At 66.7% G+C, this 55,382-nt stretch carries 60 protein-coding genes, 1 tRNA gene and 11 pseudogenes (2 of these 72 only partly in view); 57 read left to right on the top strand and 15 right to left on the bottom strand.

The window, feature by feature from the left end; all coding sequences use genetic code 11:
• From ACHMWU_RS24905 to ACHMWU_RS24865, 9 genes and pseudogenes are all read left to right on the top strand, one after another.
• On the top strand, positions 1-578 hold the 3' portion of the coding sequence (locus ACHMWU_RS24905; RefSeq protein WP_396048066.1) for an ABC transporter ATP-binding protein. Its footprint begins 505 nt before the window's first position; only the last 578 of its 1,083 coding nucleotides appear in the window; the start codon falls outside the window, past its left edge; the stop codon is at positions 576-578.
• A 165-nt stretch (positions 579-743) separates the two neighbouring features.
• Positions 744-1,235, top strand: coding sequence for an extracellular solute-binding protein (locus ACHMWU_RS24900; RefSeq protein WP_396048064.1), 492 nt, complete (start codon positions 744-746; stop codon positions 1,233-1,235).
• A complete protein-coding gene (locus ACHMWU_RS24895; RefSeq protein WP_396048062.1) occupies positions 1,136-1,657 on the top strand; it encodes an extracellular solute-binding protein in 522 nt (173 codons plus the stop codon). The genes ACHMWU_RS24900 and ACHMWU_RS24895 overlap by 100 nt, the downstream gene beginning before the upstream one ends.
• Positions 1,658-1,982: 325 nt before the next feature.
• The gene (locus ACHMWU_RS24890) at positions 1,983-2,717 is read left to right on the top strand and encodes an ABC transporter permease (RefSeq protein ID WP_396048060.1); all 735 of its coding nucleotides are present in this window, start codon (positions 1,983-1,985) and stop codon (positions 2,715-2,717) included.
• Positions 2,718-2,727: 10 nt separating this feature from the next.
• Positions 2,728-2,925: a hypothetical protein gene (locus tag ACHMWU_RS24885; protein ID WP_396048058.1), complete on the top strand. Its 198-nt coding sequence runs from the start codon at positions 2,728-2,730 to the stop codon at positions 2,923-2,925.
• Positions 2,919-3,134: a hypothetical protein gene (locus tag ACHMWU_RS24880; protein ID WP_396048056.1), complete on the top strand. Its 216-nt coding sequence runs from the start codon at positions 2,919-2,921 to the stop codon at positions 3,132-3,134. Before ACHMWU_RS24885 ends, ACHMWU_RS24880 begins: the two co-directional genes overlap by 7 nt.
• 8 nt (positions 3,135-3,142) lie before the next feature.
• Positions 3,143-3,529, top strand: a complete 387-nt coding sequence (locus ACHMWU_RS24875) for an ABC transporter permease (protein ID WP_396048054.1) — start codon at positions 3,143-3,145, stop codon at positions 3,527-3,529.
• 43 nt (positions 3,530-3,572) lie between these two features.
• Positions 3,573-4,571 (top strand): annotated as a pseudogene (locus ACHMWU_RS24870) (aldehyde dehydrogenase family protein); the annotation flags it as partial.
• Positions 4,572-4,645: 74 nt separating this feature from the next.
• A pseudogene (locus ACHMWU_RS24865) lies at positions 4,646-4,825 on the top strand (aldehyde dehydrogenase family protein); the annotation flags it as partial.
• 164 nt (positions 4,826-4,989) lie between these two features.
• Here ACHMWU_RS24865 and ACHMWU_RS24860 read toward each other — a convergent pair.
• The 3 genes and pseudogenes from ACHMWU_RS24860 to gabT form a co-directional block, all read right to left on the bottom strand.
• Entirely contained in the window at positions 4,990-5,850 is an 861-nt protein-coding gene (locus ACHMWU_RS24860) for an aldehyde dehydrogenase family protein (protein ID WP_396048052.1), read from the bottom strand.
• Positions 5,780-6,411 (bottom strand): annotated as a pseudogene (locus tag ACHMWU_RS24855) (aldehyde dehydrogenase family protein). The gene ACHMWU_RS24860 and the pseudogene ACHMWU_RS24855 overlap by 71 nt, the downstream one beginning before the upstream one ends.
• Positions 6,412-6,446: 35 nt before the next feature.
• Positions 6,447-7,781 (bottom strand): 4-aminobutyrate--2-oxoglutarate transaminase, encoded by a 1,335-nt coding sequence (gene gabT / locus ACHMWU_RS24850; protein WP_396048050.1) that lies wholly within the window; start codon positions 7,779-7,781, stop codon positions 6,447-6,449.
• 70 nt (positions 7,782-7,851) lie between these two features.
• On the opposite strand from gabT, the gene ACHMWU_RS24845 reads away from it, so the two are divergent.
• The gene (locus ACHMWU_RS24845) at positions 7,852-8,739 is read left to right on the top strand and encodes a LysR family transcriptional regulator (RefSeq protein WP_396048048.1); all 888 of its coding nucleotides are present in this window, start codon (positions 7,852-7,854) and stop codon (positions 8,737-8,739) included.
• Between the two features lie 182 nt (positions 8,740-8,921).
• On the opposite strand, the pseudogene ACHMWU_RS24840 reads toward ACHMWU_RS24845, so the two are convergent.
• Positions 8,922-9,011: pseudogene (locus ACHMWU_RS24840) on the bottom strand (hypothetical protein); the annotation flags it as partial.
• Between the two features lie 136 nt (positions 9,012-9,147).
• On the opposite strand from ACHMWU_RS24840, the gene ACHMWU_RS24835 reads away from it, so the two are divergent.
• A complete protein-coding gene (locus ACHMWU_RS24835; protein ID WP_396048046.1) occupies positions 9,148-9,792 on the top strand; it encodes an amino acid-binding protein in 645 nt (214 codons plus the stop codon).
• Positions 9,793-9,811: 19 nt separating this feature from the next.
• Here ACHMWU_RS24835 and ACHMWU_RS24830 read toward each other — a convergent pair whose 3' ends face one another.
• Both ACHMWU_RS24830 and ACHMWU_RS24825 read right to left on the bottom strand, forming a co-directional pair.
• Positions 9,812-10,546, bottom strand: a complete 735-nt coding sequence (locus tag ACHMWU_RS24830) for an SDR family NAD(P)-dependent oxidoreductase (protein ID WP_396048044.1) — start codon at positions 10,544-10,546, stop codon at positions 9,812-9,814.
• Complete coding sequence (locus tag ACHMWU_RS24825) at positions 10,512-10,715, bottom strand: SDR family NAD(P)-dependent oxidoreductase (RefSeq protein WP_396048042.1); 204 nt, start codon at positions 10,713-10,715, stop codon at positions 10,512-10,514. Before ACHMWU_RS24825 ends, ACHMWU_RS24830 begins: the two co-directional genes overlap by 35 nt.
• Positions 10,716-10,801: 86 nt before the next feature.
• On the opposite strand from ACHMWU_RS24825, the gene ACHMWU_RS24820 reads away from it, so the two are divergent.
• The 14 genes and pseudogenes from ACHMWU_RS24820 (at position 10,802) to ACHMWU_RS24755 (ending at position 22,517) form a co-directional block, all read left to right on the top strand.
• A complete protein-coding gene (locus tag ACHMWU_RS24820; RefSeq protein ID WP_396048040.1) occupies positions 10,802-11,707 on the top strand; it encodes a 1,4-dihydroxy-2-naphthoyl-CoA synthase in 906 nt (301 codons plus the stop codon).
• A 318-nt stretch (positions 11,708-12,025) separates the two neighbouring features.
• On the top strand, positions 12,026-12,286 hold the full coding sequence (locus ACHMWU_RS24815) for a hypothetical protein (protein WP_396048038.1): 261 nt from the start codon (positions 12,026-12,028) through the stop codon (positions 12,284-12,286).
• A 524-nt stretch (positions 12,287-12,810) separates the two neighbouring features.
• Positions 12,811-14,082, top strand: a complete 1,272-nt coding sequence (locus tag ACHMWU_RS24810; protein ID WP_396048036.1) for a hypothetical protein — start codon at positions 12,811-12,813, stop codon at positions 14,080-14,082.
• 28 nt (positions 14,083-14,110) lie between these two features.
• The gene (locus tag ACHMWU_RS24805; protein ID WP_396048034.1) at positions 14,111-14,665 is read left to right on the top strand and encodes a hypothetical protein; all 555 of its coding nucleotides are present in this window, start codon (positions 14,111-14,113) and stop codon (positions 14,663-14,665) included.
• Positions 14,666-14,728: 63 nt separating this feature from the next.
• Positions 14,729-15,097, top strand: a pseudogene (locus tag ACHMWU_RS24800) (type I restriction-modification system subunit M N-terminal domain-containing protein); the annotation flags it as partial.
• A 117-nt stretch (positions 15,098-15,214) separates the two neighbouring features.
• The gene (locus ACHMWU_RS24795) at positions 15,215-15,709 is read left to right on the top strand and encodes an N-6 DNA methylase (protein WP_396048032.1); all 495 of its coding nucleotides are present in this window, start codon (positions 15,215-15,217) and stop codon (positions 15,707-15,709) included.
• 13 nt (positions 15,710-15,722) lie between these two features.
• Positions 15,723-15,971 carry an N-6 DNA methylase gene (locus ACHMWU_RS24790; protein ID WP_396048030.1) on the top strand — a complete coding sequence of 83 codons (249 nt, stop codon included), beginning with the start codon at positions 15,723-15,725 and terminating at the stop codon, positions 15,969-15,971.
• A complete protein-coding gene (locus ACHMWU_RS24785) occupies positions 15,922-16,284 on the top strand; it encodes an N-6 DNA methylase (RefSeq protein ID WP_396048028.1) in 363 nt (120 codons plus the stop codon). The genes ACHMWU_RS24790 and ACHMWU_RS24785 overlap by 50 nt, the downstream gene beginning before the upstream one ends.
• A complete protein-coding gene (locus ACHMWU_RS24780; protein WP_396048026.1) occupies positions 16,277-17,452 on the top strand; it encodes a restriction endonuclease subunit S in 1,176 nt (391 codons plus the stop codon). Before ACHMWU_RS24785 ends, ACHMWU_RS24780 begins: the two co-directional genes overlap by 8 nt.
• A 33-nt stretch (positions 17,453-17,485) precedes the next feature.
• A complete protein-coding gene (locus ACHMWU_RS24775; RefSeq protein ID WP_396048024.1) occupies positions 17,486-19,345 on the top strand; it encodes a type I restriction endonuclease subunit R in 1,860 nt (619 codons plus the stop codon).
• Positions 19,342-19,827, top strand: coding sequence for a UvrB domain 3-containing protein (locus ACHMWU_RS24770; protein WP_396048021.1), 486 nt, complete (start codon positions 19,342-19,344; stop codon positions 19,825-19,827). Before ACHMWU_RS24775 ends, ACHMWU_RS24770 begins: the two co-directional genes overlap by 4 nt.
• Positions 19,739-20,677, top strand: a complete 939-nt coding sequence (locus ACHMWU_RS24765; RefSeq protein WP_396049209.1) for a DUF3387 domain-containing protein — start codon at positions 19,739-19,741, stop codon at positions 20,675-20,677. Before ACHMWU_RS24770 ends, ACHMWU_RS24765 begins: the two co-directional genes overlap by 89 nt.
• A gap of 135 nt (positions 20,678-20,812) precedes the next feature.
• Positions 20,813-21,526: a hypothetical protein gene (locus tag ACHMWU_RS24760; protein ID WP_396048019.1), complete on the top strand. Its 714-nt coding sequence runs from the start codon at positions 20,813-20,815 to the stop codon at positions 21,524-21,526.
• Positions 21,489-22,517, top strand: a complete 1,029-nt coding sequence (locus tag ACHMWU_RS24755) for a hypothetical protein (protein ID WP_396048017.1) — start codon at positions 21,489-21,491, stop codon at positions 22,515-22,517. The genes ACHMWU_RS24760 and ACHMWU_RS24755 overlap by 38 nt, the downstream gene beginning before the upstream one ends.
• A 263-nt stretch (positions 22,518-22,780) precedes the next feature.
• Here ACHMWU_RS24755 and ACHMWU_RS24750 read toward each other — a convergent pair whose 3' ends face one another.
• Positions 22,781-23,137, bottom strand: a complete 357-nt coding sequence (locus tag ACHMWU_RS24750) for a hypothetical protein (RefSeq protein WP_396048015.1) — start codon at positions 23,135-23,137, stop codon at positions 22,781-22,783.
• A 339-nt stretch (positions 23,138-23,476) separates the two neighbouring features.
• On the opposite strand from ACHMWU_RS24750, the gene ACHMWU_RS24745 reads away from it, so the two are divergent.
• From ACHMWU_RS24745 to pntB, 9 genes and pseudogenes are all read left to right on the top strand, one after another.
• A complete protein-coding gene (locus ACHMWU_RS24745) occupies positions 23,477-23,974 on the top strand; it encodes an SDR family NAD(P)-dependent oxidoreductase (RefSeq protein WP_396048013.1) in 498 nt (165 codons plus the stop codon).
• Entirely contained in the window at positions 23,932-24,288 is a 357-nt protein-coding gene (locus ACHMWU_RS24740; protein ID WP_396048011.1) for an SDR family NAD(P)-dependent oxidoreductase, read from the top strand. The genes ACHMWU_RS24745 and ACHMWU_RS24740 overlap by 43 nt, the downstream gene beginning before the upstream one ends.
• Positions 24,289-24,397: 109 nt before the next feature.
• Positions 24,398-25,525: pseudogene (locus tag ACHMWU_RS24735) on the top strand (amidohydrolase); the annotation flags it as partial.
• A 124-nt stretch (positions 25,526-25,649) separates the two neighbouring features.
• A complete protein-coding gene (locus ACHMWU_RS24730; RefSeq protein WP_396048009.1) occupies positions 25,650-25,988 on the top strand; it encodes an amidohydrolase family protein in 339 nt (112 codons plus the stop codon).
• Between the two features lie 113 nt (positions 25,989-26,101).
• Positions 26,102-26,488, top strand: a pseudogene (locus ACHMWU_RS24725) (FG-GAP repeat domain-containing protein); the annotation flags it as partial.
• Positions 26,445-26,615 (top strand): annotated as a pseudogene (locus tag ACHMWU_RS24720) (hypothetical protein); the annotation flags it as partial. The pseudogenes ACHMWU_RS24725 and ACHMWU_RS24720, both read left to right, overlap by 44 nt.
• 193 nt (positions 26,616-26,808) lie before the next feature.
• Complete coding sequence (locus ACHMWU_RS24715) at positions 26,809-28,095, top strand: FG-GAP-like repeat-containing protein (RefSeq protein ID WP_396048007.1); 1,287 nt, start codon at positions 26,809-26,811, stop codon at positions 28,093-28,095.
• A gap of 55 nt (positions 28,096-28,150) precedes the next feature.
• On the top strand, positions 28,151-29,692 hold the full coding sequence (locus ACHMWU_RS24710; protein ID WP_396048005.1) for a Re/Si-specific NAD(P)(+) transhydrogenase subunit alpha: 1,542 nt from the start codon (positions 28,151-28,153) through the stop codon (positions 29,690-29,692).
• 9 nt (positions 29,693-29,701) lie between these two features.
• On the top strand, positions 29,702-31,090 hold the full coding sequence (pntB, locus tag ACHMWU_RS24705; protein WP_396048003.1) for a Re/Si-specific NAD(P)(+) transhydrogenase subunit beta: 1,389 nt from the start codon (positions 29,702-29,704) through the stop codon (positions 31,088-31,090).
• A 225-nt stretch (positions 31,091-31,315) separates the two neighbouring features.
• Here pntB and upp read toward each other — a convergent pair.
• A pseudogene (gene upp, locus ACHMWU_RS24700) lies at positions 31,316-32,001 on the bottom strand (uracil phosphoribosyltransferase).
• A gap of 59 nt (positions 32,002-32,060) precedes the next feature.
• Between upp and ACHMWU_RS24695 the strand changes: the two are divergent.
• Positions 32,061-32,494, top strand: a pseudogene (locus tag ACHMWU_RS24695) (nucleoside deaminase).
• Positions 32,495-32,551: 57 nt separating this feature from the next.
• On the opposite strand, the gene ACHMWU_RS24690 reads toward ACHMWU_RS24695, so the two are convergent.
• Positions 32,552-32,887 carry a hypothetical protein gene (locus ACHMWU_RS24690; RefSeq protein WP_396049310.1) on the bottom strand — a complete coding sequence of 112 codons (336 nt, stop codon included), beginning with the start codon at positions 32,885-32,887 and terminating at the stop codon, positions 32,552-32,554.
• Between ACHMWU_RS24690 and ACHMWU_RS24685 the strand changes: the two genes are divergently transcribed.
• The 11 genes from ACHMWU_RS24685 (at position 32,792) to ACHMWU_RS24635 (ending at position 43,328) form a co-directional block, all read left to right on the top strand.
• Positions 32,792-33,325: an LLM class flavin-dependent oxidoreductase gene (locus ACHMWU_RS24685; protein ID WP_396049208.1), complete on the top strand. Its 534-nt coding sequence runs from the start codon at positions 32,792-32,794 to the stop codon at positions 33,323-33,325. The two genes, ACHMWU_RS24690 and ACHMWU_RS24685, sit on opposite strands and share 96 nt — an antisense overlap.
• A 25-nt stretch (positions 33,326-33,350) precedes the next feature.
• Complete coding sequence (locus ACHMWU_RS24680) at positions 33,351-34,682, top strand: GNAT family N-acetyltransferase (RefSeq protein WP_396049207.1); 1,332 nt, start codon at positions 33,351-33,353, stop codon at positions 34,680-34,682.
• A gap of 51 nt (positions 34,683-34,733) precedes the next feature.
• Complete coding sequence (locus tag ACHMWU_RS24675) at positions 34,734-35,210, top strand: helix-turn-helix domain-containing protein (protein WP_396048001.1); 477 nt, start codon at positions 34,734-34,736, stop codon at positions 35,208-35,210.
• On the top strand, positions 35,099-35,482 hold the full coding sequence (locus tag ACHMWU_RS24670; protein WP_396049206.1) for an AAA family ATPase: 384 nt from the start codon (positions 35,099-35,101) through the stop codon (positions 35,480-35,482). Before ACHMWU_RS24675 ends, ACHMWU_RS24670 begins: the two co-directional genes overlap by 112 nt.
• Positions 35,483-35,838: 356 nt before the next feature.
• Positions 35,839-37,263, top strand: coding sequence for a tetratricopeptide repeat protein (locus tag ACHMWU_RS24665; protein ID WP_396047999.1), 1,425 nt, complete (start codon positions 35,839-35,841; stop codon positions 37,261-37,263).
• On the top strand, positions 37,175-37,609 hold the full coding sequence (locus tag ACHMWU_RS24660) for a hypothetical protein (RefSeq protein WP_396049309.1): 435 nt from the start codon (positions 37,175-37,177) through the stop codon (positions 37,607-37,609). Before ACHMWU_RS24665 ends, ACHMWU_RS24660 begins: the two co-directional genes overlap by 89 nt.
• Positions 37,610-37,739: 130 nt before the next feature.
• Complete coding sequence (locus tag ACHMWU_RS24655; protein ID WP_396047997.1) at positions 37,740-39,356, top strand: hypothetical protein; 1,617 nt, start codon at positions 37,740-37,742, stop codon at positions 39,354-39,356.
• Positions 39,357-39,955: 599 nt separating this feature from the next.
• Positions 39,956-41,407 (top strand): hypothetical protein, encoded by a 1,452-nt coding sequence (locus ACHMWU_RS24650; RefSeq protein WP_396047995.1) that lies wholly within the window; start codon positions 39,956-39,958, stop codon positions 41,405-41,407.
• Between the two features lie 66 nt (positions 41,408-41,473).
• Positions 41,474-42,445, top strand: coding sequence for a CE1758 family FMN-dependent luciferase-like monooxygenase (locus ACHMWU_RS24645; RefSeq protein WP_396047993.1), 972 nt, complete (start codon positions 41,474-41,476; stop codon positions 42,443-42,445).
• The gene (locus tag ACHMWU_RS24640) at positions 42,429-42,584 is read left to right on the top strand and encodes a hypothetical protein (RefSeq protein WP_396047991.1); all 156 of its coding nucleotides are present in this window, start codon (positions 42,429-42,431) and stop codon (positions 42,582-42,584) included. Before ACHMWU_RS24645 ends, ACHMWU_RS24640 begins: the two co-directional genes overlap by 17 nt.
• A 51-nt stretch (positions 42,585-42,635) precedes the next feature.
• Positions 42,636-43,328, top strand: a complete 693-nt coding sequence (locus ACHMWU_RS24635) for a CE1759 family FMN reductase (RefSeq protein WP_396047989.1) — start codon at positions 42,636-42,638, stop codon at positions 43,326-43,328.
• Here the strand turns inward: ACHMWU_RS24635 and ACHMWU_RS24630 are convergent.
• The 4 genes from ACHMWU_RS24630 to ACHMWU_RS24615 form a co-directional block, all read right to left on the bottom strand.
• On the bottom strand, positions 43,223-44,584 hold the full coding sequence (locus tag ACHMWU_RS24630) for a DUF222 domain-containing protein (protein WP_396047987.1): 1,362 nt from the start codon (positions 44,582-44,584) through the stop codon (positions 43,223-43,225). The genes ACHMWU_RS24635 and ACHMWU_RS24630 overlap by 106 nt on opposite strands.
• A 172-nt stretch (positions 44,585-44,756) precedes the next feature.
• Positions 44,757-46,424: an amidase gene (locus ACHMWU_RS24625; protein WP_396047985.1), complete on the bottom strand. Its 1,668-nt coding sequence runs from the start codon at positions 46,422-46,424 to the stop codon at positions 44,757-44,759.
• A complete protein-coding gene (locus ACHMWU_RS24620) occupies positions 46,393-46,662 on the bottom strand; it encodes a hypothetical protein (RefSeq protein WP_396047983.1) in 270 nt (89 codons plus the stop codon). The genes ACHMWU_RS24625 and ACHMWU_RS24620 overlap by 32 nt, the downstream gene beginning before the upstream one ends.
• Positions 46,663-46,835: 173 nt before the next feature.
• Entirely contained in the window at positions 46,836-47,462 is a 627-nt protein-coding gene (locus ACHMWU_RS24615; RefSeq protein WP_396047981.1) for a nucleoside/nucleotide kinase family protein, read from the bottom strand.
• A gap of 74 nt (positions 47,463-47,536) precedes the next feature.
• Here ACHMWU_RS24615 and ACHMWU_RS24610 point away from each other — a divergent pair, with 74 nt between their 5' ends.
• The 3 genes from ACHMWU_RS24610 (at position 47,537) to ACHMWU_RS24600 (ending at position 48,952) form a co-directional block, all read left to right on the top strand.
• A complete protein-coding gene (locus ACHMWU_RS24610; protein ID WP_396047979.1) occupies positions 47,537-47,878 on the top strand; it encodes a PadR family transcriptional regulator in 342 nt (113 codons plus the stop codon).
• Complete coding sequence (locus ACHMWU_RS24605) at positions 47,875-48,855, top strand: permease prefix domain 1-containing protein (protein WP_396047977.1); 981 nt, start codon at positions 47,875-47,877, stop codon at positions 48,853-48,855. The genes ACHMWU_RS24610 and ACHMWU_RS24605 overlap by 4 nt, the downstream gene beginning before the upstream one ends.
• Positions 48,856-48,865: 10 nt before the next feature.
• Positions 48,866-48,952: transfer RNA gene (locus ACHMWU_RS24600), tRNA-Ser, on the top strand.
• Positions 48,953-49,026: 74 nt separating this feature from the next.
• Here ACHMWU_RS24600 and ACHMWU_RS24595 read toward each other — a convergent pair.
• Both ACHMWU_RS24595 and ACHMWU_RS24590 read right to left on the bottom strand, forming a co-directional pair.
• Positions 49,027-49,674: a 3-oxoacid CoA-transferase subunit B gene (locus tag ACHMWU_RS24595; protein WP_396047975.1), complete on the bottom strand. Its 648-nt coding sequence runs from the start codon at positions 49,672-49,674 to the stop codon at positions 49,027-49,029.
• Positions 49,671-50,382: pseudogene (locus ACHMWU_RS24590) on the bottom strand (CoA transferase subunit A). Before ACHMWU_RS24590 ends, ACHMWU_RS24595 begins: the two are co-directional and overlap by 4 nt.
• 342 nt (positions 50,383-50,724) lie before the next feature.
• Between ACHMWU_RS24590 and ACHMWU_RS24585 the strand changes: the two are divergent.
• The 8 genes from ACHMWU_RS24585 to ACHMWU_RS24550 all read left to right on the top strand — a co-directional run.
• Positions 50,725-51,606 carry a flavin-containing monooxygenase gene (locus ACHMWU_RS24585; protein WP_396047973.1) on the top strand — a complete coding sequence of 294 codons (882 nt, stop codon included), beginning with the start codon at positions 50,725-50,727 and terminating at the stop codon, positions 51,604-51,606.
• Between the two features lie 29 nt (positions 51,607-51,635).
• On the top strand, positions 51,636-52,238 hold the full coding sequence (locus ACHMWU_RS24580; RefSeq protein ID WP_396047971.1) for a hypothetical protein: 603 nt from the start codon (positions 51,636-51,638) through the stop codon (positions 52,236-52,238).
• A complete protein-coding gene (locus ACHMWU_RS24575) occupies positions 52,235-52,537 on the top strand; it encodes a hypothetical protein (protein ID WP_396047969.1) in 303 nt (100 codons plus the stop codon). The genes ACHMWU_RS24580 and ACHMWU_RS24575 overlap by 4 nt, the downstream gene beginning before the upstream one ends.
• Positions 52,531-53,169, top strand: a complete 639-nt coding sequence (locus ACHMWU_RS24570; RefSeq protein ID WP_396047967.1) for a fumarylacetoacetate hydrolase family protein — start codon at positions 52,531-52,533, stop codon at positions 53,167-53,169. Before ACHMWU_RS24575 ends, ACHMWU_RS24570 begins: the two co-directional genes overlap by 7 nt.
• Complete coding sequence (locus ACHMWU_RS24565) at positions 53,166-54,176, top strand: MBL fold metallo-hydrolase (RefSeq protein ID WP_396047965.1); 1,011 nt, start codon at positions 53,166-53,168, stop codon at positions 54,174-54,176. Before ACHMWU_RS24570 ends, ACHMWU_RS24565 begins: the two co-directional genes overlap by 4 nt.
• Positions 54,173-54,553: an SDR family NAD(P)-dependent oxidoreductase gene (locus ACHMWU_RS24560; protein WP_396047963.1), complete on the top strand. Its 381-nt coding sequence runs from the start codon at positions 54,173-54,175 to the stop codon at positions 54,551-54,553. The genes ACHMWU_RS24565 and ACHMWU_RS24560 overlap by 4 nt, the downstream gene beginning before the upstream one ends.
• Positions 54,553-54,930: an SDR family NAD(P)-dependent oxidoreductase gene (locus ACHMWU_RS24555; protein WP_396047961.1), complete on the top strand. Its 378-nt coding sequence runs from the start codon at positions 54,553-54,555 to the stop codon at positions 54,928-54,930. The genes ACHMWU_RS24560 and ACHMWU_RS24555 overlap by 1 nt, the downstream gene beginning before the upstream one ends.
• Positions 54,931-55,024: 94 nt before the next feature.
• Positions 55,025-55,382, top strand: partial view of an SDR family NAD(P)-dependent oxidoreductase gene (locus ACHMWU_RS24550; RefSeq protein WP_396047959.1) — the 5' portion only. Its footprint extends 287 nt past the window's final position; 358 of the gene's 645 nt are visible here — the first part of the coding sequence; the start codon lies at positions 55,025-55,027; its stop codon lies beyond the right edge, outside the window.

Below are 55,382 nucleotides of genomic sequence, written 5' to 3'. Positions count from 1 at the left end.
TCCTGCTGCTCGACGAGCCGCTCGGCGCCCTCGACCTCAAGCTGCGCGAGCAGATGCAGGTCGAGCTCAAGCAGCTGCAGCGCGACCTCGGCATCACCTTCGTCTTCGTGACCCACGACCAGGAGGAGGCACTGACCCTCAGCGACCGCGTCGCCGTGTTCAGCGAGGGCAAGATCGTGCACCTCGGCTCCCCGCAGGAGATCTACGAGCAGCCGACGTCGGAGTACGTCGCCTCGTTCGTCGGGACGTCCAACATCTTCGACAGCGCGACCTCGCAGCGGCTCCTGGGACGTCCGGGAACACACGCCCTGCGACCCGAGAAGATCGCGATCGGTCCGGAGGCCTCTACCGGCTCGACGGATGCTTCGACGGGCGTCATCTCAGCACCCGGCGTCATCACCGAGTCGATCTACCTCGGCTCCGGCCACCGCCTCCACGTCCTGCTCGACGACGGCACCCGCCTCGTCGTGCTGGAGCAGAGCACCGGCGCGCAGGCCCAGAAGGAGCAGCGCGGCGAGAAGGTCGTCGCCAGCTGGTCGCTCGACGACCTCGTGCCACTACCTGAGCCCACCCCCTGACACACCACTCCCACCCCGAAGAAGAGATGGAGACACCGATGAGAAGGACGACACACCGGAGGAGGGCCGTCGGCGCCCTGCTCGCCAGCAGCGCGCTCGTCGTGCTCGCAGCCTGCGGGGAAGCGACTCCGACACAGCCGCAGAAGTTCCGACCAGCTCGGTGCCATGGAAGGCAAGGTCTCGATCCTGGCCTGGCCCGGATACGTCGAGGACGGCAGCAACGATCCCGCCGTCGACTGGGTCAGCGACTTCGAGAAGGAGACCAAGTGCGAGGTCACGTCCAAGACGTACGGCACCTCCGACGAGGCCTTCAACCTCGCCAAGACCGGCGACTACGACGTCGTCGTAGCCTCAGGTGACCTCACGGCGCGCATGGTCGCCTCCAAGGAGGCCGTCGAGGTCAACACCGACCTGATCCCCAACTACGCCAAGGTCTTCGACTTCCTCAAGGACCAGGAGTGGAACACCTTCGACGGCAAGCACTACGGCGTGCCGCACGGCTACGGCGCCGACCTGCTGATGTACAACGCCGACGAGGTCTCGCCTGCCCCGACGTCGTGGTCCGCGGTGTTCGAGCCCGACGGCTGGCCAAGTACAAGGGCAAGGTCACGGCCTACGACTCGCCGATCTACATCGCCGACGCTGCGCTGTACCTGATGAAGCACCAGCCCGATCTCGGCATCAAGAACCCGTACGCGCTCGACGACAAGCAGTTCACCGCCGCGGTCGACCTGCTCAAGGGCCAGCGCGCCAACGTCGGCGAGTACTGGTCGGACTACCTCAAGGAGATCTCGGCGTTCGAGACCGGCGACTCGGTCATCGGCACGACGTGGCAGGTCATCGTCAACTCGGTCGACGCCAAGAAGACCAACGTCAAGGCGATCCTGCCCGAGGAAGGCGCGACCGGCTGGTCTGACACGTGGATGATCTCGTCGAAGGCCAAGAGCCCCAACTGCGCGTACGCGTGGCTGAACTACATCGACTCGCCCAAGGCCAATGCTGCGGCGACTGAGTACTTCGGCGAGGCGCCCAACAGCCAGGAAGCCTGCGAGTTTCGCGAGCGATCCCGGATTCTGTGACACGTACAAGGCCGGCGACGAGGAGTTCGCGTCCGAGCTTCTGGTACTGGCGCACACCGGTCGCCGAGTGCCTCGATGGTCGTACCGACGTCGAGTGCAAGGACTACTCGGAGTGGACCAAGGCTGGACAGAGATCAAGGGCTGATCAACCACATGTCGATCGACACCAGTCGTGCGGCCGTCCCTTCGCGGACGGCCGCACGGCGGGCCTCCTCCCTGCTCACCTCCCGGCCGCGGCTGCGGCTGGCCATGCTGCTGACGGCGCCCCTGACCTGGCTCGTGCTCGTGTACATCGTCGCGCTCTGCGGCGCTGCTCGTCACGGCGTTGTGGTCGGTCGACAGCTTCACCGGCGAGCTCAACCGCTCCCTGACGTTCGACAACCTCAAGGAGATCGCGACCGAGCTCGCTGTACCGAACCGTCGCGCTCCGCACGTTGGGCGTCGCGGTCGCCGTACGATCATCGACGTCCTCATCGCTCTGCCGATCGCGTTCTACATGGCCAAGATGGCGTCGAAGCGGATGCAGCGCATCCTCGTCATCGCCGTGCTGACCCCGCTGTGGGCCAGCCACCTGGTCAAGGCCTTTGCCTGGCGCTCGGTGCTGTCGGGACGACGGCATCTTCGAGCTGGGCCACGAGCAAGATCGGCCTGGGCTCGCCCGGGTACGGCATCACCGCCGTCATCATCACGCAGGCCGACATCTGGCTCCCGTACGTCATCCTGCCGATCTTCGCAGGACTCGAACGGGTGCCGGCTCGCCGCCGACGCATCCGGTGACCTGGGCGCCTCGACATGGCAGACGCTGCGGACGATCGTGTTCCCGCTGCTCACGCCGGCGATCATCGCCGGGTCGATCTTCAGCTTCTCGCTGACCCTCGGTGACTACATCACGGTCAACATCGTCGGCGGGGCCAACCAGATGCTCGGCAACCTCGTCTACACCAACGTCGGCGCCGCCAACAACCTGCCGCTCGCGGCAGCCATCGCGCTGATCCCCATCGTCATCATGATCGGCTACCTGACGGCTGTGCGCCGTACGGGTGCCCTCGAGAACCTGTGAGGTCGCCACGATGATCCTCGGCTCCGGCGTTCGCCGTCTCCTCGCGGTGCTCACCGCCGTCATCCTGTTCCTGATGTACCTCCCGCTGATGCTGGTCGTGCTCAACTCCTCGACACCAGCGCATCCTTTGCCTGGCCGCCGACGGGCTTCACGCTCGACTGGTGGCAGCGGGCCTGGAACTCCGACGGCGCGCGTGAAGCGGTGCTGACCAGCGTGCAGGTCGCGCTGGCATCGACCGCGATCGCGCTGGTGCTCGGCACCCTGATGTCATTGGCCTTGCAGCGGTACAGCTTCTTCGGCAAGAACTCGGTCAACCTGCTCGTGATCCTGCCGATCGCACTGCCCGGCATCGTCACCGGTATCGCGCTGAACAACGCCTTCCGCGGCATCATGGGCATCCAGGCCTGTCGATCCTGACCGTCATCGTGGCGCACGCGACGTTCTGCATCGTCACGGTCTTCAACAACGTCCAAGCCCGGCTGCGGCGGATGGGCGGCAGCTTCGAGGAGGCGTCCGCCGATCTCGGCGCCGGGGTCTGGACGACGTTCCGGCTCGTGACGTTCCCGCAGCTGCGCTCGGCCCTGCTGGCCGGTGGGCTGCTGGCCTTCGCGTTGGCTTCGACGCAGATCATCGTGACGACGTTCACGGCCGGCGCGGGAACGACGACGTTGCCGATCTGGATCCTCAACAACCTGTTCCGACCCAATCAGGCGCCGATCGTCAATGTCGTCGCCGTCGTGCTGATCCTGCTGTCGATCATCCCCATCTGGGTGGCGCAGAAGCTCAGCGGCGACACCGAGGCGTTGAAGTGATGACGCACACTGGCAAGACCCCCATGAAAGGCAGGAGCACGACATGACCAGTCCCAGCTATCAGGTGACCGACCCGTCGACGGGGGAGGTGCTCGAGTCGTTCGACACCGCGACCGATGCCGAGATCGAGTCGGCACTCGCGTCGGCGACGGCGGCGTACGCGGCATGGAAGGACGTGCCGATCGCTGAGCGCGCCGTCGCGGTCAAGCGGGTGGCGGCACTGTTCGCCGAGCGGGCCGACGAGCTCGCAGCCATCGCGACCAGCGAGATGGGCAAGCCCGTGGGCGAGGGTGTCGAGGAGGCTGAGTTCTGTCAGGCGATCTTCGACTACTTCGCCGACGAGGGGCCCGAGCTGGCCGCCGACCAGCCGATCAAGTCGTTCTCCGGTGGCAAGGCCGTCGTGCAGAAGCTGCCGGTCGGACCGCTGCTGGGCATCATGCCGTGGAACTTCCCGTTCTACCAGATCGCCCGTTTTGCGGCACCGAACCTGATGCTCGGCAACACGATCATCCTCAAGCACGCCGAGTCGGTGCCGAAGTCGGCGCTGGCCGTCGAGCAGATCATGAAGGACGCAGGTCTGCCCGAAGGGGCGTACGTCAACGTGTTCGCCTCGCACGACCAGATCGAGACGATCATCTCCGATCCGCGGATCCACGGCGTCTCGCTGACCGGCTCGGAGCGGGCCGGTGCGATCGTCGCGGCGCTGGCGGGCAAGAACTTGAAGAAGTGCGTCCTCGAGCTCGGTGGTTCAGATCCGATGGTCGTGCTCGACACCGACGACCTCGACACCGTCGCCGACAACGCGTGGGACTTCCGGATGTACAACACCGGCCAGGCGTGCAACTCCAACAAGCGGATGATCGTGATGGACGACCTGTTCGACGACTTCGTCGGCAAGCTGACCGAGAAGGCGCTGGCGCTCGAGTCGTTCGCGCCGCTGTCATCGCGCAAGGCCGCCGAGACGTTGGCCGAGCAGGTGCAGGACGCGGTCGACAAGGGTGCGACGCTGCACGCTGGCGGCGTGCTCGGCGAAGGGCCGGCGGCGTACTACTCGCCGGCGGTGCTGACCGGCATCACCCAGGACATGCGCGCCTACTCCGAGGCCTGTTCGGCCCGGTGGCAGTGGTCTACAAGGTCGGCTCCGACGACGAGGCTCTGGCGCTGGCCAATGACACGGCGTACGGACTCGGCGGTTCGGTGTTCAGCGCCGACCCGGCTCGCGCCGAGTCGCTGGCCCAGCGGCTCGAGGTCGGCATGGCCAACGTCAACTCGACCGCTGGCGAGGGTGCGGAGATCCCGTTCGGCGGGGTCAAGCGCTCAGGTTTCGGCCGTGGCTCGGCCCGCTGGGCATGGACGAGTTCGTCAACAAGCGGATGTTCTACATCGCCGACTGAGCCCCGTCTTGCTCCTTGGCTTGTCGAAAGGACGTCCTTTCGACAAGCTGCAAGGAGCGGGTGGGCTCAGGCGTCGGGCCAGGCGACGCTCAGGTACTGCGTCTCCTGGAACTCCTCCATGCCGACCCGGGCGCCCTCGCGACCGATTCCGCTTTGCTTCATGCCGCCGAACGGTGCGGCCGGGTCTGAGACGAGACCGCGGTTGACGCCGACCATGCCGGCCTCGATCGACTCGCTCAGCTTGATCGCGCGCTGCAGCTCGCCAGCGAACACATAGGCTGCCAGGCCCATCTCGGTGCCGTTGGCCAGCGCGATGACCTCCTCATCGGTCGTCCAGGTCACGATCGGTGCGATGGGACCGAAGATCTCCTCCTGCACGACGTCGGCGTCGGCGGGCACGTCGACCAGGACGGTGGGCGGGAAGAAGAAGCCCTTGCTGTCGGCCGGGACGGACGCCTGGTGGGCGATCTTGGCTCCTGCCGCGACGGCGCTGTCGAGCAGTGCCGTGGTCTCGTCGACGGCCTTGGCGTTGATCAGCGGGCCGATGTCGGAGCCCTCGCTGGCCGGACCGACGGTCAACGCCTCGACCTTCGCGCCGAGCTTGGCGGTGAACTCGGCCGCCACGTCGGCGTGGACGTACAGCCGGTTGGCTGCGGTGCAGGCCTGACCTCCGCCGCGGAACTTCGCGATCATCGCGCCGTCGACGGCCGCGTCGATGTCGGCGTCCTCGGTGACGACGAACGGGGCGTTGCCACCCAGCTCCATCGACGAGTTGATGACCCGCTCGGCGGCCTGCTTCAGCAGCATCTGGCCGATCCCGGTCGAGCCCGTGAACGAGATCTTGCGGACCCGCTCGTCAGCCATCCAGGTGCCGACGATCTTCGACGCCGACTTGGACGGCACGATGTTGACGACTCCGGCGGGCACGCCGGCCCTCGACCATGAGCTTCGCGATCGCGAACGCCGTCAGCGGGGTCTCCGAGGCCGGCTTGAGCACGACGGTGCAACCCGCCGCGAGCGCCGGAGCGATCTTGCGTGCTGCCATAGCCGCCGGGAAGTTCCACGGGTCACCAGAGCAGCCACGCCGACGGGGTGGTGCGTCACGAGTGTGCGGGTGCCGCCGGCGGGAGCGGTGCCGTAGTCGCCGCCCATGCGGACAGCCTCCTCGGCGAACCAGCGGAAGAACTCCGCCGAGTACGTCACCTCGCCGACGGCGTCGGACAACGACTTCCCGTTCTCGGCGGCGATCAGAGCGCCAGCTTCGTCACGGTCGCGGATCATGGGCTCGAACGTGCGACGCAGGATCTCGGCACGCTCGCGCGGCGCGACCTTGCGCCAAGCCGGAAGTGCGCCCGCGGCGGCATCGACGGCGGCCGTCGCATCGGCCTCGGTGCCGTTGGAGGACTGGGTGATGGTCTCGCCGGTGGCGGGGTCGACGACGTCGAACTCGCCGCCCTCGCTGGACAGCCACTCGTTGTTGATGAACACGTCTGCGGTTGTTGAGCTCGCTGAGTTCGGTGTGGTCACTGTGCGGTCTCCTTGAAGAGGTTGGTCAAGATGTCGAGTGCCTCGGTCAGCAGGTCGTCGCTGATCGCCAGAGGCGGCAGGAATCGCAGGACGTTGCCGTACGTCCCGCACGTCAGCACGATCACGCCTTGCTGGTGGGCGTTGCTCGCGATGGTCTTGGCGAGATCGGCGTCCGGTTCATCAGTACCCGACTTCACGAGTTCCACCGCGATCATCGCGCCACGTCCGCGGACGTCGCCCAGACGGTCGTCGTCGGCCTGCAGGCGGTGCAGGGTGTCGAGCATCAGGTGCTCGATCTCGAGCGCCCGGTCGACCAGGTTGTCAGCCTCGATCGTCTCGATCGTGGCGAGCGCGGCGGCGCAGGCCAGCGGGTTGCCGCCATACGTCCCGCCGAGGCCGCTGACGTGCGAGGCGTTCATGATGTCGGCGCGACCCGTCACCGCCGACAGCGGCAGGCCGCCGGCGATGCCCTTGGCTGTCACGATCAGGTCAGGGACGATGCCCTCGCGGTCACAGGCGAACATCGCACCGGTGCGGGCGAATCCGGTCTGCACCTCGTCGGCCACGAACACGACGCCGTTGGCGGTGCACCAGTCGACGATCGCGGGCAGGAAGCCGTCGGCCGGGACGATGAAGCCGCCCTCGCCCTGGATCGGCTCGATCACGACGGCGGCGAGGTTGTCGGCGCCGACCTGCTTCTCGATGACGCTGATGGCGCGCTGTGCGGCGGCCTGGCCGTCGACGTCCTTGGAGTCGCGGAACGGGTACGACAGCGGGGCCCGGTAGACCTCGGGCGCGAACGGACCGAAGCCGCTCTTGTACGGCATCGACTTGGCGGTCATGGCCATCGTCAGGTTGGTACGACCGTGATAGGCGTGGTCGAACACGACGACGGCCTGCTTCTTGGTGTGCGCGCGGGCGATCTTGATCGCGTTCTCAACGGCTTCGGCGCCGGAGTTGAACAGTGCCGAGACCTTCTCGTGGTCGCCGGGGGTCAACCGGTTCAGCTGTTCGGCGACGGCGACGTAGCCCTCGTAGGGAGTGACCATGAAGCAGGTGTGGGTGAAGGCATCGACCTGGGCCTTGACCGCGTCGACGACGCGCGGGGCGCTGTTGCCGACCGTGGTCACGGCGATGCCGGAGCCGAGGTCGATCAGCGAGTTGCCGTCGACGTCCTTGACGATCCCGCCGCCGGCCTCGACGGCGAAGACCGGCATCGTCGTGCCGATACCGGCTGCCACGGCGGCATTCTTGCGGGCCATCAGCTCGACGGACCGGGGTCCGGGCAGGGCGGTGACGAGGTGGCGGCGTTGTTCGATGTTGGCGCTCATGAGGCCATTCTCGTCGCTCCTCTCTATGCCGTCCAATACTCAGAATTGATGAAGACTATGCTCTTGGAGCATGGAACTGAGAACGCTGGGGTACTTCGTCGCAGTCGCCGACTCGGGGTCGGTCAGCGCGGCGGCCGACGTCGTCCACGTCACCCAGCCGGCGATCTCGCGCCAGCTCCGCCAGCTCGAGCGCGATCTCGGTGTCGACCTGTTCGTGCGATCGAGTGGGCGGCTGCGACTGAGTGCTGCAGGTCGGGCGTTCCTGCCTCACGCGCAAGACGTGCTCCGCCGCGCCAGGGGGGCCCAGGACGCTGCTCGTTCCTATGCGGCAGGCCGGCTTGAACGGCTCACGATCGCCGCGCCGACCACGACCCTGACCGATGTGATCGCGCCGTTCCTGGCCACGCTCGGCCCCGACGATCCCATGCCGACGGTGCTGCAGTCTGACCCCAGCGAGGCCTACGACGCCCTGCAGCGAGGCGCCGACCTGGCGATCGTCACCGAGGCGCCGGCGCGACCGCTCGCGAGCGCCGCCGTCGCCGTGCTGCCCGTGTGGGCGTATGTCCGCAGCGACCACGAGTGGAGCCAGCGCGAGACGGTGACGATCGACGAGCTCGCGACGGGCACGATCCTCGCGCTGACCCGGCCTTTCAAGCCTCGGCAGATCCTCGACACCGCGCTAGAGGCAGTCGGACTCACCGCTGAAGGAGTCGTCGACTGCAGCAACCCGCAGGTCGCCCAGGCGCTCGCGGCAGCAGGGCGCGGAGTTGCCGTCGTCTCGGACGACCCGAGGTTCGACCTGCACCCGCTGGAGATCATCGGCCGCGACGGGCCGCTGCGCATCGAGCTGTTCGCAGCCTGGGAGGCCAGCCACCACGCCGCCGCGACGATGAGTGATCTCGCGGCACGGCTGCAGGCGTTCTGCGTCGTCCGGTACGGCGCCGACGTGGCGCCGTGAGAAGGGTCTAGCCGGCAGCGGGGACGGTCGGACGCTCGAGCAGTCCGTCGCGCTCGGCCTTGCGCTCGAACCAGATCGAGGCGAACGGCGGGATGGCCGCCAGCAGCGCGATGATCGTCGTCTTGAAGCTTCCAGCGGAACGTGAAGTGGCACACGACGCACATCACGACGTACAACAGGAAGAAGCCTGCGCCGTGGATCATGCCGGCGACGGGTACTCCACCTTCTGCGAGCCCGAAGGGTTCGGCGTCCAGAACCCACTTGCAGAACATCGCGCTCAGGAGCAGGAGCCAGGAGACGGCCTCGCCGAAGGCAACGACACGGAACAGGGTGCGGACGATCGAGTGATTCACGCCCACACGCTACCCGGGTAACAGAAACGCAACATGTGCCGGTGACAATGGACGTATGGCCTTCCTGCTCCGTGTCGCGCTGCCCGACGTGCCCGGATCGCTGGGAGCGCTGGCAACTGCCCTCGGTAGTGCGGGCGCCGACATCGAGGCGATCGAGATCGTGGAGCGCCGGTCCGACGGCATGGTCGTCGACGACGTCCTGCTCGAGCCGCCGCCTCAGGTCATGCCGGACGCGTTGATCACGGCATGCCACCGGCTCGACGGCGTCAACGTCGACTGGATCTCCCGGTACACCGCAGGCGCCAACCTGAGCATGGATCTCGAGGCCGTCGAACGGTTCACCGACGATCCGACACGCGCGATCGCCCGGCTCGTCGAGGTCATGCCAGAGACGTTCCGGACTGACTGGGCCATGGCTCTCGACCGCGCCGACGGCGAGCTGCACGTCATGGCCGCATCGTCGACCGCGCCGCAGCTCGTCCCCGAGGCCGCCGACTGGTTGGGGCTTCGCAAGGCGAAGGTGCTGCGCGAGGTGCCGGCCTGGGACTCCACGGTCTTGGCCGCCGCTCCAGCGCGCGACCGCAAGGGCAATGGCTTCGTGGTCGTCGTCGGACGCCATGGGGGTCCGGAGTTCCTGCCGTCCGAGGTGGCCCGTCTCGGTCACATGGTCTCGCTGGCCGCGAGCGTCCAGACCGTCTGATCCGCAACCGGGCCAGACGTCAGCTTCCGGGGTTGACCTGAGAATCGACGACGGGGTGGGGCGTCGGCACGTGCGCGTGGTGGAACCGTCCCAGCGCCTCGACCTCGGTCTCCATCTGCGGGACGGTCTTGACGGCGATCTTGCGCAGGACGGGCCACGCCGCCGGAGAGTTGACGAGGGCCTTGCTCCAGTTGGAGACGCCGACCTTGCCCGGCACGTAGACCCGGCTCTTGCGCTTGGCGAAGCCAGCCAAGATCAGCGCGACGCACTTCTCGACGCTCGTGGTGCCGTTGGCGGGCCAGGGCAGGTGCTTGCGGGTCTCGCGGAAGGACGGCAGATCGTTCTCGGCGTTGCGGACGATGTCGGTGTCGATCCAGGACGGGTGGCAGATGCCGACGCCGATGCCGAGGTGGGCGACTTCCTGCTTGTAGGCGAGCCCGAGGGTCTCGGCCCCGGCCTTGCTCGCGTTGTACGAGGCGAGACCTGCGAGCGGGGTGAACGAGGCCTGGGAGGCGACGACGAGTGCGTAGCCGCGGCTCGCGGCCAGGTGCGGGGTGGCGTGCTTGAGCGTGCGAAAGACGCCATTGATGTCGATGTCGACGACCCGTTCGAAGGCGTCGTCATCGATCTGGCGCACCGTGCCGTACGAGGCGATGCCGGCATTGGCCAGGACGTAGTTGATCTGGCCGAGTGAGCGGCTGCGCTGTCGATCGCCGACTTCACGGCAGCTGAGTCGCGGACGTCGGCCTCCCACCAGGCGGCGCTGTCGCCCAGCCGGTCGCCAGCTCGGCCAGCAGGGCGGGCTCAAGGCCGACGAGGGCGACCTTGCCGCCGCCGGCGACGATCCCGCGCGCGACGCCCGCGCCGATACCGCGTGCCGCGCCGGTGACGAGGGCGACTGAACCGGCAAATGTCTGAGTCATGCCGGTCAACATACCGCCGGTATCTGGAATGCGCCAGTGGCGATGTCACATCGGGGCGCCCGCTCGCGCGCGATACCCTCACGCCCATGACCGTTTCTGACATCTTCGACCCGACCGCCTGGAAAGAGATCCCCGGATTCGAGGGGCTGACCGACCTCACCTACCACCGGGCCGTCGACCACGGAACGGTTCGCATCGCCTTCAACCGGCCCGAGGTGCGCAACGCCTTCCGTCCGCACACGGTCGACGAGCTGCTGTCGGTGCTCGAGCACGCGCGCATGTCGTCCGACGTCGGTTGCGTGCTGCTGACCGGCAACGGTCCCTCGCCCAAGGACGGCGGACACTCGTTCTGCTCCGGCGGCGATCAGCGCATCCGCGGCAAGGTCGGCTACCAGTACGCAGATGGGGTGACGGCCGAGACGGTCGACAAGGGCAAGCTCGGCCGGTTGCACATCCTCGAGTGCCAGCGACTCATCCGGTTCATGCCCAAGATCGTCATCGCGGTCGTCAACGGCTGGGCGGCGGGCGGCGGTCACAGCCTGCACGTCGTCGCCGACCTCACGCTCGCGTCGAAGGAGCACGGCAAGTTCAAGCAGACCGATGCCGACGTCGGCTCGTTCGACGGTGGTTTCGGCTCGGCGTACCTCGCCCGCCAGGTGGGCCAGAAGTTCGCTCGCGAGATCTTCCTGCTCGGTGACGAGTACTCCGCCGAGGACGCTCACCGCATGGGCATGGTCAACAAGGTCGTCCCGCACGCCGAGCTCGAGGCCGAGGCGCTCGAGTGGGGCCGCAAGATCAATGCCAAGTCGCCGACGGCTCAGCGGATGCTCAAGTACTCGTTCAACCTGATCGACGACGGTCTCGTCGGCCAGCAGGTGCTCCTCGGCGAGACGACCCGCTTGGCCTACATGACCGACGAGGCCCAGGAAGGTCGTGACGCCTTCCTCGAGAAGCGTGACCCCGACTTCTCCGAGTACCCCTGGTATTACTGAGATTCGGACGTTTCCGCAGGTCAGCAGGGGTTTAGGGTCGCCCGGGGGCCCTGTAGTCCGCAAAAAGTCCGCAAGGATCTTCCCAGACGCCCGCGTGGCCGTGCGAAGGTGCTTGCTCCACTGCTTACGCTCGCGATGGCTTCGCCACGGCAACGCCGCCCGCTCGGGTCGCCGAGCGTAAGCAGTGGACACGTTCCGGCCCGCAGGCGGCAATCACCGGCTTCACCAAGGGGCGTCTACGGTCATTAGACGGCTTGGGTGTCCGGTGGTATTTTGGTACCCGAGGTCGTTCCAACCGACCTGAAGGAGCATCCACTCATGGCCACAGCAACCGCACCGATCAAGGTCGACGCCGCCACTGATGGGCTTGTGTCGCACGCAGCTCACTTCATGTCGCGCTCGAAGAAGGACATCGTCGATGCTGCCGTGCGCGAGTACATCGACGCGCACCGCGACGAGATCAACGCCGCTGTCAAGGTTGCCCTCGGTCAGCTCAACGGCACCGACGCCGCTGCCGTCTCGATGATGACCGGCCTGACTGCCGACGAACTCGACGATCTCGGCGGTCTGCCGAAGTAGCCTCGCCGTTTGGTCTGCATCCGGCGTCGAACCAGACCGCTAGATTCGCCCTATGGCCTCAGATCCGATCAGCGTGCGCCCTACTCGGCGCTGTCTTGCTGATCCGGCTGTGGATGTACCTGACCTCGGTATGCCTCTTGAGGAGATCGAGGAACCCGTGATTGTGGGCGCCCAGGCGGTCCCGAAGCAGCGTGACGCTGGCGGAGCGGAGCGGAGCGTGTCGTTTCGTTGACCGATCGCGTGTGGTTCAAGGTCAAGACCTCGGACCGTCGGGCCGTCGCGACCGACTGCGCGAGTCCGAACTTCCGGAGTGGATTCCGCCGAGCCGTGGCTCTTGGTGGATCGGCGCCGCGGGGCGACGTCAGAACGACAGCCCGCAGCGTGACTTCTACGCGGTGCTGCAGCGCGAGTGCACGCTGTTTAGGAGGCTAAACAGACTGATACGGCCCTCCACGCGGAACAACGGCTAGCGTTTAACCCATCACCGGACCGACCGGTCGACCAGCAGGGAAGGAGGAGGGAAAGTGGAGCCGCTCGTCACGATGTCTGACATCGCCCGCATCGCAAGCGTCACCCGCCAGGCAGTCACCAACTGGCGCTCGCGGTCTGCCAGCACCCCCTTCCCCTCCCCGAAGTCGGTGGTGGCCGATGTCGAACACTTCGACCGCGACGAGGTGATCGACTGGTTGGAGGCGACTGGTCGAGGACTCAATGCCAGCGCCCGGCTCGACGCGCCGGCTGTGGCTGTTCCCGCGGGCCTCGCCGTTGAGGACGCGGTCGTGCTGCTCGCGCTCCGAGCCAGCGTCGGGCAGGACCTCGCACCTCTGGCGCCCGACGAGCGCATCGCATTGGCACGAGAGGTCGACCCCGACGACACGTTCCTGCTGGACGAAGTGATCCGGCTTTCGACAGCCGACGACCTCGCCGCGTATGTCGACGGCCTGCACGAGGCGTCGTACGGCCCGTCGGACGCACTGGATCGGCTGTACATGACGCGCGCGGCTCAGGGTGGCCGCGGTCTGACGGCGGCTGCCGTCTCCCTCCTTCAGCAGCTTGCCGATGCGTGCCGCACATTCCTTGGGCCCGACGGCGTCGCGGTCGAACTCCGCCTCGACCCGCAGGCCAGGTCGGTGGCAACTGGATTCGAGTCGGCGAGTCCCAACAGCGAGCGCGCAGAGCTTCGGCTCCACGCGATCGACGGACGCCAAGTCGAGTCGATTGCCGGGCCACTGGTCAAGGTGATTGCGTTGACTGGCCTCGACGACCGCGCGACTCTCGATGCTGCCGACGAGATCGCCGTGGGCCTCGACGCCGGCCAGATCGCCGTCATCGTCGGCCCCGCCTCTGCCCTCTGTGATCGGCTCCGCGGAGACCTGTATGACGCGCGTAAGGACACCCTTCGGACCGGAGCGGAGGATCACGGGTGTGCCCTGGTCGCATCCTTCAAACTTCCTCGCGGTCTGTGGCGTGACGCTCACCGACAGAGTTTGGGTCTTTGGGTGCTCCGCGGCGCGACTTCCGCGGCCGCCGCAGTCGTTGGGGATCTGTCCGGCTCTCTGGTCGATGGCCCCGAGCTCGCCGCCGACTTGCTCGGCGCGCTTGAGCAGACAGGTGCGCGGTCGTACCGGTACGGCCGCGCGGTGCGGTACGCCGCCGTGTGGACCGGTGACACCGTCGTTCCGCTCGGTATCGGGGCGCAGCCCGCGACCGCGCGGGAGGCTGCATCAGCATTCGAGCGCTTGTTTCGCTCCCGCGCAGGCCACTCGCGAGCCCATCCCTGGCTTCGACCTCCCTGAAGCCCGACCCGGCACACCGGGGCCGAACGTGACCCGCTCGCTCGGCGAACTGGTCGATGCCGGGCTCATCGTCCGCCAGAGCGGCTCACGCATTTCGGACGAGGATCTCGATCCCGCAGGCTCGGTGCGCGTCATCACCGCAGACCGCGGCGAGCCTCGGTGGATCGACCGCCTGGTCGAAGCTTCTCGCTATCGCTCCGCCGTTCACACCGAGCCGGGCGATGTGGTGTTCTCCACCAACCCGCCGAGGGCCATTGTTGATGGGACCGGTGGCGCGATCGTCGCGTCCCCGAGCCGGATCCTGCGACCCGACTCGGCACGCGCTGGGATCGGCCCGCGAGCGCTCGCCGCCACGATCAATCGCCTGCGCGGCAACGCCGAATGGAAGACCTGGCAGATCCCGAGGCTTCCCGCAGACCAGGTCGAGCGCGTTGAGGCTGCGCTGGGCGCCGTCGACGAGCATCTCTCCGAGATCCGCAAGCACGAGGCGGCAGCCGCCGACCTCGTCACAAGTTTGATTCAGGGCGTCGCCGCAGGGTCAGTGACCCTCGACGAGCCCGACACCGAGAAGAAGGCAGGCTGACATGCCCCCGCGCAAGAAGACCGACACCACGGCACCTTCCACGAGGAAGGAGCCGAGGACACCCTGTGGAAGGCCGCCGACAAGCTCCGTGGGTCTCTCTCGGCGAGCCAGTACAAGGACGTCATCCTCGGTCTCGTCTTCCTCAAGTACGTCTCCGACGCCTACGACGAGCGCCGCGAGGCCATCCGCTCCGATCTGCTCGCGGACGGGTACGACGACGAACAGATCGGCGACCTGATCGACGACCCGGAGGAGTACCAGGGCTACGGCGTCTTCGTCGTTCCAGAGGAGGCCCGCTGGGCCTACCTGTCCGAGAACGCCAAGGGCAGGCCCGCCATCGGTGACGAACCGGCCAAGACGATCGGGGCGCTCATCGACGCGGCGATGGACGCGGTCATGCAGGAGAACCCGACCCTCGTCGGCACCCTGCCGCGCATCTACAACCGCGACAACATCGACCAGCGCCGTCTCGGCGAGCTCGTCGACCTGTTCAACAACGCACGCTTCAGCCGCCAGGGTGAGCATCGTGCCCGCGATTTGATGGGCGAGGTGTACGAATACTTCCTCGGCGCCTTCGCCCGCGCCGAGGGCAAGCGGGGCGGGGAGTTCTTCACGCCGCCCTCCGTCGTGAAGGTCATCGTCGAGCTCCTGGAGCCGAACCACGGCCGTGTCTACGACCCGTGCTGCGGGTCCGGCGGCATGTTCGTCCAGACCGAGAAGTTCATCCACGAACACGACGGGGACCCCAAGGACATCGCGGTCTTCGGTCAGGAGGGCAACGAGGAGACTTGGCGCCTCGCCAAGATGAACCTCGCCATCCACGGCATCGAGAACAAGGGTCTCGGCGCGCGCTGGGGCGACACCTTCGCCCGCGACCAGCACGCCGACCTCCAGATGGACTTCGTGATGGCCAACCCGCCCTTCAACATCAAGGACTGGGCCCGCAACGTCGAGGACCCGCGGTGGAAGTACGGCGTCCCGCCGGCCAACAACGCCAACTACGCCTGGATCCAGCACATCCTGTCCAGCCGCACCGGGCGGTAAGGCCGGCGTCGTCATGGCGAACGGGTCGATGTCGTCCAACTCCAACGGCGAGGGCGACATCCGATCCCAGATCGTCGAGGCCGATCTCGTCTCCTGCATGATTGCCCTGCCGACCCCAGCTCTTCCGCAGCACCGGCATCCCGGTCTGCCTCTGGTTCTTCGCCAAGGACAAGACGAAGGGCAAGCAGGGCTCCATCGACCGCTCCGGTCAGGTGCTCTTCATCGACGCCCGCGAGCTCGGCTACATGGTCGACCGTGCTGAGCGCGACCTCGACGACGAGAACGACATCAAGAAGATCGCCGACACGTTCCACGCCTGGCGCGGGACGAAGTCAGCGACGGCCGAGTACGCCGACGTGCCGGGCTTCTGCAAGTCGGTCACGCTTGCGGAGATCAAGGCCGCCGACTACGCCCTTACGCCTGGACGGTACGTCGGCGCCGCCGAGTCCGATGGCGACGGCGAGGACATCGACACCAAGATCGAACGCCTGTCGGCCGAGCTGCTCGCGGCCTTCGAGGCGTCGGAGCGCGCCGCAGTCGTGGTGCGGACGCAGTTGGGTCGCGTCCATGGCTGAGGTGACGATTGCTGCCCTGTCGGAGGCAGGGGCGCTCACGTTTGGTGATGGGTATCGCACCAAGCGTTCGGAGCACGGAAGGCCTGGCTACCGAATCCTCCGAGTAGCCGATGTGGCTGATGGCCGGGTCGACCTCGACGGTCCGGATTTCGTTAGTGACGAGTACCAGCGCGCCATCGGATCCGAGCTGAGTCAGGCGGGCGATGTTCTCCTCACCACGAAGGGCACGGTTGGTCGGGTTGCGATCTTCCCGGCCGACGTGGAACAGGTCGTCTACAGCCCTCAGCTCTGCTTCTTCCGGGTTACTGACCCCAGCACGATCCATCCGCGGTTCCTGGCGTACTGGTTCAAGTCGGAGGCGTTCGTTCGTCAGGCATCTCACCGAGCAAACAACACCGACATGGCCGCGTACATCAACCTGGGCGACATCGCTTCGCTGAGTCTTGACCTGCCCGGCTCTTCTGAGCAGCAGGCAATTGCCGAGGTGCTTGGCGCGCTCGACGACAAGATCGCCGCCAACGCGGAGGCGATTCGCGTCGCCGACGATCTCAGTCGCGCCCACTTCCAGTCGGCGTCCGCCGATGGTGACGAGGTACCGCTGTCGTCCCTTGCTCGGTTCGTCAACGGCAAGGCCTTCACGAAGGACGCCACCGGGATGGGGCGCGTCGTGATCCGGATCGCAGAACTCAACTCCGGAATCGGTGGGTCGACGGTGCGGAACGACATCGAAGTGCCGGATGACAACACTGCACGATCCGGGGACCTGCTGTTTGCCTGGTCCGGGTCCCTGACCGCTGCGCGCTGGTACCGCCCGGAGGCCATCGTCAACCAGCACATCTTCAAGGTGATCCCTGCTGCGGCGCGGCCGATGTGGCTGGTCAACCAGGCAGTGCACGCCAAGCTAGACGAGTTCAAGTCCATCGCCGCTGACAAGGCGACCACTATGGGCCACATCCAGCGACGTCACCTTGACGAGCCGGTGCTTGTGCCGAGCGCCGAGGACGTCAAGCGATTGGACGCGCTGATGGCAGGGCTGTGGGGTGCCGCTCTCGCGTCCCGAGGTCGAGAACCTCAAACTCATCGAGACTCGCGATGGCTGTTGCCCTTGCTGATGTCCGGCAAGGTCCGCATCAGAGACGCGGAGAAGACTGTGGAAGAGGTGCTGTGATGGTCAGCGAAGCCGAGTGGGAAGAGCAGATGCTTGACGAGCTTTTCCTTCCACGGGTGGCTACCGAGGCAGGGCAAGGATGTCGCGCCCGGCACCGATGGTGGTCGGGAGTCGTGGGACGACATCGTCTTGCCGGGCCGGGCGCTGGCCGCGCTGCGGAAGCTGAACCCAACCGTGCCGGGCGAGTTCCTGATCCAGGCCCTCGCTGAGATCCGGGCGCCGAAGTCGCAGGACCCGCTGGCGGAGAACTTCCGCCTTCACCAGATCCTGGTCGACGGCTACCGGGGCATCGCCTACGTCGATTCCGATGGTGTCGAGCAGAACCCGACCATCCGGTTCATCAGTCACAACGTCGACGACAACGAGTTCCTCGCGGTCAACCAGGTGACGATCCGCTCGGCTGAGGTCGAGCGTCGCTTCGACATCGTGCTCTACGTCAATGGTCTGCCGGTCGTCATCGCGGAACTCAAGCGGGCAGGCGCCGAGGCGGCGGGCATCGCATCGGCTCACGCGCAGTTGGCGACGTACCTCCGCGAGTTCCCGATGGCGTTCCGCTCCGTCGTGCTCACGGTCATCTCGGACGGCATCCACGCCCGCTACGGCACGCCCTTCACGCCGCTGAACCACTACTCGCCGTGGAACGTTGACGACGACGGGAAACCGCTGGGACGCTTGGACCCGGCTGACATGGTCGAGCCGGGCATCGACCCCGACGATGTCTGGCTGCCGGTCACCGTTGAGATGTTTGACCTGGTTCCCGGGATCTTCAACCAGGAGCGCTTCCTCCAACTCCAGCGCGACTTCGTCGCCTTCGACGAGGGCGCCGACGGCTACGCGAAGAGGATCGCGAAGCCGCACCAGTACTTCGCGGTGACCAAGGCGGTCGGCTCCACGGTCGACGCCCTTGAGTCGAACGGCAAGGCCGGCGTGGTGTGGCACACCCAGGGCTCGGGCAAGTCGATGGAGATGGAGCTCTACGCCCACGCCGTCTCTCGCCAGCCGAAGCTGAAGAACCCGACCTTGGTCGTCGTCACCGACCGCACCGAGCTCGACAGCCAGTTGTTCGAAGCGTTCAACCGATCGCAGCTCCTGGCCGAGAGCCCGATCAACGTGACGACCCGCAAGCAGTTGCGCGACGAACTCACCAATCGCGTGACCGGAGGCATCTACTTCACGACGCTGCAAAAGTTCGGCCTCACTGGCAAGGAGCGCGAGGCCGGCCTCGACCACCCGCTGCTCACCGATCGCCGCAACATCATCGTGATCGTCGACGAGGCTCACCGCAGCCACTACGACGACCTCGACGGCTTCGCTCGGCACATCCGGGATGCGCTCCCCAATGCTGCATTCATCGCCTTCACCGGCACGCCGCTCTCGACCGCGGAGCGCGACACCCAGGAGGTGTTCGGGCGCGTCATCGACACCTACGACCTCACGCGCGCCGTGGCCGATGGCGCGACTGTGCCCGTCTACTTCGAGCCCCGCCTTGTCGCCGTCAAGCTCGCGGGCGAGGTGACCGAGGACGGCTTGACGCGGCTGCGGACGAGGCGGTCACCGGCCTCGACGAGGTCGAGCGCGAACGAGTCGAGAAGTCCGTGGCCGTCATCAACGCGATGTACGGCGCACCCGCGCGGCTGGAGGCGCTGGCCAAGGACATCGTTGAGCACTGGGAGAAGCGGTCGGCCGCGATGGTCTCGTTCATCGAATCGCCCGGCAAGGCATTCATCGTCGGTGCAACGCGTGAGATCTGCGCGAACCTCTACGAGGAGATCATCAAGCTGTGGCCCGACTGGCACGACGACTCTGTCGACAAGGGCGTCGTCAAGGTCGTCTACTCAGGCTCTGCGTCTGACAAGGGCGTCGTTGCCAAGCACGTTCGCCGCGAGGCCTTGAACAAGGTCATCCAGAAGCGGCTCAAGGACGCTGAGGACCCGCTCCAGATCGTCATCGTCAAGGACATGATGCTCACGGGCTTCGATGCGCCGCCTCTTCACACGCTCTACCTCGACCGCCCGCTCAAAGGTGCGCTCCTGATGCAGACGTTGGCGCGGGTCAACCGCACCTTCCGCGGCAAGCCCGATGGCCTGCTGGTGGCGTACGCGCCGCTGGTCGAGAACCTGAGCAAGGCACTCGCCGAGTACACCGAGAGCGACCAGGCCAAGAGGCCGGTCGGCCGCAACATCGACGAGGCGGCAGTCCTCGCACGGCAGCTGATCGCTTCGTTGGACGAGGTGTGCGCTGGATACCCGTGGCGTCAGCAGCTCCCAAGGCGATGCACGCAGCCGGATCAAGGCCGCTGTCGGACTGACCAACTACCTCCGCTCGCCCGCGACGCCCGGCAACCAGCCGGGCGAGGGAGAGACAGCGCTGGTTGATCGGTTCCGGAAGTTCGCGAATCAGTTGGCCCGCGCATGGGCGCTGGCCGCGGGCTCGCAGACCCTCGAAGACCTCCGCCCGACGGCGAAGTTCTATGAGGAAGTGCGGGTCTGGATGGGCAAGTTCGATGCCCAGGAGCGGCAGGCACAGGGTCGGCCAGTCCCGGAGGAGATCCAGCGTCTGCTGTCGAGCCTCGTCGCCAGCTCGACCGAGACTGGAGACGTGATCGACATCTACGAGGCGGCTGGGATGCCCAAGCCGTCGCTGTCGCAGCTCGGTCCGGAGTTCGTCGCCAAGACCCTGCAGGCCGAGCACCCGCACCTGGCGATCGAGGCGTTGCGCGATCTATTGACCGAGGAGAGCACGAAGGCGACGAGCCGCAACCTTGTGCGGCACCGCGCGTTCTCCGAGAAGCTCCGCGAGCTGATGAACAAGTACACCAACCAGCAGTTGACCTCGGCGGAGGTCATCGCCGAGCTGATCGAGTTGGCTAAGGAGGTTGCGGCCGAGGGCAACCGCGGAGCGCACTTCACGCCGCCTCTGAACTCCGACGAGCTTGCGTTCTACGACGCGGTGTCATCCAACGAGTCCGCCGTCGAGCTCCAGGGCGAGGACATTCTCGCCGAGATCGCACGCGAGCTGGTCGGCGTCATGCGCCGCGACATCAAGACCGATTGGACCGTCCGCGATGACGTACGCGCCAAGCTCCGCTCGTCGATCAAGCGACTGCTTGTGAAGTACAAGTACCCGCCTGACAAGCAGCCCGAGGCGATCAGGCTCGTCATCGAGCAGATGGAAAGCATGGCACCGAGCTTCGTGGCGGCCCGCGATCTCAAGGGAGGGCTGTGATGGCCGTCGGGTATCGCTCGATCATCCAACTCGACGATCGTGAGGACGCGATCCGGGTTGCGAAGGAACAGTTCCGCAGCTGGCTCGTCGAGATGGTGCGTGACTCGCGTAAGAGCGTCAAGACGGCCGACTGGGATGGCCCAGGCACCTACCGGCTCGGGCCGGGACTCCTTGCTGACGGTGATCGAGCAGGGCGAGGAAGGCCTCCTCCGCCTCCTGCTGGAATACGTCGAGACCAACGAACACGGGACGTGGACGACGAGGCTCTATGCGACGTCCGCCCCAGGTTCGCGTCGGTTGAAGCAGGTGCTCTGGTTCGAGAGCGAGGGCATGCGGCCCGATGGATCTCCGGTCCAACCCGCGACTCCGCGGGTTGTCCGCAGGACGCTACAGGCGGTCGACGCGTTCGACGGGCCGGTACCCGTGCTCAGCGAGCCGCGCACGGTACGGCTGGACGATGTCGACGAACTCATCAGCTTCATCGAAGACGAGGATCGCGACCTGTCTGTTGTTGTCGCGGCGCCGGTGCCTGGCGTCTCCACGGCGAAGTGGGCTCAGGCGATCGGATCGCTCACACGGGACGCCGTCGGCTGCGCGTCGTTCTTCGTGCTCGAACCGGCTGCTGCCGACGCTCTGAACGCGCGGCTTGGCTCCACTCATGCTGTACCGGCCGGCGCCGTCCGCACCTTCGTTCCGCGCGTCGATATGGGCGACTGGGCAGATGCTCGACGGCACCGCATCCTGACGGCGAAAGACGATGAGCGAAGGGCTCAAGCCGAGCCTGAAGTTCACCGAGCGACTGATTCGAGCCGTGGCTACGACTCCGCGGCTGAACCTGCTCGACGCTGACCTTCCTGCGGAACTCACCCGAACGGTCCGGGTTCTCCAGCGTGAGCGGATCAAGCCTGAGTCGATCCGGCTCGACGAACTTGCTCAGGAACCGTCGGCCGAAGTCGTCGCTGCAGATGTCGTTGAGACGCCGATCCCCGAAGACTTCACGCCCTCGTGGCTGGACAAGCTCAAGGGTCTCGTGGGCCGGATCGTGGGCCGCGACACCATCGATGACGCTGCACTTCAGGCGATTGCTGACAAGTTCGAACAGCAGGAGGCCGTCGCCGTGGCGTCCGCCAAGAACGCCGAGAACCTGCAGGCCGAGCGTGAGCGGCTTGAGGACCAGGTCGGTGACTTGCGGCGCCAGCTGGAGGCCGAGCAACTCGAACGAGCTCTTGCAGAGGACAGTCGCCGCGCGGCCGAGAAGAAGACCCGCTCCCTGGAGCGGTGGCGGGCAGAGCGTGCGGACCAGTTCACCTACGTCGACGAAGCGGTCATGCCGTGGGAGACCGATCCGCTGAGTGTCGCGGAGATCGTCGAACGGCTGACGGACGAGGCGAACTTCGGGGACATCCTGCAGTACGTCGAGCTGACCGATGTCGAGAAGGCGATCGATCGCGCGGACCAGATCGATGCCGCCGACCCGAGTGGGACGTACGCGTCGTCGTTCTGGGAGTACGTGCTCGTCCTGCGTGACTACATGATCGAGTGCGTCGAACACGGCTTCAGCGGCAATCTCACATGTACCTCAACTCCTCGGAGGTGCGCGGGCGAAAGTGTCCGACTCAGCGCCACAAGGCTGGCGAGAGCGACACCGTGCAGAACAACGCGAGGATGCGACGCGAGCGGACCTTCCCCGTGCCCGTGGCGTTCGAGCCGTCGGGCGAGGTCTTCATGGCGACCCACTTCGCCCCGACCCACCGCGATCAGAACGCGCCGCGCATGTACTACGCCGCCGACGTCGCCAAGACCAAGAAGGCGTACATCGGCTACATCGGCGTGCATCTGACGAACACCAGGACGAACTGACCCGCCCCGGGCACGGTGCTGGGGGGAACTCGCAGTCGGCTCGGTCCGCAGAAAAGTCCGCAAGAAGTTCAACAGCTGCCAGAATGAGCCAGCGACGGCCAGCGCCGAGCAAGGAGCGTTTGTGCAGGTCAGACCGAGGGTTCACGTCGCAACCGGTAGTCGCCAGCAACTGCCACAACGCCCGTGCCGACTTCCCCTGGTACTACTGAGTCCCCGTCCGCGCCTCGGCTGAGGGGCGAGGGATCAGCGCCGCTTCTTCGGCTCCTTCTTCACCGTGATGGTCTGGATCGCGGTGTTGGACGGGTAGTAGTCGGCCGTGCCGGTCTGCGAGGCCGTCAGCACGCAGGTGCCCGCCTTGCGGAACGTCACCCGGCCCGACGCGTTGACCTTGCACGCCGAGGTCAGGGCCTTGAACGTCACGCGCAGGCCCGCAGCGCTGCCCGTGGTGCGCGCTCGGTACGTCTTGCCCACCGTGGGCTTCTTCGCCTTGGTGCTGAACGTCAACGTGCCGTGCGGTCCGCGGTAGGCCGTCACGGTCTGGCTGACGGACGGTGTGTCGAACAGGTTGGGGATCGGTGCCGCGAGCAGCGGTGATGACACAGCTGCCGGCGAGCTTGACGCCGAGGCCACCGCTGACACCGGTCGCACTGCGAAGTCCGCGTCCGCCGATCGGCACCAAGTCGGACGTCGGCGAGGTGCCGACCAGTGCGAGCCCACCGGGTGCGAGGGCCACGGCGGCGATCCGGGCGACGGAGGGGGCGAGGAACGACAGGGCCATGCGGGCTGCTCCTGGCTGTGCGCCGCGGGAGCGGTCGGCGGATGACGAGATGACGAGTGGAGACAGTTCATCTGTCGAGGGGGTGCAGGAGTACGGGAAATAGCCGAAACCGCAGGGTCGGCCGCCGTGCAGCGAGATTGAGACCTCGTAGTGTGGGGCACGTGAGCAGACTCAGCTTCGTCGTCGGTGGGTCCGAAGGGATCGGGTCGGCTGTCGCGCAGCGCCTCGCGAGCCGGGGCGACGACGTCGTGGTGATGTCACGCTCGGAGAAGAAGCTGGCCGCAGCCTCGAAGCGACTCGACGAGCTGCGACAGAAGCCTGGTCAGACGCTCGTGTCGCGCAGCATCGACATCACCGACGCAGGTGAGACGACGCGGACGATCGACGGCTTGGTGGCGGTCCACGGCACGCCGGATGTCGTCGTGAACACCGCTGGCTATGCGCGTCCGGGCTGGCTGGGCGAGATCCCGCCCGAGGACGTCCGAGGCATGGTCGAGGTCAACCTTCTCGGCACGATCAATCTGGCCCGAGCCGTGGCCCCACATCTGCAGGCTGCCAGGGGCGGGACGATCGTCACGACCTCGTCACGACCTCGTCGCTGGCCGGACTGGCGGGAGTGTTCGGTTACACCGTCTACAGCGCGACGAAGTTCGGGGTGATCGGCTTCTCCGAAGCGCTGCGACGGGAGGTCGAGCCGTACGGGGTGCGGGTGCTGGTCCTTTGCCCGCCGAACACCCTCACACCGGGCTTTGCGACCGAGAATCTCTACAAGCCCGCCGAGGTCCTCGCTGCGGAGGAGAAGGCCAGCACGATGACCGCCGACGAGGTCGCCGATGATCTGCTGCGCGCGTTGCGACGACGCCGGGGCTTCCTCGTCGTGCCGGGTCGCGGCAACCGGTTCGCAGCATTCGCGATCAGGCATCTGCCGCGAGGTGTCGACCGCGAGCCCCGACGCCCCGATCCCGCGCGGTGAGCTGACCATCAGAGCAACCACAGGAGAGCCGCATGACGAACCGTCCGGCGCCGTGGCGACCATCGCGACACGATCTACGTCAACGGCCAGATCCTGACGATGGACGGCGGTGTCCCGAGCTACCGCCGAAGCCGTCGTGGCGCAGCAGGGGCTGATCGCATTCGTCGGCGATCGAGCAGAAGCGCATCGACGGTTCCCTGACGCCGAGGTGCGTGATCTCGACGGACGTGCTCTGCTGCCGGGGTTTGTCGACGCCCACAGCCACCTGGTTGCCGGCTTCGACCTGGTCGACCAGGTCAACGTCGCCGCCCCGCCAGTAGGCACGGTCCGATCCATCGCCGACGTCCTCGACGCACTGGAGGAGTTTCGGGTCGACCGTCGTGTTCCCGCAGGCGGCTGGATCGTCGGTTGGGGCTATGACCAGGACGAGCTGGCCGAACGGCGTCACATCACCGCAGCCGATCTCGACGAGCGGTTTCCGGACCACAAGATCGTGCTGGTCCTGGCTTCCAAGCACGGTGCGGTGCTCGGATCGGCGGCATTGGCGGCGGTAGGCGTCGACGCGTCGACTCCGACGCCTGTCGGTGGGGTCATCGCCCGAGTTGGCGACACGAATCAGCCAGCCGGGTTGTTGATGGAAACGGCCTTCTTGCACTTCGTGGCTGAAGCCGTGCCGCGCCCGAGTGTGGAGGAACGGCTCGGGATGCTCGACGCGGTGCAGCAGCTGTATGCCTCGCAGGGCTACACCCATGCTCAGGACGGCTTCACGACCGGCGAAGATCTCGACTTCTTCGTTCGGGCGGCCTCGGAGGGTCGGCTCTACCTCGATGTGGTCGCGCTCGGCTCCTTCCTGGAGGCCGGCACGTGGATCGCAGATCCTGCCTACCCGACCGACGACTACCAGGACGGATTCCGGGTCGCCGGGGTGAAGGTTATCCACGACGGGTCGCCGCAGGGCAAGACGGCCTATGTCACCGAGCCCTATCTGACCGGTGGGCCGTCGGGTCAGGTCGACTGGGTGGGAGAGCCGACGTTCCCGTACGACGTCCTCGCAGCCGCGGTACAGCAGGCCTTCGACTCCGGGGTGCAGGTCTTCACGCACACCAATGGCGATGCGGCGATCGACGATCTCATCCGCGCGGTGCGGGCGATGGGGACCGCCGCATCGGATGATCGCCGTCCGGTAGCGATCCATTCACAGTTCCAGCGTCCCGATCATCTCGACGACTACGTCGGCTTGGCATCCTCCCGAGCTATTTCACCAACCACGTCTTCTTCTGGGGTGATGTGCATGCCGCCAACATCGGCCTTGGCAAGGCGGCATTCATCAGTCCGATGCGGTCGGCGATCGACAGGGGCTCATGGTGTCGAACCACACCGATTTCTCGGTCACGCCGCTCGACCCGTTCCTGCTCCTGTGGACGTCGATGGCGCGGACGACGCGCAGTGGCGTCACCCTCGGCGACGATCAGCGCGTGGATGCCTACGCGGCATTGCGCGCGTTGACCGTGGGACCGGCGCACCAGGTGTTCGAGGAGCAGCGCAAGGGGCGGATCGCCGTGGGTCTGCTGGCCGATCTGGTCGTGCTGTCGGCCGATCCGCTGAAAGTGTCTCTCGAAGCCGTGCGAGACATCCACGTGCTGGAGACGATCAAGGAGGGCGTCACGGTGTTCCGCAGAATCGTCGGCAAGAGCAACTAGTTACGTACTTCCCGAACGTGGGAGATATCATATATGGTTCGTCCTACCGGCGCTGCGGAGCGCCCCCGAGGAAGAGGATCAACGTGACCCGTCTCTCACCCGCGCTGGCAGCCATGATCATCGGCAGCAGCACAGCGCTCGTCCTTGGAACGGTGGCCGCCCAAGCGGCCCCTCCCACCGACCCGGCAAGCCCGGCCGAGTTCTCCAGGATCAACGTCGACACCAAGGTGGTCGGCGCCGCCTTCAGCGTCGCCGGCGACGTCTTCGGCTCTGGCAAGCAAGATCTGGTGGTGACGGGCTACGGTGCCTTCCTCGGCACGCCGCCGGCCGTGTCGCCGCCAGATGGCGGAACGGTGCAGATTTATCGCCCCGGCGCCGACCTCAAGCGCTGGACCAAGGTGCCGGTCGTGACAGAGAGCGACAACATCACGGTCCCGAACCAGCCCACGCTCGCCGATGTCAACGGTGACGGCAAGACCGACATCATCGTTCCCGCCGGCTACTTCTTCGACACGTACAAGCCCATCCCCAGCTGGGAGCCCGAAGACCCGCGGTTCGCTCACCTGGTGGGAGAACAAGGGCGAAGGCAATGCCTTCGTGCGTCACGACGTCGTGACCGGCAGCCCGTTCTCGTATCACGGAGTCCAGTTCGCCGACCTCGATGGCGACGGAGTCAAGGACTTGATCACGACCGGCGAGCAGGGACACGCGCCGCGCGACAAGGCCGACGACATTGTCGAGCTCCACTACTTCAAGGGCCGGATCACCCCCATCACGGGCGAGCGTACCTTCGATCCTGCTGTCACGTTGGCCACCAACGGTGGCAGCCTGCCGGTCGTCTTCGACGTCGACAAGGACGGCAAGCTCGCACATCGTCTCGGCGCAGTACTTCGGCGACGGTCAGCCGTCCTACCTGTGGCTCAAGCAGAAGGGCAGCCCGACCGACGGCGCCCTGACGTCGGCCAACTTCGAGATGCGTGCGATCTCGTCGGAGCAGGGCCCGGGCTTCCAGATCAAGCTCGTGCCGAACTTCCGTGGTGACGGCGTCGACCGCTGGGTCGGCACCAATCACCTGTCGCACCCTGAGACGACCCCTCCAGGCGGCGTCTTCGAGCTCACCCCGACCTCGAACCTGACCCAGCCGTGGACCGCCAAGACCATCGCCGGACCGTTCAGCCCGCGGGCCGCGAACGGTCAAGCGGCCCCCGGCGTCTTCGGCAGCGGTGACCTCGACGGTGACGGCGACATCGACCTGACGCTGTCAGGTGACGGCGATCGTCGTCTGTTCTGGATCGAGCAGACCGGCACTGGCGCATTCAAGACCCACGTGCTCGAGGACTATGACTCCACGACTACTTCCGCGCCCGGCATGGGTCAGTCGGGCGGCGCTGTCGTCGCCGACTTCGACGGCAACGGCACCAACGAGATGGCATTCGGCTCGTTCGACCAGAACACTGTGGCGATCTACGCACGTCATGGCGGCGGCGCCGCGGCCACCGGCACGCTGAAGGTCTCGGGATCCAGCACGGCAGCGATCGGTGCAAAGACCACGCTCGCGGTCGATCTCACGGGTGTCACCGGAACGACCGCACGCTCGGCGCAGGTCACGTTCAAGACCGCCCGTACGGGCGCGGTCAAGAACGTCGGCAATGTCAGCCTGGTGCCGACCTCGACAGCGGGTCGCTTCGCGGGCTCGATCAAGGTCAGCTCGACTGAGTCCGGCACCTACACGGTGACGTCAGGTGCCGCCAAGGCGTCGACCGTCATCACGACCCGCAGTGCGATCAAGGACTTCTCGACCTCGACCAAGAAGCTCAAGAAGAAGCAGGCGATCAAGAGCACCGTCACGGTCAGCCCGGGCTTCAGCCGCAAGGTCCAGCCGAGAAGTGGACGTGCTCGACGTCCTCGCCGAAGTGCTCCTGGAGGACCGTCTCGACCTACCGGATCAACTCCAAGAACCGTGCGACGGTCACGATCAAGGCACCGAAGGGCAAAACGTTCTGGCGCGTCTCGGCTCCCGCGACGAAGGCCGGATCGGCCGCCGTCACGAAGAGCCGCACCATCAAGCGGTAAGCTTCCGGCTGATCGCGACCCGACCACCCAATGAGACGCAGGTCTCACTGGGTGGTCGGGTCGTGTGACGAGCAGATAACGTTCGCCGAATGAGCATCATCGGAGTGGTTTCGGAGTCGGTTGCGGGTGAGACGCGGGTTGCTGCCACCCCCGCGACGGTCGCCCAGCTGATCGGCCTTGGCTATCAGGTGTCGGTCGAGTCGGGTGCAGGCGTGAAGTCGTCCTTCACGGACGAGGCGTACACCGCTGCCGGCGCAACGATCGGCAGCACGGCTGACGTGTGGCGCAGCGACATCGTGTTCAAGGTCAACGCGCCGAGCACCGACGAGATCGGCCAGCTTGCCGACGGCGCCACCCTGATCAGCCTGATCAGCCCTGCCTTGAACCCCGAGCTCGTCGAGCAGCTCTCGACCCGACCCATCACGGTGCTGGCGATGGACGCGGTGCCCCGCATCTCGCGCGCGCAGTCGATGGACGTGCTCAGCTCGATGGCCAACATCGCCGGCTACCGCGCCGTCGTCGAGGCCGCCAACGTCTTCGGCCGCTTCTTCACCGGTCAGATCACCGCCGCCGGCAAGGTTCCGCCGGCCAAGGTGCTCGTCGCGGGTGTCGGCGTCGCCGGCCTGGCCGCGATCGGCACGGCCAACAGCCTCGGCGCGATCGTCCGCGCCACCGACCCGCGGGCCGAGGTCGCCGACCAGGTCAAGTCGCTGGGCGGTGAGTACCTCGAGGTCGAGGTCGAGACCGAGCAGTCGACCGACGGCTACGCCAAGGCGACGTCCGAGGCCTATGACGCCCGTGCGGCGGAGATCTACTCCGAGCAGGCCGCCGACGTCGACATCATCATCACGACGGCCCTGATCCCGGGCCGCGCCGCTCCGATCCTCATCACCGCCGACGACGTCGCGTCGATGAAGTCGGGCAGCGTCATCGTCGACATGGCCGCGGCCAACGGCGGCAACGTCGTCGGCTCGAAGCCCGGCGAAGCCGTCGTCACGGCCAATGGCGTCACGATCCTGGGCTACACCGACCTCGCGGGTCGTCTGCCCACGCAGGCCTCCCAGCTGTACGGCACCAACCTGGTCAACCTGATGAAGCTTGCTGACCCGGCCAAGGACGGCCAGCTGGTCCTCGACTTCGAGGACGTCGTGCAGCGCACCATCACGGTGGTGCGTGCCGGTGAGACGACGTGGCCGCCCCCGCCAGTACAGGTGTCCGCCGCTCCGGCTGCCGCCCCCGTCGCGGCCGTCGAGCCCAAGCCCGCCAAGCAGCCCATGACGCAGAGCAAGAAGTTGACCCTGGTCGGCATCGGCATCCTCGCGCTGTTCCTGGTCAATGCGTATGCTCCCGCACCGCTGCCGCAGCACTTCACGGTGCTGACGCTCGCGATCGTGATCGGCTACTACGTCATCGGCAAGGTGCACCACGCGCTGCACACGCCACTGATGTCGGTGACCAACGCGATCAGCGGCATCATCGTGGTCGGCGCGATGCTGCAGATCGGAGTCGACGGCACCGAGAACGACACCGTCATCCGGGTGCTGGCGTTCATCGCGATCCTGCTGGCCAGTATCAACGTCTTCGGCGGATTCGCCGTGACCCGTCGCATGCTCAGCATGTTCTCGAAGTAGGGGCTGATCATGGATTCACTGAGTATCTCCACCGCGGCGTACATCGTCGCCTCCCTGCTGTTCATCCTGTCGCTGGCCGGGCTGTCCAAGCACGAGTCGGCCTCGCAGGGCGTCCTGTTCGGCATCGCCGGCATGACGATCGCGCTGGTCGCCACCTTCATCGTCATCGCCGACCTCGCAGACGGCACGGCCGTCGTCCTGCTGCTCGTCGCGGTCGCGATCGGTGCAGCAATCGGTCTGTGGCGGGCGCGCGTCGTCGAGATGACCGGCATGCCCGAGCTGATCGCGCTGCTGCACTCGTTCGTCGGTCTGGCCGCCGTGCTGGTCGGCTGGAACGGCTACCTCGAGCACGGCACGTTCACCTTGCAGTCGCTCGAAGACATCCACAATGCCGAGGTCTTCATCGGCGTGTTCATCGGCGCGGTGACGTTCACCGGCTCGATCGTGGCGTACCTGAAGCTGTCGGCGAAGATCAAGTCCAACCCGCTGATGCTGCCGGGCAAGAACTACATCAACCTCGGTGCCCTCGGCCTCTTCCTGGTCCTGACGATCTGGTTCGTCATCAGCCCCGCCCTGTGGCTGCTCATCGCGGTGACGGTCGTGGCGCTCGCGCTCGGCTGGCACCTCGTGGCCTCGATCGGCGGCGGCGACATGCCGGTCGTCGTCTCGATGCTCAACTCGTACTCCGGTTGGGCCGCTGCGGCTTCGGGCTTCCTGCTCAACAACGACGCGCTCATCGTGACCGGTGCGCTCGTCGGCTCGTCGGGTGCGTACCTGTCGTACATCATGTGCCAGGCCATGAACCGCTCGTTCATCTCGGTCATCGCTGGCGGGTTCGGCATCGAGGCCGGCCCGGCCGACGACAAGGACTACGGCGAGCACCGCGAGATCAACGCCGCCGACACCGCCGAGCTTGCTCAAGAACGCGTCCAGCGTCATCATTACGCCGGGCTATGGCATGGCCGTCGCGCAGGCGCAGTACCCCGTCGCCGAGCTGGTCTCCAGAGCCGCGAACGTGGCGTCGACGTCAAGTTCGGCATCCACCCCGTCGCCGGCCGCCTGCCCGGACACATGAACGTGCTCCTGGCCGAGGCGAAGGTCCCGTACGACATCGTGCTCGAGATGGACGAGATCAACGACGACTTCAAGGACACTTCAGTCGTCCTGGTCATCGGAGCCAACGACACGGTCAACCCGGCCGCGACGGAAGACCCGACCAGCCCGATCGCCGGCATGCCGGTGCTCACGGTCTGGGAAGCAGCCGATGTCGTGGTGTTCAAGCGGTCGATGGCCACGGGCTACGCCGGCGTCCAGAACCCGTTGTTCTTCCGCGAGAACTCGCAGATGCTGTTCGGCGACGCCAAGGATCGCGTCGACGACATCCTCAAGGCGCTGTAACCACGTGACGCCGTCGCCGGTCGATCGTTACTGACAGCAGTAGGGATCGACCGACGACGGAGGACGCCGTGGACAAGCCCGAGTACGACCGACCTGAGGACGACGAGAGCAAGGGCAGCCGGGCGCTGATCTTCCTCGTGCTCGCAGCCGTCGTGATCGGGACCTTCTACTTCGGCTACTTCCGTTGAGCCGCCGAAGATGTCGGCGGTTTTATGCCGATGGCAGTCAGTCTTCGACGTAAAACCGCCGACATCTCGGATGGGGCGGAGCTGAGTCGACGACGCCGTACAACCGGTCGCCGGCGTCGCCGAGACCCGGGACGATGTAGCCCGCTCGTTCAGCTTCTCCGTCGAGTCCGGCCGTCACGAGGGTCACCGGGACGTCGACCTCAGCGAGGTCGCGCTCGAGACGGGCGACGCCTTCGGGCGCGGCGAGGATCGTGATCGCGGTGATGTTGTCGGCGCCGCGCTTGATCAGGAAGTCGAGCGCCGCAGCGAGCGAGCCGCCGGTCGCGAGCATCGGGTCGAGCACGTAGCACTGGCGACCGGTCAGGTCGTCGGGCAGGCGTTCGGCGTAGGTGACGACCTCGAAGGTCTCGTCATTGCGGACCATGCCGAGGAAGCCGACCTCGGCAGTCGGCAGCAGCCGCTGCATCCCTTCGAGCATGCCGAGCCCGGCGCGCAGGATCGGGACGACCAGGGGGCGAGGCTCGGTCAGCCGGACGCCGGTGGCGATCGCGACCGGGGTCTTGACGTCGACGGGCTCGACCCGGACGCCGCGCGTCGCCTCGTACGTCAGGAGCGTCACGGCTCGTCGACAAGACGCCGGAACGTGGGGGAGTCGGTGGTCTCATCGCGCAGAACGGTCAGCTTGTGCGAGATGAGCGGGTGGTTGGCGACGTGTACCTGCATGTCATGAGACTAGTCGCCAGACACAGTGAGATCGTTGTCTGGTGACGAATGACGAGTGGATGGTCGAGGCGCTCGACCTGGCGAGGGCTGCTGTCGCGGACGGCGACGTGCCGGTCGGCGCACTCGTGATCGATCCCGATGGCGTGGTCATCGGCCGCGGACGTAACACCCGTGAGCGCGACGGCGATCCGACGGGGCACGCCGAGATCGTGGCGATCCGTGAGGCGGCAACGGCCCGCGGGGAGTGGCGACTACGAAGGTTGCACCCTCGTCGTGACCCTCGAACCGTGCACGATGTGCGCCGGCGCGATCGTCTCGTCGCGGCTGGCCAGGCTGGTGTTCGGGGCGTTCGACGACAAGGCCGGCGCGGTCGGCTCGTTGTGGGACGTCGTCCCGCGACCGCCGGCTCAACCACCGTCCCGAGGTCGTCAGCGGCGTCCGCGCGGCCGAGTCGACGGCTCTCCTGCAGGAGTTCTTCGCCGCCCACCGCTGATCCCCCACCCGGTGTCGGTTTCCCACGAGGCCTGGGGTCCTTGGCGCGCACCTAGGGTCACAGCGCGAGGTGCGTGCCAGGAACGCTCGGGGAGTGGCGCCGTCGGAGCCAGTGCGGGAAGACCTCGGACGTCGACGGCGTTGACCCAGGCATGAGGCTCTCGCTCCTGGACCGGTCACGGACCCGCGCGAATCGTCCTGAGGCCGAGGGCCTGACCGGGTCGATCGCCCGCGCGGTGCACGCCGAACAGCCGGCTACGACCGGTTCTGGGTGGCAGAGCACCACGCCGTCCCCGGCATCGCGAGCGGCTCCCCGGCGGTGCTGCTGGCCGCGATCGGGGCGCACACCAAGAGCATCCGGCTCGGTTCCGGTGGAGTCATGCTGCCGAACCACCAGCCCCTGGTCGTCGCCGAGCAGTTCTTGATGCTGGAGGGCTTGTACCCGGGCCGCGTCGACCTCGGCATCGGCCGGTCACTGGGATTCACCTCGGCCGTCCGCCAAGCGCTGCGCCACGACCGCGAAAGTCTCGACCTTCGAGGAGGACCTCCACGAGCTGGCCGAGCTGCTCGCCGCGTCCCGGCCGGTCACCGCGCGACCTCAGGCGCCCCGCCCGGTGCCGATGTCGCTGCTCGCCACCGGGCAGGGACTAGCCATTGCCGCTCGTCATGGGCTGCCGGTCGTCGTCGGTGGCCCTGTCCTCGACAGTCCCGAGATCGCCGAAGCGCTCGACACCTATCGCCGCGACTTCCGTCCCAGCAAGCAGGCCGCCGATCCCCATGTGACGGTCTCGCTCGACGTCACGGTCGCCGAAGACGATGCGACGGCCCGTGAGCTGGCGCTGCCAGAGGCTTGGGCCATGGCCCGGTCACGACAGATCGGCGAGTTCCCACCGCTGGAATCGGTCGATGCCATCCGGGCGCAGCCGTGGTCGGCGCAGGTGGCCAAGCGGGTCGAGAGCTCGCTCGCGAGCGCCGTCGCAGGATCTCCGCACACCGTCGCGTCGATGCTCGAGGAGGCTGACCGCCCGCACTGGTGCCGACGAGCTGATGGCGTCGACCTCGACATACGACCGCGACGGGCTCGTTCGAGTCCGACCGTCTGCTGCGCGACCTCTTATCGTAAAGCCATGATCGATGAAGTCGTGATGCCGGAGTCGGTCGGCGGCCCGGGTTGGCGGCTGTTCGAGGAGTACGCCGCAGTCCGCAACGCCGTCGAGGCACACACGCTGGGCACGGCTCTGATGTCGCCGGGGGCGGCCGAGCTCCTGTCGGAGTACCAGAGCAATCCGCACCGCATGCGCCGTCACTTCATCGCACGTGACGGCGCGGAAGTTCTCGGTCGCGGCATGGTCGTGTGGCGCCCCCACACACCGGAGACGGGCGCTTACCTGATGGTCGATGTCCTGCCCGGGAGCCGCGGCAAGGGGCTCGGCACGGCGCTCGCCGAGGTCGTCGAGCAGGTCGCCGTCGAGGTGGGGGCACCGGTTTTGAAGGCAGCGCTGCCTCATGCTGCCAGCCCAGGTGCCGAGCGCCTTGCCCCGCCCACGGGATTCGGTGATGTGTCGGCGAATGACCCGGGTGTGCGGTTCCTGCATGCTCGTGGATTTGCGCTGGAACAGGTGACTCGGATCAGCCTGCTCGAAGTCGCTGGTCTGACTCAGAGATTGGACCTCCTGGAGGCGTCCGCAGCAGCGACAGCGGGCGCCGACTACCGCCTCATCTCGTGGACCGGCCCCACGCCAGAGACCTGGGTAGACGATCTGGCCGAGCTCCGCTCGCGCATGAGCACCGACGCCCCGAGCGGCGGGATGGTCATGGTCGCCGATCCGTGGGGCGCCGCACGCGTCCGTGAGCACGATGAGCGCATGGCAGGCAGCGGACGGCAGGTCATCACGGCCGCCGCAGAGCACACGCCGTCCGGGAGGCTCGCCGGCTACTCCGAGATCGTGGTGTCTGACGAGAGGCCCGTCGCGGTGCAGGAAGACACGCTCGTCCTGCGCGAGCACCGGGGTCACCGGCTCGGCATGCTGCTCAAGCTCGCCGCTGCCGAGCGACTCCGGCAGGCACGCCCCAGCGTGGAGGCGATCGTGACCTGGAACGCGGAGGAGAACCGGCCGATGCTCGACGTCAACGAGGCCATGGGGTTTCGAGCGCTCGGCCAAGAGGGTGCCTGGCAGCGGCGAGTCTGACCGGACGTGACCCCGAACCACTAGGATTCGCAGCGGAAAGGTCACTCCCTGATGCCAGCCGATTCCTCCCGAGAGCCGAGCGCCAGCGCGTTTGCCGCCGTGCTCCGTCGTCAGCGGGAGTCCGCAGGTCTGACGCAGGCCGAGCTCGCCGCGCGCGCTGGCATCGGCGTGCGGACCGTGAGCAATCTCGAGCGGTCGATCAACGTGTCGCCGTATCCGAGCACCGTGCGGCTGCTGGCCGATGCGCTCGACCTGGCGCAGGACGCGCGTCGAGATCTCCTCGCAGCGTCCGGTCGACGTCCAGTCGCCGACAAGGACGGTACGCCGGTGACGGGAGGCTACTTGGGGGGCGAAGCCGTCGACTCGACTCATTGCCCGAGACGAGGAGTGTGGGGCCATCACGGCTGCCCTGAACGCTGCGGCTTCGGGGACGGCGGGGGTCATGCTCCTTCGCGGGGGAACCTGGAGTCGGCAAGACCCGACTTGCCCAGGAGGCCAGTCTCTACGCTGAGGATCGGGGCTTCCTGATCGCGAGCGGCCGTTGCTACGAGCAGCAGCGAGACACGCCGTTCGGCCCGTTGCTCGAGGCCTTCGGAGCACTTCACGAGGCTGCTCCGGCATCCGTACGGGGGAGCCTCGTCGAGCGTTGGCCCTCGTTGGTGACGCTCCTTCCCGATCAGTTCCCGTCGACGGAGCCACGGGTCTGGACGTCGCCTGATGCGGCGCAGCCTGCATCGAGCAGCCACTGGCCTCGTCCGGCAGCTGGCGGAGCATCGCCCGGTCGCGATCCTGCTCGATGATCTCCACTGGGCCGATACCGCGACCCTGGAGCTTGCTGACGCACCTGGCGCGACACACCCCGACCGATCGGGTTCTCCTGCTCGGGACGTACCGTGACGCCGAGGTCGGTCCGACGCATCTAGTGCGAAAAGCTCGCGCATTCGCTGCACCGGGAACGATCGATCCAAGCGCTCGGCGTCAGGCGTTTCGACCGAGACACGACCGCCCGCCTGATCACCCAGCGACTCGACGAGACTCAGGTGTCCGACGAGCTGAGCGATCTCGTCCATCGTCACTCCGAGGGCAATCCCTACTTCACCGTCGAGATCGTGACGGCGCTGATCGAGCGCGGAGATCTCGCACTGATCGACGGTCGATGGACCTGCCGAGGCTGGTCGACGTCGACGTTCCGGCGAGCGTGCGTGAGGCGATCGGCGAACGTGTCTCCCGCCTCTCCTCTGCGACGCGTGACGTCCTGGCGACGGCCAGCGTGCTGGGCACGGTGTTCGATCCGGAGGACGTGTCGATCATCGATGCTGAGGAAGACAGGCTGGAAGAGGCGCTCGACGAGGCGGTGGCTTCTGGGCTGCTCACCGTCGAAGAAGACCGGTACGCCTTCGAGCACAGCCTGACTCGGCAAGCGCTCTATGGAGGTCTTTCGCCGGTGCGCCGTCGGCGTCTGCATCGAGTGGTCGGGGAGCGCCTCGAACAGCGGCCGACTGCCGCGTCCAGGCGCCGTTCGGCGGAGATCGCGCGTCACCTGGAAGCCGGAGGCCTGCCGGATCGGGCGATCCCCTTCGTCCTGCTCGCCGGAGATGTGGCGGCCGGGGTCTACTCGCAGGCAGAGGCGGTGCGGCTCTACGGGCATGCGACGAGATTGGCTGAGGAGGTCGGTGACGAGGTCGCCGTCGCGACGGCTCTCGAGCGGCTCGGGCAGGTCGAGCTGATGATCGCCCGGTACGACGAAGCGGTCGACCACCTGATCGCGGCAGCCGATGGCTATCGGCGGATCAACGATCGTCAGGCGATGCTGCGAGTGGAGGGCCTGATCGCGGAGGGTCAACACCGACGTGGAGAGGGCGAGGCAGCCGCGGTCCGGCTGGACGAGGTCGTTGCGGAGCTGGAGGCAGGCGAGGGTACGGGAGGGCAGCCCTTGGGCGTCGCAGCGCTCGGCACGGGGTTGGCGCGGGTGCGGCTCTCCTTGGGGCAGCATGAGCTCTGCTTGGACGCGACCGAGCGTGCCGCGCGTCTGGCGCGGAAGGAGGGCTCGGTCGCAGTCGAGGCCGACGCCGATGCGGTCCGGGGCACGGCGCTGCTCTTCCTCGATCGGCCCGACGAGGCGGTCGACGTCCTCGAACGGGCCATCTCGCTCGCCGCCGGCGTTGATGCCCTCGCGATCGAGAGCGGTGCGACGCTGGCCTTGCAGTGGTCGGTCACGATGCGCGGCGAGCTCGACCGCGCGCGATCCTTGGGGGAGCGTGGCCTGGCCATCACCCGCCGCGCGGGCAACGCCGACGCTGAGTCACTCCATGCCGCGAACCTCGGTCTGACACTCTTCTACAGCGGCGACTGGGAGCAGGCGCAGAGCCACCTCGAGCGCAGTGTCGAGCTCGCCCGATCGGGATCGCCCACCCTCTTCTCCGGAATTCCGCCGGCCTATCTAGGGGTGCTACGGGCCGGTCAGGGCGACGTCGCCGGTGCCGTCGCATGCTATGACGACGCCGCGACGGCTCCTGACCTGCAGACCTTCGAGTTCGTGCAGCTACCTCGCGGCCCGCCGCGCCGAGCTCGATCTGTCTGACGCCAATCCGTCGGCTGCGCTCGCCCGTCTGGAGCCGTGGCTCGGCGAAGAAGCACCGACTCGCATCCATGACGTGATGTTGCTGTCGACGGCGGCCGAAGCGTGTCTTGCCCTCGGCGATGTCGACCGCGGTGAACATCTCGTGGACAGGGCACTGCGGCGGGCGGCCGCGACGCGGAACCAGATCGACGGGATCGACGCCCAGCGGGTGAAGGCGCGCTGCCACCTGCTCCGTGGACGCCGCAGCGAGGCTCGGGAGTGCTTGGACGAGGCGCTGTCGCGGGCCTCCGCTCTTCCGTACCCGAGTGGGCGAGCGCGGATCCAGCTCGCACTCGACGAGGTCTGAACCACCGAGTACCCACCGACTCCGTCCGCTCGCCACGCGACCTGCTCCCGCCCGTCCATAATCTCGTTGAACAGGCTGCTTGACCCGTGCGCCGCCGGGGCCCGCGTCGGCCTGAGCGAGGGGCTGCATCGTGAAGATCCGACCGAAGCTGCGATCCGCAGGAACCTGTCTGCTGGCCTCGGCCCTGGTGGTGACCCTGACCCAGATCACGACCCAGTCTCCGGCCAGCGCTGATGACCCGGTCACGGTCATCACCTCGCCACCGGTCGATGTGGGTGGCGGCACCCAGCCGCCACCGCTGACGGTCACCGTCGGCAATCCGGTCAACGGCAGCGCATCGGTGATCGTCGACAACCCCGGTGGCACCGCGCCGACGCCGAAGCAGTGCTTCACGATCGAGGTGACGAAGGAGACGGTCTGCACGGGCCTCTCGCACGACACGGTCTACCCCAACGGAACATTCTTCTCGCCCGAGGACGTCAAGATCACGAACGCCCCGACAGCTCCGGGGGGTCTGCCCGGCGACAAGATGGACTGGATCATCGACGAGGCCTACACGGTCCTCGCTGACGTGCACGGCGTCCTCAACGACGACCTCGTCAGGTCGTTCGCGCGTCCGGACGTTCGTGCCTACGTGGAGAAGCGGCTCAACGGCATCGTCAACAAGAAGCTGTACGGCAAGCCCATGACCGATCAGGAGAACGCGGCATTCGAGGCGCTGGAGGAGTACTACAAGACCAACCAGGTCAAGGCCGCCAACGCCGCGCTCGCCGAGTACAACCTGTGGACCAAGAATCCGTGTCTCTACCCCGTGCCGGTCCCGCCAGCGGGCAGCGGTCTGCCGGAGGTGCCGAACCCCGTGATCGGCACCATCAAGTGCAGTGCCGCAGCCAGGGTGCAGGCGGCGTACACGATCACCAACGGCACGCCGCCGTCCGAGACGTTCGAGAAGTGGGCGTCCTACCGCCATCCGAAGGCGCTGGTCCTCCACGCGAATGATGCCAAGGTCCGCTACATGGTCGGCAAGACCCGCGAAGCCGCGATCGCAGTCGGCGTCGTGGGGGGTGGCCGTGGTGGCAGGTATCGGCATCGGCATGGCTCTGGCCGTGTCGGCGACGGTGGTCTCGACAGCCTTGGCTGCCGTGGCTTATGCCGACGTGTCCGCCCTGGCCTTCGGCGCCACGGCCGCTGCGGCCGGCCCGTTGATCATCGTCGCGGCCGCCCTCATCGTCCTGGCGGTCGCGATCTGGCAGGTTGCCGAAGACGCCAAACCAGGCGAGGAGGTCACCGACCGGGCTGCGCAGGCTGCGGCCAACACCGATCCGCTCGGCGTGCGGGGGCGGATCGCCGACTACGCAGGCCTCGACATCGAGCACTCGGTGGACCCGGCGGGGCAGGAACCCGCCATCGTCCACACGACCGCCTTCAAGGGCGGGCTCGAGGCGCTGGTCGCCGAATGGATGATGTTCGACGAGGGAGGCGACCCGATCCTCGACCCGGTGGCCGGTTACACCGTGACCGAGTCGAAGCCGGACGACCTGCACTTCGCGGACGAGGGCACCTCGCTGCCGCGTGTCGACGTCAAGGCACCGTCGGGCGCGCTGAACCGCGACGCCAAGGCGGTCTCCGACTACCGGGTGCTGTTCAGCCGGGGTTGGCTCATGGTCTCGGAGCGACGCAGCGACACCGGTGCCTGGAGCGCCTACCGTCCGCAGCTCGCGCTCACCTATGTCGACCAGACCGGTGAGCTGGCCCAGATGTCGCTGATCCGCCACCAGGAAGGCGATGACCCCGCAGAGCTGCAGTTCTCCGTGACCCGCCCGACCCTCCCGGAGGTAGACCGGGTCACGTTCACCGACGAATGGACGTTCACCAAGACGGGCGGCGGTACCAGGACAGTCACCCTGCTGCCATTCGACCCGATCCTGCTGCCGGTCAACGTCGTGCCGAGCGTCCAAGGGATCTTGGTCGCAGACAATGTCGTGCGCCTCGACGACAACCTGTCCACGCCGGGCCAGAGCCTCACGGGCACCCACTCGTGGACGCTCGAACGGCTCGACGACAAGGGCGCGGTGGCGGAGACGATCTCCCTGCCGGACGGGCAGGTCGTCTCGAAGCGGCTTCTGCACCCCGGTCGCTACCGGGCCGAGGCGACGTTCACGACCACAACTCTTCCGTCGTTGACGAGGACTGGCACGGTGGAGTTCACGATGGACGAGCCGGCGCCGGAGGTCCTCAGTGCCAAGGTGCGCGACGACCGCGTCCTCGACGGCTCGTTGTTCCTCGATCTGCGGCTGCTCCAATCGACGCGGTCCGACACCTTCACGGTCGACGTCGACTGGGCTGATGACGCCCGTGGCAACAAGGTCGAGCAAGACGTACACGGTGCAGTGCGAGGACACCCAGAGCGCTATCGCGTCGTGCGACACGGGGCCGATGATCCTGCCCGACGATGCCCCGACCAACGGCAACTGGTCGGAGTCGCCGACGTTCCGCATCCCCGACGATCAGGACTTCCTGCCGGAGGTGACGGTCAAGATCACCAACAGCTACGGCCACGTGACGACCAAGACGTTCCCCATCGAGGGCGACCATCGACCGAAGTATGCGAGCCAGACGCCGTCTATCGTGATGCCGGCTGGCAAGTTCTCCCGCATCGACGTCGTGGAGGTGTTCCCGTCGCCCCTGCTGACCGAGAGCCAGAACCTGACGATCCTGCCGTACTACGACTCGATCATCGCCCAGCTGCCCGAGGGCGTCCGGCCCGACATCGAGAAGCGCGGCAGCCGCTGGTTCCTGCAGATCACCGGGACGCCTCAGGCCGATGCGATCGGTCCCTACGTGTTCTACTTCCCGTTCGAGCAGGAGCCGCAGGGCAAGGCGCTCCGACCGCCACCGGCACTCGCCTCGGTCGAGATCAAGGCGGCCGCCGAGCCGGGCTACCGCAGCGTCCTGCGCGGCACCCCGACGGAGTTCCTCGACCGGCAGTACCGCAACAAGTACCCCGACTACACCGTGCAGGTCGCGCAGGTGCTCGCCGAGGGGCAGAGCACGTTCGGGACGTTCTCGGGCACCGTGAAGTGCAAGCTCACGGCTGGTCCCACCGTCGTGTTCGACAAGATCTGCGCAGCCGACAAGCCGTTCCCGTGGCCGGCGGAGCGCATCAGCGACACCCTGGTGGCGTCGACGTATCTGCAGTCGTCGAGCCAGCCGGTCTCGGAGGACGGTGCCTATGGGGTCAACCTGTCGACCAAGTTCGTCGATCCGACGGTCAGGCGAGTGTCGGATTCGGGCCTCCTTGCCCGGTTTACGATGGCGTTGCGCGACCTCAACATCGTGCTGCCGCCGTTCAAGGCCAAGGGCTACACCGTGAAGTGCTCGCGCGACCGTGGGGCGTACGCGTCCTGCTTCGACAACGGGGCATTGTCTTTGCCTCGTGTGCCGGGGCGTCACACCCTCGACGTGCGCGTCACCGCTCCCGACGGGGTGAGCACGACGACCCGGCTGCCGTGGGTCGTCACCACACCGAAGGCGTCGTTCAAGGTCAAGGTGACCGACAAGCGCAAGAAGCGCGGCGCGAAGATTCGGGTCGTGGCGTCGAAGCTGCTGCCAGGTGAGGCGTACGTGGTGCGGATCAACGGTCGAAAAGTGGCCTCAGGCAAGGCCTCGCTCGGCGGCAAGATGAGCAAGCTGGTGAAGATCCCGCGCACGACGAAGGTCGGCAAGGTCAGCGTCACGGTGCGTGGGGCGACGGCCAGCCGGTCGGGGAAGGACACGCTGCGAGTGGTGCGGGAATAGATCCCCGCGCCATCTAGTTTAAACTTCAACAAGGCCTACAATCGGTACTTGCTTGAAGGAGACGAGATGACTGGCATGCAGTTCGGACTGTTCACGGTGGGCGACGTCACGACCGACCCCACGGACGGCACGACGCCGACCGAGCACGAGCGCATCAAGAACACGATCACGATCGCCAAGAAGGCAGAAGAGATCGGGCTCGACGTGTTCGCGACCGGCGAGCACCACAACCCGCCGTTCGTCCCGTCCTCGCCGACCACGACGTTGGCGTACATCGCTGCGCAGACCGAGAAGCTCATCCTGTCGACGTCGACGACGCTGATCACGACCAACGACCCGGTCAAGATCGCCGAAGACTATGCGACGCTCCAGCACCTGTCGGACGGCCGCATGGACCTCATGCTCGGCCGCGGCAACACCGCGCCGGTCTACCCGTGGTTCGGCTACGACGGCTCCAAGGCAGTCGAGCTGACCGTCGAGCACTATCACCTGCTGCGCAAGCTCTGGGATGAAGACGTCGTCAACTGGGAGGGCAAGTTCCGTTCGCCGTTGCAGGGATTCACCGCGACACCGCGTCCGCTCGACGGTGTTGCCCCGTTCGTCTGGCACGGCTCGATCCGCACGCCTGAGGTCGCCGAGCTGGCGGCGTACTACGGCGACGGCTACTTCGCGAACAACATCTTCTGGCCCAAGGAGCACTACATCCGGCTGATCGACTTCTACCGGCAGCGTTACGCCCACTACGGCCACGGCGATCCGGAGCAGGCGATCGTCGGTCTCGGCGGACAGTTCTACATCCGCAAGAACAGCCAGGACGCCGTCAACGAGTTCCGGCCCTACTTCGACAACGCCCCCCGTGTACGGTCACGGCCCGTCGTTGGAGGACTTCTCGTCGCAGACCCCTTTGACGGTCGGCAGCCCGCAGCACTTCGTCGAGAAGACGCTCGCGTTCGCGGACTACTTCGGCGACTACCAGCGTCAGCTGTTCCTCGTCGATCATGCGGGCCTGCCGCTCAAGCTCGTGCTGGAACAGCTTGACGAGCTGGGTGAGGTGTTGCCGACGCTGCGCGCTGAGTTCGCAGCCAGGCGACCCGAGAACGTCCCGGATGCACCGACCCACGCTGCCCGCGTGGCCGCCAAGCTCGCCGAGCCTGCCGTAGAGGAGGTGACCGCATGACGCGCATCATCGCCATCTCGTCGGGTCTCAGCGATCCGTCGAGCACCCCGGATGCTGACGGACCGGTTCGTCGCTTCGCTGCAGGAGCAGTCGGGCGATGTCTCGGTCGAGGTCGTGTCGTTGCGCGAGCTGGCCCATGACATCACTGATGCCATGCTCACCGGCTTCGCGGCGCCGCGCCTGCAGGACGTCATCGACAAGGTTGTCGCGGCCGATGGGCTGGTCGTGGTCACGCCGATCTTCAAGGCGTCGTTCCCGGGTCTGTTCAAGTCGTTCATCGACGTGCTCGACGCCGATGCGCTGATCGGCAAACCGGTGCTGCTCGCGGCGACGGGCGGCACGGCTCGCCACTCGTTGGCGATCGACCATTCCCTGCGACCGCTGTTCGCGTACCTGCAGGCGCTCGTGGTGCCGACGGGTGTCTTCGCGTCCTCGCACGACTGGGGAACCGAAGGGGCCAATGCGCTGAACGCGCGTATTGACCGTGCGTCCGGCGAGCGGTCAGCCTGCTCAAGGGCGCCGGCACGGGACGCGCGAAGGACGACGACTTCGACCTGTTCAGCGAGTCGTTCCTGGCAGCGTCCAACCCCGGCGGCTGAGCCTGTCGCAACTGACAGAGCTCTGCTCTCGTGCGGGGTTCAGGGTCGCCAGCGGTGGTTGGTCTGCCAGATGAGTGAGCCTGGTGCGCGGTACTCGATGCGGTCGGTGGCCCGGTTGAGTCTGATTGACCAGTCTTCCGAGTGAACGAGGCGGTGGTGGTGGGGGCAGATCAGCACCCCATCATCGAGCTTCGTGGTCGATCCCTTCGACCAGGGCGTTCGGTAGTGGTGCGCTTCTGATTGCTCGGGTGGCCGGTCGCATCCGGGGAAGGTGCAGCCGTGATCACGGGCTGCGAGTGCCTGCTTTTGGGCTTTGGTGAACAGTCTCTGTTCGTGCCCGTGGTCCAGTGGCAACGATTTGCCGCCGAAGACCTGTGGAATCAGACCCAGATTGCAGGCCATCAGGCGAGCTTGGGAGGCTGAGATGCGGGTGCCGGTCGACAACGTCGCCGCCTTCACACCATGCAGCAGGGTGTCGTAGTCGAGGCGGACCATCAGGGTCGCTCCGAGTCCGCTGCGACCTGGCAGCAGGTGCCCGGGAAGGCGGGAGCAGAGCTCGGCGAAGCCGACGCCCATCCGGGTTCGCCAGTCGAGCTCACGGTCATAGAACTCATGCCCCGACGTGTCAGTGTCTTTACCGGCACCTTCGGCAGTCTGGGTGTTGGTCTTGGCGCCGGGGTGGTCGCGGAGGTGGTCTCGTTTGGGGGCGCAGATCGCCTTGATCGCCGCGTCCAGCATCTCGGCTTGGGCATCAGGGAGTCTGAACCCACCCGAGGTGGTGCCGTCGCCGTTGGCGTTCATCCAGAACTCCGACCGCCGCCACGCCTTCTTCTCCTCGTCTTCGAGGTTCGTGTTCTCGTCTTGGTCGGCGTCAGGTTCGGGTTTGAACTGGTCAGTGATCCGCCTGGACCGTGAACGTAGATCTTTCAGGTTGTACTTGGGGGCGTCGTCGAGCAGCGCCTTTTCGCAGGCCTGCTTCTGCGCTGGTGTCACATCATCGGGCAGGTCGTTGACCGCGTCGGCGATGATCCCGGCCTGCTTGGCACCGATCTGACCGTCAGCCAACGCCTCTTCGGTGGTGGGTGTGGTCTCCAGGGCTTTGCCGCGGTGCACCATCGACTCGGCTTCACGCCGGTCACCACCAAACGCCGTCGCTAACAGAGCAGCCGTTGACGTCGCACCAGCCTCTTTCGCCAGACCCGAAGCCTCCAGCACCCGGGCCGCGGCGAGCTGGTGGGCCTTCAACCTGGCCTCAGCCCGCATCATCCGGGTTGCGAGCTCACGCACCAGACCGGCTTCAAGACCAGCCCACCCACCAACCGGCATCGTGTCGAGGGCGTTCTCGATCGCCATGACCCCACCCGACAACGGATCAGGAAACGAGACAAGAACAGCCGACACGAGGTGCACCTCCGAAAGTGGTTCACGTACCAGAATCACTGCGATTCCGGCTCACAAACCACTCTGCACGAAGGGTCAGACACTCCGATTTCGCCGATCGAAGTTGTCCACAGTGATGCTGCTCGGGCCCAGAACGACGGCACACTCACGTCGTTCTGGGCCCGGCAGAGCACTACTTCTTGCGCACCTTGCCGACCACGTAGGTCTTGCTCGTCGCGATGTAGCCGGACTTGCTGACCGTGACCTGCACCCGGATCTTCTTGCCGACCATCTTCTTGCTCAGCCGCAGCGAACGGGCCTTGCCGACGTACTTGCCGGCGGCTGTCCATCGGTACGAGACCTTCGTGCCAGAGACCTTGCTGCTGCCTGACCGGGTCGTCGTCGTGGCGACCAGAGTGCGTCCGGCCTTCAGAGTCCCCTTGACCTTCGTCGTCGCCGACATCGCCTTAGGGTGGCTGAGCTCGGGCGTCGTCTTCGGTGCCTTGCGCAGGTGGGTGGCCTGCTCGTAGTCGTACGCGTACGACAGCAAGTCAGCCTCAGACCACAGAGCGCCAATCGAGCTGGACGCTGACCGGAAGTCCGGGCCGAGGTCTGACCGACGGGCAGCGCGATGGCCGGAACGCCGAGCCCTGACGCATAGCCCGCGTTGGTCGACGACTCGGAGTAGCCGGCGGGGTCGGCCGTCACGTCGCTCGCGGCGAGAGTGTCGTTGGGCAGGGCGACTGCGTCGGCGTCGTGGGCTTCCAGCAGGGCCTTCCAGGCGGCACGGGCCGAGGTCTCGCGGGCCTGTTGGGTGTCGAGGGTCTGCTGGGTGACGTCGACGGTCGACAGCAACCAGCTCGCATCCGGTGCGATCTGATCGGTGTACCGGCCGTCGGCGACATAGTCGGCGGTCGTCGAGCTCGTCGATCGGCTCGGCCTTCGCCGCCAGGCCCTTGGGCCACACGGCGTCGTTGCCGGCGAAGAACTCGTCGAGGTAGTGGCCGAAACCGACCCAGCCGCGTCCGCTGATGGACGTGATCTGCTCGGGAGTCAGCTCGACCTCCTCGACCGTTGCGCCCTGTGCCTCCATCTCGGCAAGGGCTGCGGCCTGGATGCCGGCCACCTCGGCACGCTCCTCGGGGCGGTTAGTGCTGGTGCCTCCGTGGAAGCGGGCATTCGTGAAGGTGAGGATCTTCTTGCCCTGCAGCGACGTGCTGCTCAGCTCGTCGACGTACGACTCGGGCACCTTTCCGATCGTCTTCTTGGTGTACGGGTCACTGGGGTCGTAGCCGGCGATCGCGTCGAGGATGATCGCGGCGTCCTCGACTGACTTGGTCATGGGTCCGACCGTGTCGAGCGGTGAGATCTGCGCCGTCACGCCGGTCAGGCTGACCAGGCCGTGCGTCGGACGCACGCCGACGAGACCCTGGTTGCCGCTGGGGTTGCGGATCGACCCGTACGTGTCGGTGCCGAGGCCCGCCGTCGCAAAGCTGGCCGCGACGGCCGATGCCGTGCCGCCGCTGGATCCGCTCGAAGTCTTGGCCCGGTCGTAGGGATTACGCACCTCGCCGCCGAGCCCGCTCTTGGCGTCGCTGCCGCTCCAGGCGAACTCCGACAGGTTGGTCTTGGCGATGATGATGGCGCCGGCTGCCCGCAGCTTCTTGACGACGGTGGAGTCGTTCTTGGGCTTGTAGGTCGCAAATGCGACGGCGCCGTTGGTCGTCGGCATTCCCTTGAGGTCGATGTTGTCCTTCACGACGATCGGGACGCCGTGCAGTGGTCCGCGGACCTTGCCAGCGGCGCGTTCCTTGTCGAGTGCGGCGGCATCAGCTGCTGCCGCGGAGTTCGAGGCGATCACGGCATGCAGGCCCCGGCGTTGTGGTCGTGTCGCCGTCGTAGGCAGCGATGCGGGCCAGGTACTCCTTGACCAGCGCGGCCGAGGTGGTCTTGCCGCTCGACAGCAGCTTGGTCGTCTGCGCGATGGTCAGCTCGACGACGTCGGGCCTGACCGTCGTCGACGCTGCCGTGGCGGGCGGGCTCGCGGCCGCGACGACGGTGCTGCCGATGAGGGCTGCCGTTGCGAGTGATGCGACCACCCGTCGGACTGAACGATTTGGTGCTGAGCTTCCTGAGGTACTGATGTGCACGCGTGCTCCCTGTCTCACCAACGTGGATGTTGCTTGAGACAGAAATTAGGTCACGCTTGTGACCTGAGGATTTCGCGTGTATCCACGATGTTTCGTGGAGGGATGAGGTGGCGGAATCGCAGTCATTCTTTGATGACGAGATGTGCCGCCTCGCGCCGTGTGGCGACCCTGATCGCGTTGGGCTCGTCGACGTCGTCGACCCACGCCTGCGCTTCGTCGCGGGACTTGCCGTGCTTGACGTGGCGGTCGACGAGGCGGGAGCGTCGACGGTTGTCGTCGAGGTCGATGAACCAGACTTCGTCGAGCTCGGCAGTCACCTCGGGCCACGGATCGTCGAGGTCGAGCAGGTAGTTGCCCTCGGTGATCACGACGTGCACCGCCGGAGGGATGGTGATCGCTCCGGCGATCGGCTGCTCGATCTCCCGCTCGAACGTCGGGGCCATGACGTCGTTCTGGGTCTCGGTACGGATCCGGCGCAGCAGTGCGAGGTAGCCGTGGGCGTCGAATGTCTCGGGCGCGCCTTTGCGGTCGAGCAGCCGACGTTCGCGCAGGGCGACGTCGGCCAGATGGAATCCGTCCATCGGGACCTGGATGGCGGGAGTGCCGGAGGCGTTCAGCCGGTTGGTCAGTCGCTTCGCGAGGGTCGACTTGCCGGTGCCGGGAGCGCCGCCGATGCCGACGATCGTCCGTCCTTCGGTGTCGAGGTTGCGCGCGCGATCAGCGAGGGCATCGAGGTCGGGCACGGTCATGTGCCCATCGTGCCCGGGAGTCACGACATAGTGCGACTTGCTTATAGTGTGTGTCACACAGTATTGTGTCGCGCATGGACAGAGTGGATCTCCTGAAGACGCACCTCCAGGAGCTGAGGCGTGGCACCGTCGTCGTCGCGAGCCTGACGGCCCTTCGCCGCCCCGGGTACGGGTACGGGCTGTTGCAGACGCTCGCCGACCACGGCTTCACGGTCGACGCCAACACGTTGTACCCCTTGCTGCGGCGCCTCGAGGACCAAGGGCTGCTGACGAGCGAGTGGAGCACCGAAGAGGCGCGTCCCCGCAAGGTCTACCGCACCAGCGCCGCAGGCGAAGAAGTCCTGCAGCTGCTGCTCGACGACCTGGAGGCCGTCCGCTCGTCCATCGCCAGCCTGACTGAAGGAGAGCCGTCATGACCACCCTGACCGAACGCTATGTGTATGCGACCCTCCGCTCGGTGCCCGAGGCTCGGCGCGGAGACATCGGCGCCGAGCTGCGCGGATCGATCGAAGACATGATCGATGCCCGCCGCGACGCCGGCGAAACGGCCGAGGCCGCCGAGCGAGCGGTGCTCACCGAGCTCGGCGAACCCGGACGCCTCGCCAGCGAGTACACCGGCTCGTCGCTGTACCTCATCGGGCCGCGCTACTTCTTGGTCTGGAAGAAGCTGAACCTCAACCTGCTGGCCTGGGTGCCGGCGACCGTCGCTGTCATCGTGGCCGTCATCAAGACGCTCGAGGACGCAGCGCTGGGCGACATCATCGGCGGTGCGATCTCGGCGGCCTTCACCACGGGTTTCCAGATCGCGTTCTGGACGACATTGGTGTTCGCGATCCTCGAACGCGTCGACGTCGAGGACGGCCTCCAGGAGTGGACGGTCGACGAGCTTCCCGAGCTGCCCGGCGCCCGGTCGGTGTCGCTCGGTGACTCGGTCGGCAGCTCTGCGTTCATCATCCTCATGATGGTGGCGCTCGTCGGCCAGCACTTCCGGTCGTGGGTGGACGGCCCGGACGGTGGCGACGTACCGGTTCTCGACCCAGACCTGTGGTCGGGCTGGCTACCGTTCCTGCTCGCTGCCTTGGTGCTGAGTCTTGTCGCGGAGGTGTGGAAGTACCGGGTCGGTCACTGGACCTGGCCTATCGCTTCGCTGGTCATCGTCGCCGGTGCAGCCTTCGCGCTGCCGGTTGCCTGGCTTGCCGATCGAGGCGAGCTGCTGAGCCCGCAGTTCCGCGATGCCGTCGACGTCGGCAACTTCGAGACGGTCGTGGCCTGGGGTGCGATCGCGGTGCTCGCGTGGGAGATCGGCGAGGCGATCTACATGACGTGGCGCGGTCGAAGCCGTGCGGCCGCAGAGCTGACCACCGAGTTCGAGTCGAGAAACGCAGTCCTGTAACGTTCTCGTCGGTGACGTGTCCGAGCGGCCGAAGGTGCAACACTCGAAATGTTGTGTAGGTTCACGCCTACCGTGGGTTCAAATCCCACCGTCACCGCCGTAGAAAACCCCCGATCTTCGCTGGATTTACAGTGAAGATCGGGGGTTTCTTGGTTGGCAGCTGGGTGTTGATCAAGCGATCGATGAAGTCCGATCGTGGAGCAGCGCCCCGGTGTCGGCCTGGAGCGTCTGAAGCGTCTCTCCTGGGGCTAGGTCGACGACGGCCAAGCCGTCCTCAGTCACGTCGATGACGGCGCGGTCGGTGATGATGCGGTTCACGACCCCGAGGCCAGTGAGGGGCAGCGTTGTCTCGGCGACGATCTTGGGGCTGCCGTCCTTGGCGACGTGATCGGTGATGACCACGATGCGCTTGGTGCCGGCGACGAGGTCCATCGCGCCGCCCATGCCCTTGACCAGCGCCCCGGGTACGGCCCAGTTGGCCAGGTCTCCGTTCGCAGCGACCTGCAAGGCGCCGAGGATCGCGATGTCGACCTTGCCGCCGCGGATCATCGCGAACGACTCGGTCGAGTCGAAGAACGCGGCACCGGCGTTGACGGTGACGGTCTGCTTGCCGGCGTTGATGAGGTCGGCGTCCTCTTCACCCTCGAACGGAAACGGCCCCATGCCGAGGATGCCGTTCTCGGACTGCAGGGTCACGTGCACGCCCTCGGGGATGTGGTTGGCCACCAGGGTCGGGATGCCGATGCCGAGATTGACGTAGTCGCCGTCGGCCAGCTCGAGCGCCGCGATCGCAGCCATCTCGTCGCGGGTCCAGCTCATGCGGGGGCTCCTTCGGTCAGTGTGGGACGAGGTCGGGTGGTGCGCTGCTCGATGGGCTTGGGCCGCGCGGCCGGGTGCACGACGTGGGTGACGTAGACGCCGGGCGTGTGGACGAGCTCGGGGTCGACGGCGTCGACGAGGTGCTCGACCTCGGCGATCGTGACCTTGCCGCAGGTCGCGGCGGCCGGGTTGAAGTTGCGGGCCGCGAGACGGTAGCGCAGGTTGCCGAACGGGTCGCCGGTGTGGGCGTGGACAAGCGCCAGGTCGGCGACGATACCGCGTTCCTGCACGTAGGTGATGCCGTCGAACTCGGCGGTCGGCTTGCCCTCGGCTACAGCCGTGCCAACGCCGGTGCGGGTGTAGAACGCCGGGATGCCTGCGCCGCCGGCGCGCGATGCGCTCGGCGAGGGTGCCTTGGGGGTTGAACTCGACGTCGAGCTCCCCGGCCAGGTACTGGCGGGCGAACAGCTTGTTCTCGCCGACGTATGACGCGACGACCTTCGCGACCTGGTTGTTCTCCAGGAGGAGCCCAAGTCCGACACCGTCGATGCCCATGTTGTTGGAGACGATCGTCAACCCGGTGACACCGGAGTCGCGGACGGCCTCGATCAGGTCGGACGGGATCCCGGAGACGCCGAATCCGCCCGCAGCGATCGTCATGCCGTCGCGAAGATGGGGTGCGAGCGCCTCTCGCGGATGGAGAGTCATCGTTCCTCCTGGGAGCGTTCGTAGCGCGCCGCGGTCGGCGAGCAGGTGATTGGAAACTAGCCCACGGCTCGGCTGGCCGAAAGCCTCGTCGACGGCCCATCGGCTCGCCTTCACGCGACCCGAATCGGCGGTGAAAGGTGCGTCTGCAGGTCAGAAATGGCTGTCATTCCAACCTTGTCACGGCGCTGGGCTGGGGGCTGATCCGACGGGTCGCAGCTCTATTCACAACAGATCACGGTGAGAGCGCCCCAAAGTCCTGTTGGAGTTGAGGGCATCGCTGAGCCTAGATTCACTGTGACCGACATCACCGCCCGTGACGGGCCTGATCCGAGGAGAACCCCGATGTCTGTTTCATCCCCCAGCAGGACACACCGAGCAAAGGGCGCGTCCGACATGCTGCGCCAGCCGCGGATCGCCGTCATCGGTGCTGGCTTCTCGGGCATGGGTCTGGGAATCCGCCTGAAGGGCGCCGGACTCACCGATTTCACGATCTTCGAGAAGGCATCGACCGTCGGCGGCACGTGGCGCGACAACACCTATCCGGGGCTCTCCTGCGACATCCCTTCGCGCTACTACAGCTACAGCTTCGCGCCCAACCCCTACTGGTCGAAGTCGTTCTCGCCGGGTCCGGAGATCCAGCGCTACATCGAGAAGGTCGCCAAGAAGGCCGACATCAAGAAGTGGATCAAGTTCGGCACCACGGTGACGTCGGTAAAGTGGGACGGTCGCCACTGGCAGCTCGCTGCCGGTGATCGTGACCTCGGTGAGTTCGACTTCGTCGTCAGCGCCGTGGGCTTCCTGCACCACCCGACGTTCCCGGACATCGATGGGCTGGACTCGTTCGCGGGCACGCTGGTGCACACCGCGCAGTGGGACTCGTCGACTCAATGGGCCGGCAAGCGTGTGGGTGTCATCGGCACCGGTTCATCCGGCACCCAGGTCGTGGGGAGCTGTCGCCGAAGACGCTGCGTCGCTGGTGCACTTCGTGAGGACACCGCAGTGGATGATCCCGATGGACAAGACCCCGTACAGCCTGCGCGAAAAGCTGGTCGAGCGATTCGTCCCCGGGCAGTCGAAGCGCACCTTCGACTTCTGGGAGAAGGCGCAGGACGAGTTCGGCGAGCTCTTCACCGAGCCTGGAGAGGCCCAGGAGGCCTTCAAGCAGGCGCCGCGCGACTACCTCGCCGCAGCCGTGGCCGACCCGAGAGCTGCGTGCCCAGCTGACCCCCGACTACGACGCTGGATGCCGCCGGATGATCGTCTCGTCGGAGTACTACCCGGCCATCCAGAGGCCGACGTCGACGCTGGTGCGCGATGCGATCGTCGAGGTCGTGCCCGAAGGAGTGCGGACTGCGGACGGCACCCTGCACGAGCTCGACCTCTTGGTTGTTGCGACCGGTTATGACGCGAAGGCGTTCGTCACGCGCATCGGCCTGGTCGGTGAGGATCAGCGGACACCCCAGGAAGCCTGGAAGGACGGCTTCCGCACCTACCAGTCTGTCGCCATCGACGGGTTCCCGAACTTCTTCATGCTCGGCGGTCCGCACAGCCCGTTCGGGCATTTCTCCTTCGTCCTGTCCGGTGAGCACCAGAGCAGGTATGCGGTGCGCTGGATGGAAGCGTGGGCACGAGGCGAGTACGAGACGGCAGCGCCCACCACCGCCGCAGTCGACCGGTTCACCGCTGAGCTGCGCGAGAAGGTCAAGGAGACGACGTGGGGCGGCTCGTGCGTCAGCTGGTACCAAGATGCTGCCGGTGTCCCGTCGCTCTACCCGTGGTCCGCAAAGGTCTTCCGCGACATCATGAGCCGTCGTGTCACGGCCGACTTCGAGATCCGCACCAAGGTGTCGTCGTGAAGCTGGCGACCTTCAGCCTGTCCGAGGGTGAACCCAGGGTCGGTGCCGTCGACAGCGATCGCGGTGTCGTCATCGACGTCCAGGCCGTCCACGTCCGACAGCATGGCGCTCCGGCGGCCGAGCTCGTCGACATGCTCGCGGTGATCGACGCCGGTCAGTCGGGACGCGGCTGCTCGAAGCGGCAGTCAGCGCGACATCGACCGCCGAAGAGCTCTCGCTCGAGTCGGTCCGACTCCTGTCCCCGCTACCGCGACCGCGTGGTCTGCGCGACTTCCTGCTCTTCGAGGAGCACGTGCTGAACTGCCTGGCGGAGGAGGCCAAGCTCACCGGCGTCCAGCGTGAAGTACCGAAGGCCTGGTACGACCTGCCCACCTACTACCGAGGCAACACGTCGACGGTCGTAGGGCACGATGCCGAGATCCGTCGGCCGTCCTTCGGTGAACGTCTCGACTTCGAGCTCGAGATCGGCTGCGTCATCGGGCGTCCCGGTCGCGACATCGCGGAGGCCGACGCCCTCGACCACGTCTTCGGGTACACGATCTTCAACGACGTCTCGGCGCGCGCCATGCAGAACCGGATGATGCCGGTGGGCATGGGTCCAGGCAAGGGCAAGGACTTCGACACCGGCAACGTGCTCGGGCCGTGGATCGTCACGGCCGACGAGATCGGCGACCCGCAGACCCTCAACCTGACGGCTCGGGTCAACGGCGAGCGGTGGGGCGGCGGCTCCGAGCCCGGCATGTACTTCACCTGGGCGCAGGTCATCTCGTTCGTCTCCCAGGCCGAGACGTTGGAGGCGGGAGAGGTGTTCGGCTCCGGAACCGTCGGTACGGGGTGTGGGTACGAGCACGGCCGCTACCTCGAAGACGGCGACGTGGTCGAGCTCGAAGCAGATCGAATTGGTGTCCTACGAAACAAGGTGGTCCGATGAGCGCGCTCAGCAACGACGGCAAGATCGTCGATCTTGCCCATGGCAACTACGCCTACCTCCAGGAAGGAGGGTCGTGGGGCTGGAGCAACGCCGGGCTGGTGACCTCCGATGGCGTCTCGCTGCTCGTCGACACCTTGTTCGACGTGCGACTGACCGACGCGATGCTGCAAGCGTTTCGCGCCACGACCCCGGCGGCCCGCCACATCGAGGCGCTGGTCAACACCCACAACGACGGTGATCACACGCATGGCAACCAGCTGCTGACCGGATCGCGGATCATCGCGTCGAAGGCTGCGGCCGAAGCCATGGTCGACGGCGTCAAGCCGGCTGACTTCGAGGCGATGCTCGCTGGTGCCGCCAATCTAGGCGACCTCGGACGGTTCTTGGTCGAGAACTTCGGTCCGCCGTTCCACTTCGGCGGCATCGAGTACGTGCTGCCGACGGAGACGTTCTCCGGGGAGACCACGGTCACGGTCGGTTCGAAGCAGGTGCAGCTGATCGAGGTCGGCCCGGCCCACACCCCCGGCGACGTCATCGCGTACGTCGAGTCGGATCGCACGGTCTTTACCGGCGACATCTTGTTCAACGGTTCGCATCCCGTGATCTGGGCAGGTCCGATCACCAACTGGATCGATGCCTGCGACCGGATCATCGGCTGGAACCCCGAGGTGATCGTGCCCGGACACGGTCCGATGGCGACGCTCGACAGCGTCCGTGAGCTGCGGGCGTACTTCGAGTACCTCATCGAGATCGGACGGGAGTCTCGCGACGCCGGTCTGACCCCGTGGCAGGCGGCACGCAAGGCCCAGGCCGAGGAGCGGTGGATCAACTGGGGCGAGTCGGAGCGGCTCGTCGTCAACTTCGCCTCGGTCTACGAGTACCTGGGTGATGAGCCGTACTTCCCGGTCGCCCTCGAGGGGCTGCGGGAGATGGCACGTTTCGCCTATTCGCACGATGCACGGACACAAGACGCACATTCACAGGACAAGGTGGAGGAAATCGCATGACGCTCGACAACAAGGTCATCGTGCTCACGGGCGCGACCGGCGGAATCGGAACGGCAGTCACTCGCCGCTACTGCCAGCTGGGGGCGTCGTTGGTTGCCAGCGACATCGACGAGGTCGGTGGACTGGAGCTGGAGAAGACGCTGCGGGACGAGGGATATGACGTCACGTTCGTCGCCGGCGACGTGACCCAGTCGTCGACCGCGCGCGCGATCGCCGAGGTCGTCACCGAGCGCCACGGACGGCTCGACGTGCTGCACAACAACGCGGGGGTGCTGATCGGCAAGGGCGTCCTGGACACCACGGACGAGGAGTGGGACCTGATGATCAACGTCTCCTTGCGAGGGACGTTCCTGATGACCCGCGGCTGGTGCCGCTGATGAAGGGCAATGGTGTCGTGACCAACATGGGCTCGTCATTGGGGCTCGTCGGTGGCGCCAACTCGGCCGCCTACTGTGCGGCGAAGGGCGGCATCATCAACTTCACCAAGGCCGCTGCGGTCGACCTCGCCCCGGGTGTTCGGGTCAACGCGATCTGCCCCGGCGCCATCGACACCAACATGCCGCGCGGCGTCGTGGCCGCGATGGATCCGGCTGTCCACGACGCGGCCTGGAAGGGCCTGGAGGCCTTGCACCTGGTCGGCCGGGTCGGTCAGGTCGAGGAGGTCGTGGCAGTCGCTGCCTTCCTCGCGGGTGACAGCGCCAGCTTCATCAACGGCGCCGCGATCCCGGTCGACGGAGGCTGGACCGCCCAGTAGGTCCACCCAGTAGGTCCACGCGCACCATCAGCCGTCTGAGGCGACTCACCTTCTCGGACGGCTGGTCCCGCACACCCATTTTCGAGGAGAACACATGCTGTTGGAGAACAAGGTGGCACTCGTCACCGGAGCAGGTTCGGGCATCGGTCGCGAGACGTCGCGCGTCATGGCTCGCGAGGGGGCGGCTGTCGTCGTCTCGGACGTCGACGAGCAGGGCGGTCAGGACACTGTCGACCTCATCAAGGGTGCCGGCGGTGAGGCGACGTTCGTCCGGACCGACGTCACCGACGAGGCGCAGGTTCGTGCGCTGGTCGCTGCGGCCGTGCAGACCTACGGGACGCTCGACTGTGCACACAACAACGCCGGCATCGGGGGACCACTCACCGATCTGGCCTCGTATCCGCTCGACGGTTTCGACGCTGTCTACCGGGTCAACATCCGTGGCGTGCTCG

It is taken from the genome of Aeromicrobium sp. UC242_57, from assembly GCF_044452305.1.
In the GTDB taxonomy this organism is placed as follows: domain Bacteria; phylum Actinomycetota; class Actinomycetes; order Propionibacteriales; family Nocardioidaceae; genus Aeromicrobium.
The sequence above is the reverse complement of the archived record's forward strand: the minus strand, read 5'-3'. Positions and strand labels throughout refer to the sequence as shown.

Coding starts and splice junctions, on each gene's coding strand:
- ACHMWU_RS24760 (WP_396048019.1), top strand. CDS start 20,813: ATGGCCCAGGCACCTACCGGCTCGGGCCGGGACTCCTTGCTGACGGTG.
- ACHMWU_RS24845 (WP_396048048.1), top strand. CDS start 7,852: ATGGAACTGAGAACGCTGGGGTACTTCGTCGCAGTCGCCGACTCGGGG.
- ACHMWU_RS24900 (WP_396048064.1), top strand. CDS start 744: ATGGAAGGCAAGGTCTCGATCCTGGCCTGGCCCGGATACGTCGAGGAC.
- ACHMWU_RS24560 (WP_396047963.1), top strand. CDS start 54,173: ATGACGCTCGACAACAAGGTCATCGTGCTCACGGGCGCGACCGGCGGA.
- ACHMWU_RS24885 (WP_396048058.1), top strand. CDS start 2,728: ATGATCCTCGGCTCCGGCGTTCGCCGTCTCCTCGCGGTGCTCACCGCC.
- gabT (WP_396048050.1), bottom strand. CDS start 7,781: ATGAGCGCCAACATCGAACAACGCCGCCACCTCGTCACCGCCCTGCCC.
- ACHMWU_RS24780 (WP_396048026.1), top strand. CDS start 16,277: ATGGCTGAGGTGACGATTGCTGCCCTGTCGGAGGCAGGGGCGCTCACG.
- ACHMWU_RS24555 (WP_396047961.1), top strand. CDS start 54,553: ATGAAGGGCAATGGTGTCGTGACCAACATGGGCTCGTCATTGGGGCTC.
- ACHMWU_RS24815 (WP_396048038.1), top strand. CDS start 12,026: ATGGCCACAGCAACCGCACCGATCAAGGTCGACGCCGCCACTGATGGG.
- ACHMWU_RS24610 (WP_396047979.1), top strand. CDS start 47,537: ATGGACAGAGTGGATCTCCTGAAGACGCACCTCCAGGAGCTGAGGCGT.
- ACHMWU_RS24605 (WP_396047977.1), top strand. CDS start 47,875: ATGACCACCCTGACCGAACGCTATGTGTATGCGACCCTCCGCTCGGTG.
- ACHMWU_RS24645 (WP_396047993.1), top strand. CDS start 41,474: ATGACTGGCATGCAGTTCGGACTGTTCACGGTGGGCGACGTCACGACC.
- ACHMWU_RS24675 (WP_396048001.1), top strand. CDS start 34,734: ATGCCAGCCGATTCCTCCCGAGAGCCGAGCGCCAGCGCGTTTGCCGCC.
- pntB (WP_396048003.1), top strand. CDS start 29,702: ATGGATTCACTGAGTATCTCCACCGCGGCGTACATCGTCGCCTCCCTG.
- ACHMWU_RS24790 (WP_396048030.1), top strand. CDS start 15,723: ATGGCGAACGGGTCGATGTCGTCCAACTCCAACGGCGAGGGCGACATC.
- ACHMWU_RS24585 (WP_396047973.1), top strand. CDS start 50,725: ATGTCTGTTTCATCCCCCAGCAGGACACACCGAGCAAAGGGCGCGTCC.
- ACHMWU_RS24825 (WP_396048042.1), bottom strand. CDS start 10,715: ATGACTCAGACATTTGCCGGTTCAGTCGCCCTCGTCACCGGCGCGGCA.
- ACHMWU_RS24665 (WP_396047999.1), top strand. CDS start 35,839: ATGGACCTGCCGAGGCTGGTCGACGTCGACGTTCCGGCGAGCGTGCGT.
- ACHMWU_RS24615 (WP_396047981.1), bottom strand. CDS start 47,462: ATGACCGTGCCCGACCTCGATGCCCTCGCTGATCGCGCGCGCAACCTC.
- ACHMWU_RS24650 (WP_396047995.1), top strand. CDS start 39,956: ATGACGCCCGTGGCAACAAGGTCGAGCAAGACGTACACGGTGCAGTGC.
- ACHMWU_RS24635 (WP_396047989.1), top strand. CDS start 42,636: ATGCTGACGGACCGGTTCGTCGCTTCGCTGCAGGAGCAGTCGGGCGAT.
- ACHMWU_RS24820 (WP_396048040.1), top strand. CDS start 10,802: ATGACCGTTTCTGACATCTTCGACCCGACCGCCTGGAAAGAGATCCCC.
- ACHMWU_RS24660 (WP_396049309.1), top strand. CDS start 37,175: ATGACGACGCCGCGACGGCTCCTGACCTGCAGACCTTCGAGTTCGTGC.
- ACHMWU_RS24710 (WP_396048005.1), top strand. CDS start 28,151: ATGAGCATCATCGGAGTGGTTTCGGAGTCGGTTGCGGGTGAGACGCGG.
- ACHMWU_RS24565 (WP_396047965.1), top strand. CDS start 53,166: ATGAGCGCGCTCAGCAACGACGGCAAGATCGTCGATCTTGCCCATGGC.
- ACHMWU_RS24595 (WP_396047975.1), bottom strand. CDS start 49,674: ATGAGCTGGACCCGCGACGAGATGGCTGCGATCGCGGCGCTCGAGCTG.
- ACHMWU_RS24835 (WP_396048046.1), top strand. CDS start 9,148: ATGGCCTTCCTGCTCCGTGTCGCGCTGCCCGACGTGCCCGGATCGCTG.
- ACHMWU_RS24680 (WP_396049207.1), top strand. CDS start 33,351: ATGGCCCGGTCACGACAGATCGGCGAGTTCCCACCGCTGGAATCGGTC.
- ACHMWU_RS24730 (WP_396048009.1), top strand. CDS start 25,650: ATGGTGTCGAACCACACCGATTTCTCGGTCACGCCGCTCGACCCGTTC.
- ACHMWU_RS24580 (WP_396047971.1), top strand. CDS start 51,636: ATGATCGTCTCGTCGGAGTACTACCCGGCCATCCAGAGGCCGACGTCG.